At 69.2% G+C, this 55951-nt stretch carries 52 protein-coding genes (1 of these 52 cut by a window edge); 19 read left to right on the top strand and 33 right to left on the bottom strand.

All coding sequences use genetic code 11. The features are described from left to right. The first annotated feature begins 11 nt into the window (after positions 1 to 11). Positions 12 to 248 carry a hypothetical protein gene (locus ACSQ2F_RS00540; RefSeq protein WP_436018695.1) on the top strand — a complete coding sequence of 79 codons (237 nt, stop codon included), beginning with the start codon at positions 12 to 14 and terminating at the stop codon, positions 246 to 248. A gap of 251 nt (positions 249 to 499) precedes the next feature. Here ACSQ2F_RS00540 and ACSQ2F_RS00535 read toward each other — a convergent pair whose 3' ends face one another. Both ACSQ2F_RS00535 and ACSQ2F_RS00530 read right to left on the bottom strand, forming a co-directional pair. Beyond that, on the bottom strand, positions 500 to 1525 hold the full coding sequence (locus ACSQ2F_RS00535; protein WP_436018693.1) for a transglycosylase SLT domain-containing protein: 1026 nt from the start codon (positions 1523 to 1525) through the stop codon (positions 500 to 502). A gap of 113 nt (positions 1526 to 1638) precedes the next feature. Further along, the gene (locus ACSQ2F_RS00530) at positions 1639 to 2097 is read right to left on the bottom strand and encodes a response regulator (RefSeq protein WP_436018691.1); all 459 of its coding nucleotides are present in this window, start codon (positions 2095 to 2097) and stop codon (positions 1639 to 1641) included. Positions 2098 to 2255: 158 nt separating this feature from the next. On the opposite strand from ACSQ2F_RS00530, the gene ACSQ2F_RS00525 reads away from it, so the two are divergent. Further along, positions 2256 to 3782, top strand: coding sequence for a malonate--CoA ligase (locus ACSQ2F_RS00525; protein WP_436018689.1), 1527 nt, complete (start codon positions 2256 to 2258; stop codon positions 3780 to 3782). Positions 3783 to 3809: 27 nt separating this feature from the next. On the opposite strand, the gene ACSQ2F_RS00520 is transcribed toward ACSQ2F_RS00525, so the two are convergent. Then, positions 3810 to 4331, bottom strand: a complete 522-nt coding sequence (locus ACSQ2F_RS00520) for a porin family protein (RefSeq protein ID WP_436018687.1) — start codon at positions 4329 to 4331, stop codon at positions 3810 to 3812. Positions 4332 to 4739: 408 nt separating this feature from the next. On the opposite strand from ACSQ2F_RS00520, the gene ACSQ2F_RS00515 reads away from it, so the two are divergent. The 4 genes from ACSQ2F_RS00515 to ACSQ2F_RS00500 are packed head-to-tail and all read left to right on the top strand — an operon-like array spanning position 4740 to position 9063. Beyond that, entirely contained in the window at positions 4740 to 6491 is a 1752-nt protein-coding gene (locus tag ACSQ2F_RS00515; RefSeq protein ID WP_436018685.1) for a DUF1800 domain-containing protein, read from the top strand. Positions 6492 to 6500: 9 nt separating this feature from the next. Continuing rightward, the gene (locus ACSQ2F_RS00510; RefSeq protein WP_436018683.1) at positions 6501 to 7931 is read left to right on the top strand and encodes a DUF1501 domain-containing protein; all 1431 of its coding nucleotides are present in this window, start codon (positions 6501 to 6503) and stop codon (positions 7929 to 7931) included. A gap of 34 nt (positions 7932 to 7965) precedes the next feature. Next, positions 7966 to 8805, top strand: coding sequence for a hypothetical protein (locus ACSQ2F_RS00505; protein ID WP_436018681.1), 840 nt, complete (start codon positions 7966 to 7968; stop codon positions 8803 to 8805). An 18-nt stretch (positions 8806 to 8823) separates the two neighbouring features. Continuing rightward, complete coding sequence (locus ACSQ2F_RS00500; RefSeq protein ID WP_436018679.1) at positions 8824 to 9063, top strand: cysteine-rich CWC family protein; 240 nt, start codon at positions 8824 to 8826, stop codon at positions 9061 to 9063. Here ACSQ2F_RS00500 and ACSQ2F_RS00495 read toward each other — a convergent pair. After that, positions 9032 to 10030, bottom strand: coding sequence for a helix-turn-helix transcriptional regulator (locus ACSQ2F_RS00495; RefSeq protein ID WP_436018677.1), 999 nt, complete (start codon positions 10028 to 10030; stop codon positions 9032 to 9034). The two genes, ACSQ2F_RS00500 and ACSQ2F_RS00495, sit on opposite strands and share 32 nt — an antisense overlap. Positions 10031 to 10272: 242 nt before the next feature. On the opposite strand from ACSQ2F_RS00495, the gene ACSQ2F_RS00490 reads away from it, so the two are divergent. Continuing rightward, the gene (locus ACSQ2F_RS00490; RefSeq protein ID WP_436018675.1) at positions 10273 to 11196 is read left to right on the top strand and encodes a helix-turn-helix transcriptional regulator; all 924 of its coding nucleotides are present in this window, start codon (positions 10273 to 10275) and stop codon (positions 11194 to 11196) included. A 329-nt stretch (positions 11197 to 11525) separates the two neighbouring features. Here ACSQ2F_RS00490 and ACSQ2F_RS00485 read toward each other — a convergent pair whose 3' ends face one another. From ACSQ2F_RS00485 to ACSQ2F_RS00430, 12 genes are all read right to left on the bottom strand, one after another. Beyond that, the gene (locus ACSQ2F_RS00485) at positions 11526 to 11672 is read right to left on the bottom strand and encodes a hypothetical protein (protein ID WP_436018673.1); all 147 of its coding nucleotides are present in this window, start codon (positions 11670 to 11672) and stop codon (positions 11526 to 11528) included. A gap of 5 nt (positions 11673 to 11677) precedes the next feature. Beyond that, positions 11678 to 13327 (bottom strand): MFS transporter, encoded by a 1650-nt coding sequence (locus ACSQ2F_RS00480; protein WP_436018671.1) that lies wholly within the window; start codon positions 13325 to 13327, stop codon positions 11678 to 11680. Positions 13328 to 13606: 279 nt separating this feature from the next. After that, the gene (locus tag ACSQ2F_RS00475) at positions 13607 to 14002 is read right to left on the bottom strand and encodes a hypothetical protein (protein ID WP_436018669.1); all 396 of its coding nucleotides are present in this window, start codon (positions 14000 to 14002) and stop codon (positions 13607 to 13609) included. Then, a complete protein-coding gene (locus ACSQ2F_RS00470; RefSeq protein ID WP_436018667.1) occupies positions 13999 to 14634 on the bottom strand; it encodes a YbaK/EbsC family protein in 636 nt (211 codons plus the stop codon). The genes ACSQ2F_RS00475 and ACSQ2F_RS00470 overlap by 4 nt, the downstream gene beginning before the upstream one ends. After that, positions 14631 to 15551, bottom strand: a complete 921-nt coding sequence (locus ACSQ2F_RS00465; RefSeq protein ID WP_436018665.1) for a hydroxymethylglutaryl-CoA lyase — start codon at positions 15549 to 15551, stop codon at positions 14631 to 14633. The genes ACSQ2F_RS00470 and ACSQ2F_RS00465 overlap by 4 nt, the downstream gene beginning before the upstream one ends. A 100-nt stretch (positions 15552 to 15651) precedes the next feature. Further along, positions 15652 to 16173, bottom strand: coding sequence for a DinB family protein (locus tag ACSQ2F_RS00460; protein WP_436018663.1), 522 nt, complete (start codon positions 16171 to 16173; stop codon positions 15652 to 15654). A 26-nt stretch (positions 16174 to 16199) separates the two neighbouring features. Continuing rightward, a complete protein-coding gene (locus ACSQ2F_RS00455) occupies positions 16200 to 16874 on the bottom strand; it encodes an SDR family oxidoreductase (protein ID WP_436018661.1) in 675 nt (224 codons plus the stop codon). Continuing rightward, positions 16871 to 18061: an acetyl-CoA C-acyltransferase gene (locus tag ACSQ2F_RS00450; RefSeq protein WP_436018659.1), complete on the bottom strand. Its 1191-nt coding sequence runs from the start codon at positions 18059 to 18061 to the stop codon at positions 16871 to 16873. Before ACSQ2F_RS00450 ends, ACSQ2F_RS00455 begins: the two co-directional genes overlap by 4 nt. 27 nt (positions 18062 to 18088) lie before the next feature. Further along, positions 18089 to 18583 carry a hypothetical protein gene (locus ACSQ2F_RS00445; RefSeq protein WP_436018657.1) on the bottom strand — a complete coding sequence of 165 codons (495 nt, stop codon included), beginning with the start codon at positions 18581 to 18583 and terminating at the stop codon, positions 18089 to 18091. A gap of 10 nt (positions 18584 to 18593) precedes the next feature. Further along, positions 18594 to 20408: a bifunctional isocitrate dehydrogenase kinase/phosphatase gene (gene aceK / locus ACSQ2F_RS00440; protein WP_436018655.1), complete on the bottom strand. Its 1815-nt coding sequence runs from the start codon at positions 20406 to 20408 to the stop codon at positions 18594 to 18596. Between the two features lie 11 nt (positions 20409 to 20419). Beyond that, positions 20420 to 21088: a carbonate dehydratase gene (gene can / locus ACSQ2F_RS00435; protein WP_436018653.1), complete on the bottom strand. Its 669-nt coding sequence runs from the start codon at positions 21086 to 21088 to the stop codon at positions 20420 to 20422. Positions 21089 to 21118: 30 nt separating this feature from the next. Beyond that, the gene (locus ACSQ2F_RS00430) at positions 21119 to 22036 is read right to left on the bottom strand and encodes an AraC family transcriptional regulator (protein WP_436018651.1); all 918 of its coding nucleotides are present in this window, start codon (positions 22034 to 22036) and stop codon (positions 21119 to 21121) included. Positions 22037 to 22155: 119 nt separating this feature from the next. On the opposite strand from ACSQ2F_RS00430, the gene ACSQ2F_RS00425 reads away from it, so the two are divergent. The 4 genes from ACSQ2F_RS00425 to ACSQ2F_RS00410 all read left to right on the top strand — a co-directional run bounded on the left by ACSQ2F_RS00425 (position 22156) and on the right by ACSQ2F_RS00410 (position 26182). Further along, entirely contained in the window at positions 22156 to 22899 is a 744-nt protein-coding gene (locus tag ACSQ2F_RS00425) for an SDR family oxidoreductase (RefSeq protein WP_436018649.1), read from the top strand. Positions 22900 to 22985: 86 nt separating this feature from the next. Beyond that, entirely contained in the window at positions 22986 to 24056 is a 1071-nt protein-coding gene (locus tag ACSQ2F_RS00420; protein WP_436026687.1) for an MBL fold metallo-hydrolase, read from the top strand. A gap of 118 nt (positions 24057 to 24174) precedes the next feature. Then, positions 24175 to 25803, top strand: coding sequence for a response regulator (locus ACSQ2F_RS00415; RefSeq protein WP_436018647.1), 1629 nt, complete (start codon positions 24175 to 24177; stop codon positions 25801 to 25803). A gap of 124 nt (positions 25804 to 25927) precedes the next feature. Next, complete coding sequence (locus ACSQ2F_RS00410) at positions 25928 to 26182, top strand: acyl-CoA-binding protein (protein ID WP_436018645.1); 255 nt, start codon at positions 25928 to 25930, stop codon at positions 26180 to 26182. A gap of 25 nt (positions 26183 to 26207) precedes the next feature. Here ACSQ2F_RS00410 and ACSQ2F_RS00405 read toward each other — a convergent pair whose 3' ends face one another. Beyond that, complete coding sequence (locus ACSQ2F_RS00405; protein ID WP_436018643.1) at positions 26208 to 27263, bottom strand: 5'-methylthioadenosine/S-adenosylhomocysteine nucleosidase; 1056 nt, start codon at positions 27261 to 27263, stop codon at positions 26208 to 26210. Positions 27264 to 27362: 99 nt separating this feature from the next. Between ACSQ2F_RS00405 and ACSQ2F_RS00400 the strand changes: the two genes are divergently transcribed. From ACSQ2F_RS00400 to ACSQ2F_RS00390, 3 genes are all read left to right on the top strand, one after another. Further along, the gene (locus ACSQ2F_RS00400; protein WP_436018641.1) at positions 27363 to 27695 is read left to right on the top strand and encodes a hypothetical protein; all 333 of its coding nucleotides are present in this window, start codon (positions 27363 to 27365) and stop codon (positions 27693 to 27695) included. 115 nt (positions 27696 to 27810) lie between these two features. Beyond that, positions 27811 to 28656, top strand: a complete 846-nt coding sequence (locus ACSQ2F_RS00395) for a helix-turn-helix domain-containing protein (RefSeq protein ID WP_436018639.1) — start codon at positions 27811 to 27813, stop codon at positions 28654 to 28656. Positions 28657 to 28981: 325 nt separating this feature from the next. Then, on the top strand, positions 28982 to 29845 hold the full coding sequence (locus ACSQ2F_RS00390) for a poly(ethylene terephthalate) hydrolase (RefSeq protein ID WP_436018637.1): 864 nt from the start codon (positions 28982 to 28984) through the stop codon (positions 29843 to 29845). Positions 29846 to 29858: 13 nt separating this feature from the next. On the opposite strand, the gene ACSQ2F_RS00385 is transcribed toward ACSQ2F_RS00390, so the two are convergent. Continuing rightward, positions 29859 to 30848, bottom strand: coding sequence for a LysR substrate-binding domain-containing protein (locus tag ACSQ2F_RS00385; protein WP_436018635.1), 990 nt, complete (start codon positions 30846 to 30848; stop codon positions 29859 to 29861). Positions 30849 to 30959: 111 nt separating this feature from the next. Here ACSQ2F_RS00385 and ACSQ2F_RS00380 point away from each other — a divergent pair, with 111 nt between their 5' ends. Continuing rightward, positions 30960 to 31979 (top strand): zinc-dependent alcohol dehydrogenase family protein, encoded by a 1020-nt coding sequence (locus ACSQ2F_RS00380; protein ID WP_436018633.1) that lies wholly within the window; start codon positions 30960 to 30962, stop codon positions 31977 to 31979. 30 nt (positions 31980 to 32009) lie between these two features. Here the strand turns inward: ACSQ2F_RS00380 and ACSQ2F_RS00375 are convergent, their stop codons facing one another. Genes ACSQ2F_RS00375 through ACSQ2F_RS00365 form a run of 3 tightly spaced genes read right to left on the bottom strand, consistent with a single transcriptional unit; the run spans position 32010 to position 35451 of the window. After that, the gene (locus ACSQ2F_RS00375; protein WP_436018631.1) at positions 32010 to 32324 is read right to left on the bottom strand and encodes a polyhydroxyalkanoic acid system family protein; all 315 of its coding nucleotides are present in this window, start codon (positions 32322 to 32324) and stop codon (positions 32010 to 32012) included. A gap of 26 nt (positions 32325 to 32350) precedes the next feature. Next, positions 32351 to 33424 carry an aminopeptidase gene (locus ACSQ2F_RS00370; protein ID WP_436018629.1) on the bottom strand — a complete coding sequence of 358 codons (1074 nt, stop codon included), beginning with the start codon at positions 33422 to 33424 and terminating at the stop codon, positions 32351 to 32353. Further along, entirely contained in the window at positions 33421 to 35451 is a 2031-nt protein-coding gene (locus ACSQ2F_RS00365) for a molybdopterin-containing oxidoreductase family protein (RefSeq protein ID WP_436018627.1), read from the bottom strand. The genes ACSQ2F_RS00370 and ACSQ2F_RS00365 overlap by 4 nt, the downstream gene beginning before the upstream one ends. 106 nt (positions 35452 to 35557) lie before the next feature. Here ACSQ2F_RS00365 and ACSQ2F_RS00360 point away from each other — a divergent pair, with 106 nt between their 5' ends. Then, entirely contained in the window at positions 35558 to 36751 is a 1194-nt protein-coding gene (locus tag ACSQ2F_RS00360) for a M20 aminoacylase family protein (RefSeq protein ID WP_436018625.1), read from the top strand. A gap of 215 nt (positions 36752 to 36966) precedes the next feature. On the opposite strand, the gene mdoH is transcribed toward ACSQ2F_RS00360, so the two are convergent. The 12 genes from mdoH to ACSQ2F_RS00300 form a co-directional block, all read right to left on the bottom strand. Beyond that, entirely contained in the window at positions 36967 to 39108 is a 2142-nt protein-coding gene (gene mdoH, locus ACSQ2F_RS00355) for a glucans biosynthesis glucosyltransferase MdoH (protein ID WP_436018623.1), read from the bottom strand. A gap of 41 nt (positions 39109 to 39149) precedes the next feature. Next, the gene (locus ACSQ2F_RS00350; RefSeq protein ID WP_436026685.1) at positions 39150 to 40703 is read right to left on the bottom strand and encodes a glucan biosynthesis protein G; all 1554 of its coding nucleotides are present in this window, start codon (positions 40701 to 40703) and stop codon (positions 39150 to 39152) included. 268 nt (positions 40704 to 40971) lie between these two features. Continuing rightward, entirely contained in the window at positions 40972 to 42330 is a 1359-nt protein-coding gene (locus tag ACSQ2F_RS00345) for a sigma 54-interacting transcriptional regulator (protein ID WP_436018621.1), read from the bottom strand. Between the two features lies 1 nt (position 42331). Continuing rightward, complete coding sequence (locus tag ACSQ2F_RS00340) at positions 42332 to 43066, bottom strand: hypothetical protein (RefSeq protein ID WP_436018619.1); 735 nt, start codon at positions 43064 to 43066, stop codon at positions 42332 to 42334. Next, positions 43050 to 44474 carry an ATP-binding protein gene (locus ACSQ2F_RS00335; protein ID WP_436018617.1) on the bottom strand — a complete coding sequence of 475 codons (1425 nt, stop codon included), beginning with the start codon at positions 44472 to 44474 and terminating at the stop codon, positions 43050 to 43052. The genes ACSQ2F_RS00340 and ACSQ2F_RS00335 overlap by 17 nt, the downstream gene beginning before the upstream one ends. Positions 44475 to 44503: 29 nt before the next feature. Continuing rightward, on the bottom strand, positions 44504 to 45451 hold the full coding sequence (locus ACSQ2F_RS00330; RefSeq protein WP_436018615.1) for a M48 family metallopeptidase: 948 nt from the start codon (positions 45449 to 45451) through the stop codon (positions 44504 to 44506). Between the two features lie 31 nt (positions 45452 to 45482). Beyond that, positions 45483 to 46235 carry a lysophospholipid acyltransferase family protein gene (locus ACSQ2F_RS00325; protein ID WP_436018613.1) on the bottom strand — a complete coding sequence of 251 codons (753 nt, stop codon included), beginning with the start codon at positions 46233 to 46235 and terminating at the stop codon, positions 45483 to 45485. Positions 46236 to 46237: 2 nt separating this feature from the next. Beyond that, positions 46238 to 46837 carry a D-glycero-beta-D-manno-heptose 1,7-bisphosphate 7-phosphatase gene (gene gmhB, locus ACSQ2F_RS00320; protein WP_436018611.1) on the bottom strand — a complete coding sequence of 200 codons (600 nt, stop codon included), beginning with the start codon at positions 46835 to 46837 and terminating at the stop codon, positions 46238 to 46240. A 10-nt stretch (positions 46838 to 46847) separates the two neighbouring features. Next, the gene (gene glyS / locus ACSQ2F_RS00315) at positions 46848 to 48959 is read right to left on the bottom strand and encodes a glycine--tRNA ligase subunit beta (protein ID WP_436018609.1); all 2112 of its coding nucleotides are present in this window, start codon (positions 48957 to 48959) and stop codon (positions 46848 to 46850) included. A 4-nt stretch (positions 48960 to 48963) separates the two neighbouring features. Then, the gene (glyQ, locus tag ACSQ2F_RS00310) at positions 48964 to 49881 is read right to left on the bottom strand and encodes a glycine--tRNA ligase subunit alpha (RefSeq protein WP_436018607.1); all 918 of its coding nucleotides are present in this window, start codon (positions 49879 to 49881) and stop codon (positions 48964 to 48966) included. Positions 49882 to 49962: 81 nt separating this feature from the next. Next, positions 49963 to 51729 carry an apolipoprotein N-acyltransferase gene (gene lnt / locus ACSQ2F_RS00305; RefSeq protein WP_436018605.1) on the bottom strand — a complete coding sequence of 589 codons (1767 nt, stop codon included), beginning with the start codon at positions 51727 to 51729 and terminating at the stop codon, positions 49963 to 49965. After that, positions 51722 to 52612 (bottom strand): HlyC/CorC family transporter, encoded by an 891-nt coding sequence (locus tag ACSQ2F_RS00300; protein ID WP_436018603.1) that lies wholly within the window; start codon positions 52610 to 52612, stop codon positions 51722 to 51724. The genes lnt and ACSQ2F_RS00300 overlap by 8 nt, the downstream gene beginning before the upstream one ends. A gap of 158 nt (positions 52613 to 52770) precedes the next feature. Here ACSQ2F_RS00300 and ACSQ2F_RS00295 point away from each other — a divergent pair, with 158 nt between their 5' ends. The 3 genes from ACSQ2F_RS00295 to ACSQ2F_RS00285 form a co-directional block, all read left to right on the top strand. Further along, entirely contained in the window at positions 52771 to 53811 is a 1041-nt protein-coding gene (locus ACSQ2F_RS00295; protein ID WP_436018601.1) for a CobW family GTP-binding protein, read from the top strand. A gap of 595 nt (positions 53812 to 54406) precedes the next feature. Then, positions 54407 to 54901, top strand: a complete 495-nt coding sequence (dksA, locus tag ACSQ2F_RS00290) for an RNA polymerase-binding protein DksA (protein WP_436018599.1) — start codon at positions 54407 to 54409, stop codon at positions 54899 to 54901. 28 nt (positions 54902 to 54929) lie between these two features. Beyond that, positions 54930 to 55951, top strand: the 5' portion of a protein-coding gene (locus ACSQ2F_RS00285; protein ID WP_436018597.1) for a hypothetical protein. It continues 673 nt past the right edge of the window; 1022 of the gene's 1695 nt are visible here — the first part of the coding sequence; the start codon lies at positions 54930 to 54932; its stop codon lies off the right edge, out of view.

Raw genomic sequence — 55951 nt, 5'->3', positions numbered from 1 at the left:
GAGGAGCTGACATGAACAAGTCCATCCTGATGATTTCCGCCCTGACTGCAGGCTGCCTGGGCCTGGCCGGCTGCGATGTGAACAAGACGCAGGAGGGTGACGTCACGGCGCCCAAGTACGAGAAGACCCAGGAAGGCAACGTCACGATGCCGAAGTACGAAGTGACGCCGCCGGACGTGAAGGTCGAGACCAAGGAAAAGACCATCACGGTCCCGGACATCGACGTGACGCCGGCAAAGGACAAGTGATCGGCCGTCGAGGCCGGCCCGGCCTGGCGCCGGGCGACATGGAAACACGTATCGCCGCAACGGGGCTGACCCGTTGCGGCGATCGCGGCCGTGCGGATTGCTCTCGTCACGGCGCCCTTTCTCCCTGAGCTGCTGCCAGTGTCGATCGGCCAATCGCCCCGAACAAGCTGTAAGGTTTGTCAGGGTGACAGGCGAAAGACCCTGTGATTGCGCGCGGTGTCGACGCGCCTGACCGGCCCGGCGCCTGCCGTTCAGCGCCGCTGGCTGCGGATCAGGGCCATCTGCGGGGAAGCGCCGGTGACGGCGCCATCGAACGGCACCTCCGTCGCCCCGACGCGCCGCAGGATGCGCGCCACGTAGGCGAGCGTTTCCGCATATGGCGGAATGCCACGGTAGCGGTTCACCGCGCCCTCGCCCGCGTTGTAGGCAGCGGCGACCAGCGCCACGTCGCCTTCGAAATAGGCCAGCAACCACCGCAGGTAGGACACGCCGCCCCGGATGTTGTCGGCGGCGTTGTAGGGCCGCCGGACGTTGAAGCGTGCGGCCGTCTCGGGAATGAGCTGCATCAGCCCCTGGGCATTCTTGGGCGACAGCGCCGCCACATTGAAATTCGACTCCGCTTCGATGATGGCCAGCACCAGCTCGGGCTGGACCTGCATGCGGCTCGCGGTGTCACGGGCCAGCTGCACGATGTGGGCCGGCGCATGTGCTGGCGGTGTGAACGTCGACGGGGCCGGTGGAACGCCGGGCCGGCGGCGGGCCACCGGAGGCGTGGCGGCGGGGGTCGGCCGCATGCACTCGGGCAGGTCGGCGCTCGGGCCGCCCACCGTGGCCAACATGCGGATGGCCTGCGGCAATCCCTGCTCGGCCGCCGCGTGGAAGAAGAAGGCCGCCGTGGCATCGTTGCGCGGCACGCCGCGCCCGTGGCTGTACATCCAGCCGAGGTTGTACTGCGACTCCGCATCGCCCATGCGGGCCGCCTTGCAGTAGAGCGCCGCCGCGCGCGCACCGTCGCGTGGCACGCCTTCCCCGTTCTCGTAGGCCGCGGCCTCATCGCGGATCAGGGTGGCCAGGAAGTTCTCGGCCGGCGGGCGGACGATGGGCACCGGGGCCGCCGCATCGTCGACGTCGGCAGGCTCGCCCGTCTGGATACCGGGGCTCCCCTCGGGCGCCACCGACGCAGCCGTCGGCGTGGCCGCGACGGCAGACGACAAGGCCAGGGCAAGCAACGCGCACCCGAACCGGGACAGCGCTGGGGGCGAGAGGCGAGGCGGCATGGGAACAGCGATTGAACGGCTTGAATCCGGGACTTTAGGCGGCAACGGATGGACTGACCAGACAAAGCCCCCGGGACCAGGGGGCTCGAGGCGCAGCCGCGGCGCGACAGGGCTCAGGCAGGCCCGGATCCCCTGCGGCCCAGATCACGTGCCGAAGCGTCCCCCCGCGGCTCAGGTGCCGTCAGGGCGCGCCGCAGGCCGGCCAGCAGATGCGCGCGGTCGACGGGCTTGATCCAGTACTCATAGGCGCCGAGGCTCATGGCCTTGATGATGTCCATCGAAAGGGTGTCCGCCGTGAGCAGCGCGACCTTGAGGCCGTTGGAGATTTCGATCATGAGTTCGCGCACGACCTCCAGCCCGCCGAAATCGGGCAGGTGCATGTCGAGCAGCACGAGGTCGGGTTTCTCGGAGCGGACCAGCCGCACGCCCTCGGCGCCGGTGATGGCCTTGATGAGAACGATGCCAGGTTGGTCGGCCAACTGCGCCTCCATCAGCACCTGGTTGATCTCCTGATCCTCGATGTAGAGCACCTTGCCTCTCAGGTCGGGCAGACCATCCTGGTTGTCGTGCATGCTGACGGCTCCATGACCTTCGCGACGCCGGGCGCCGACGGTTGACCCCGAGCATAGGGCCCGTCCATGTGGAGCGTCATGCCACCAGAGTGAACAGCAGGGTCATCCCTCGCGCCGTTCGACAGGGCAGAGCGGCTGGCGTATGCAAAATGGCGGTCATGAGCCTGAATGCCAACCTCTTCGTCGCCCTGCGCGACGCCTTCCCCGCCCAGCGCGACAGCACCGCCATCGAGACCACCGGCGAGACACCGCTTCACTACCGCTGGAGCGACCTGGATGCGGCCACCGCCCGCATTGCCAACCTGCTGGACTCGCTCGACCTGCCGGCCGGGAGCCGGATCGCCGCCCACGTCGACAAATCGGTCGAGGCGCTGATGCTCTACCTGGCCGTGCTGCGCGCCGGTTTCGTCTACCTGCCCCTGAATCCGGCCTACCAGGCCGGCGAGATGCGGCACTTCCTGTCCGATGCGGAGCCGGCCGTGGTGGTGTGCAGCCCGGCGAACTTCGGTTGGCTGAGCAAGCTGGCCTTCACCGGTGGCTGCACCCATGTGTTCACCCTCGGTACCGATCGCCGCGGCAGCCTGCTCGAACGCGCCACCTTCCACCCCGACACGCACGAGCCCGCGCGGCGGGAGGCATCCGACCTGGCCGTCATCCTGTACACCAGCGGCACCACCGGGCGCAGCAAGGGCGCCATGCTCACCCACGGCAACATGCTGAGCAACGCCCGCACCCTCAAGGCCTACTGGAACTGGCAACCCGGCGACGTGCTGGTGCACGCCCTGCCGATCTTCCACATCCACGGCCTGTTCGTTGCCTGCCACGGCGCGCTGCTCAACGGCAGCCGCATGATCTGGTTCGACCGCTTCGAAGCGCCGGCCGTCATCGCCCGTCTGCCGGACGCCACCGTCTTCATGGGCGTGCCGACCATGTACGTGCGCATGCTCGGCGAGCCCGGTCTGTCGGCCGAGCTGTGCCGGAGCATGCGGCTCTTCGTCTCCGGGTCAGCCCCACTGCTCAGCGACACCTTCACCGCCTGGCAGCAGCGCACCGGCCATACCATCCTCGAGCGCTATGGCATGAGCGAGACCGTCATGATCACGTCGAACCCGTACGACGCGGCGGATGGCAAACGCAAGGCAGGCACGGTCGGCCGGCCCTTGCCCGGCGTGGAGGTGCGGGTCGCGAGCCCGGACGCCGACAGCGGCAACGGCGGCATCGAGGTGCGAGGGCCGAACGTGTTCGCCGGCTACTGGCGCCTGCCCGAGAAGACGCGGGAGGAATTCACCGCCGACGGCTGGTTCCGCACCGGTGACGTCGGCCACCTCGACGCAGAAGGGTACTTGCACATCGTGGGCCGCGCCAAGGATCTCGTCATCAGCGGCGGCTTCAACGTCTACCCCGCGGAGGTGGAGTCCGTCATCGATGCGATGCCGGGCGTTCAGGAGAGCGCCGTGATCGGCGTGCCGCATCCGGACTTCGGCGAGGCGGTCGTGGCCGTGGTGGTGCCGCGCGCCGGCGTTGCGCTCGACGCGGAGGTGCTGACGCTGGCCGTGAAAGGCCAGCTCGCGAACTTCAAGGTGCCCAAGCGGGTGCTCGTCGTTCCCGACCTGCCCCGCAACGCGATGGGGAAGGTGCAGAAGAACCTGCTGCGTGAGCAGCACCAGGGGCTCTTCCAGCCCTGATGGGCCGGCTCGCCCCTGGGTGTCACATCACAGGGGGAACTGCAGGCCGACGGAGATCATGTCGCCCTTGGAGCCACCGATGTTCTCGAAGTCGGCGCGCAGGGCGGCCGCCGGCGAGAACTGCCACTTCAGGCCGACACCGACGCCCAGCTCGACATCGCTTGCCTTCGACGAGCCGAAGGGGCCTTCGTTCGTGCCACGGACGTAGTGAACGCCGGCCTTGGCGAACACCGACAGGTTGGTGGCCACGGGGAACGACGCCAGGGCGTTCGCGCCCAGGGTCCAGGCGGAGCGGTCGTAGGTGAAGGCGCCTGCCTGGTAGCTCTCGGTGCCGTAGTGGGCGAACTGGCCTTCCCAGCCGAAGATGTTGGTCAGCGAGCCGCCGCCGAACACGCGCAGGCCGGTGCCGAAGTCGGTGTCGGCGACGGCAGCGCCGAGATAGTGGGCGGTCGAGTTGACCTGCGCCTGGGCGCCGGTCATCGCGGCGCACAGGACGGCAGCGGCGCAAGCGGCGCGGATGGCGGTGCGGGTGGCGAAAGTACGTTGCATGGCTTGTTCTCCAGTGGTATCGAAATGAGGGCGGCCGCCTGCGAGGGGGCCGACAGCCGCGCAGCTTACAAGTGAAGTGCCCGGTGGCCGAGCGCGGGGGTCCCGAACTGGTGACAAGCCTTTGCGACGCGTTGGTTGTCCACCACTCGTCGTAAGCAGACGCGTCTGACGAAACGCGTCGCAACCTGTCGAAGCCCGGCAAAGCGCACGAAACGCCCAGGCGCAGCCGGGAGCGAATCGATTCAACGACCGACCGTTTTGGTCCGCCGATGTGCGATCGCACGCGCACGCTCTACAGCAGGTAACAACCTGCCACAGATGACGCCGCCACAAGCGGATGAAATCCTCTCAGGCCTCATGGGGAAGGCTCGCGCCACGGCGCCCACGAACAAGAGAGAGACCCACCACATGGACCCCGATTCGTTGCAGAGCTCGGCGCCGATGGTCGAGACACCGTCGCCCGCCACGGGTCTGGCCGGCATGGCCGGCATCATCGCTGCCGCGGCCGCCCTGGCCGCCTGCGGCGGCGGCATGCCCGGACCCACCGGTCCGACGGGCGTGGGCACGCAGGGCAACCTTCCCGGATCGGGCGGCGCCGAACCCGCCGCGGCCGAGACGCCCCCGTCCCAGGTGGACGCGGCCCGGTTCGTGTCGCAAGCGAGCTTCGGCCCGCGATCGCCCGATGACATCGAGGCCGTTCGCGCCGAGGGTTACGACCGCTGGCTGTGGAAGCAGTTCAACGCCCCGGCCCTGCTGCATTTCACCTACCTCGACTGGCGTCGCCTGTCCCACCCCGAGCAGCGCGTCACCGACGAGATGGCCTACGAGGCCATCTGGTTGCACTGGCTGAGCGGCGAAGACCAATTGCGCGCCCGCGTGGCCTTCGCGCTGAGCCAGATCCTTGTCGTGTCCAACAGCTCGGGGGCACTGCGCGCCTTCGGCATCGCCTCGTACATGGACCTGCTGAACCGCTACGCGTTCGGCAACTTCCGCGACCTGCTGCGCGAAGTCACCCTGCATCCGACCATGGGGTACTTCCTCAACATGATCGGCAGCGAGAAGGAGAACACGCAGCGGGGCATCCGGCCCAACGAGAACTACGCGCGCGAGATCCTGCAGCTGTTTTCCATCGGGCTCGTGCGCCTGAACATCGACGGCTCCATCGTGCGCGATGCCAACGGCGCGCCCGTACCCACCTACGACGAGGACGTGGTCAAGGGATTCGCCCAGGCCTTCACCGGCTGGTCGTCCGGCATGGGCCGCAACTTCCATGACATCGACGTGAACGTGGAAGCCAACTGGTTCACCCCGATGAAGTCGTACCCGGCGTACCACTCGACCGGCGACAAGCTGCTGCTCGACAGCTTCGTGCTGCCGGCGGGCGGCACCCCGGAGTCGGACCTCGAAGCCGCCATCGACAACGTCTTCAACCACCCGAACGTCGGTCCCTTCATCTGCCGCCAGCTCATCCAGCGGCTGGTGACGAGCAACCCCAGCCCGGCCTACATCAGCGCCGTGGCCAGCACCTTCAACAACAACGGCGCGGGTGTGCGGGGCGACCTGCGCGCCGTGGTGCGCGCCATCCTGCTGCACCCCGAGGCGCGCGACCCGGCCCTGGGCGCCAACGGCCGCTTCGGCAAGCAGCGTGAACCGGTGCTGCGCTTCGCGAACTTTCTGCGCGGCCTGGGCGCGCGCAGCGCCAACGGGCTCAACAGCGTGCATGAGCTCGACGGTTCCGACAACTCGCTCGGCCAGAGCCCGATGCTCGCCCCGACGGTGTTCAACTTCTTCAAGCCCGACTACACCCAGGCCGGTCCTATCATGACGCAGGGGCTCGTCGCCCCCGAGTTCCAGATCACCACCGAGACCACGCTCGTCGGCGGGCTGAACTTCTTCGCCCGCCTCATCAACAGCGAGGGCTTCGGCAACGGCGACGCCCGGTTGCGCATCGACTATGCCCCGCTGCAGGCGATGGCCGCGACGCCGGCGACGCTGGTGCAGCACCTGAACGTGATGTTCTTCAATGGCCAGATGAGCGACACCACGCGCGCCCGCATGACGGCCATGCTGGACGCCATTCCGGCCAACGACACCAAGCGGCGGGTCAAGGCCGCGCTCATCCTGACGTCGGCCTCGCCCGATCACGTGATCCAGACCTGAGGCCCGACCATGACCAAGAAGCACATCCACTGCCGGGACGCCTACCCGCTGAGCACGTCCGACCTGATGCCGCAGCTGCCCGACCCGGCACGCCGCCAGCTGCTGAAGATGATGGGCGCCACAGGCGCCATGGGAGCGGCCTCGAGCTTCCTCGCGCCGCTCACCGCCCTGGCCCAGACCACCTCCGGCCCCGACTACAAGGCGCTCGTCTGCCTGTTCATGTACGGCGGCAATGATGCCAACAACCTGATCGTGCCGCGTGACACCGCCGAGTACGGCCTGTACCGAACCGGTCGCAGCAACCTCGCGCTCCAGCAGAATGCGCTGCTGCCGCTGACCACCACGCCGGCCCCCGCGGGCTCGGTCGACCCGGCACGCTACGGCCTGCATCCGGCCATGACGGGGCTGGCCAACCTCTACACCCAGCAGAAGATGGCGGTGGTGGCGAACGTCGGGCCGCTGATCGCCCCCGTCACCAAGGCGCAGTGGAATGCGCGCTCGGTGCCGTTGCCGGCCGGCCTCTTCTCGCACTCCGACCAGCAGGACGCCTGGCAGAGCGCCATCTATGACACCGCCGGCCGCACGGGCTGGGGTGGTCGCCTGATGGAACGCATGGTGGCCGAGGGCAGCCCGAACCGCGGCTACGCCTGCATCTCGATGTCCGGCGGCAACCTCTGGGAGACGGGCGACAGCAGCATGCTGGCTTACAAGATGTCGTCCTCGGGCAGCTTCGGTTTCGACTTCTACAAGGCCGACAGCGCCACCGATCCCCTCACCATCGCCATCAAGCAAACCCTGGCCGACCAGCGCAGCCACCTCTTCCATCAGGCGTGGCTGACCACCATGGGCCGTTCCATCGAGATGCAGCAGGTGCTGTCGAACGCCCTGAAGTCGTCGACCGTCGGCACGGCCTTCCCGAACAGCGACCTGGGCCGCCAGCTCAACACCGTGGCCAAGCTCATCTCCGCCCGTGCGAGCCTGGGGCTGAGCCGCCAGGTGTTCTTCGTCTCGATCGGTGGCTTCGACACCCATGGCGACGACCAGATGCAGCAGCAGCAGCGCCTGTTCGGCGAAATCAGCCAGGCCGTCTCGGCCTTCTACCAGTCGACCGTGGACATGGGCGTGGCCAACGGCGTCACCCTCTTCTCCGCCTCCGACTTCGGCCGCACCTTCGCCTCGAACGGCCAGGGTTCCGACCACGGCTGGGGCAGCCACCAGTTCGTCGTGGGCGGCGCGGTCAAGGGCGGCCAGCTCGTGGGCACCTTGCCGAACCACACGCTGAACGGCCCGGACGACACCGGCAGCGGCCGCTGGATCCCGACCCTCTCGACCGACCAGATGTCCAGCGCGCTCGCGCGCTGGTTCGGGGCCGACAGCAGCGTGATCAACACGGTGCTGCCGCGTGCCGCCGCCTTCAACGCCCTCGACCTCATGGCCTGAGCGGCCTCCCTTGACCCTCGACCCAGGACCTTCCATGCCGCAACTGCACCATTCGCCGCTGGCCCTTGCAGCCGCCCTGACGCTCACCCTCGTGGCCGCACCGGCCTGGTCCCAGGCCACGGCCGGAAATCCGGTCAACGGCAAGGCACTCTTCGAGGACACCGGCCTCGCCTCCGGCAACAACACCATCGGCAGCTGCACGAACTGCCACAGCAGCGTGCAGGAGCGCCGGGCGAAGATCAGCGGGAACACCGCACTGTCACCCGCGATGTCGTACGAGACGACGATCAGCCGCCTGGGCGCGGCCATCGGCAACGTCGGCGGCATGGCGCAGTTCAAGGTGCTGTCCGGCGAGGACATCGCCGATCTGGCCGCCTATATCGCCGACACCCCGAAGGCGAGCGCCACGAGCCTGACTTTCACCGCCACCGCCGTGAACACGATGTCGGCCGCCCAGTCGGTTCGCATCACGGCCCCGGTGGCCGCCAACGGGGCGCTGCGCATCACCAGCATCGCCATCGCCGGCACCGGCGCTGCCAAGTTCACACGCACCTACAGCTGCGACAACAAGACCTTCGCCGCCGCGGAGTTCTGCGACATCGCCGTCACCTTCTCGCCGAACGACACGGCGGCCGCCAACCCCGTGCTGACCGTCACCATGAACGAGGGCGCGTCCACCACGCCCATCACCCGTCGGGTGACCCTGAACGGCTCGGTCACGGCCACCACCCCGACCCCCACGCCAACGCCAACGCCCACCCCGACGCCCCCCGCAAGCGGTGACGACTCCGGCGGTGGTGCCATCGGCTGGGGCTGGCTGCTGGCCATGGCCGCCGCCACGGTCGCGCTCGGCGGGCGCCGTCGCCGCGCCTGACCCGACCTGGGCAGACCCATGGAAGCGACGAGCCGCTGCCCCCGCTGCGGCGGCAGCTTTCGCTGCGAAGCGGCCGCCGGGCAGCCCGGCCCCTGCGACTGCTTCGCGGTGCGGGTGCCAGAGGCGGCCCGGCGGCTGCTGCGCGAGCGCTACGCGGTCTGCGTGTGCGTGCACTGCCTGCGCGAGCTCGCCGCCTACGCCGAACCGGATTCCTCGCCCACCGACCTCACGCCGCCTGCGGCTCCCGACAGGCACTGACGCGCGCCCTTCCCGGCTCGCCCCGCACCCGGGCGACCGTATCGCTCGGCGATTCGCCGAATACCGCGCGGTAGTTCGAGGCAAATCGCCCCAGGTGGTTGAAGCCCCAATGCAGCGCGATGTCCGTGACCGAACGGGTGTTGCGGGGATTCACCAACTCGGCATACACCCGGTTGAAGCGAGCCATCGTGAGCCAGCGTTTCGGCGGCATGCCGACCCCCTGGCGCATCGCGTGTTCGACCAGCCGCTCGGACGCTGCACACAGGCGACTCAAGGCAGCGGCGTCGATCTCGGCGCTCTGCGCTCCCAGGCGGGCCACTGACTCGACCGTTTCCATGATGCGACGCCGGGTTCGCGCCCCGCGAGGCTCGGGGGTCGCACGGCCGTCCGCCAGGGCTTCGGCCAGCGCGTCGAGCAGCGCCTGGTCGCAGGCCTGCACTTCGATGGCGTCGGGACCTTCCGCCGCAGCCACCTCGTGACCGCGCTCGATCTCGGCAGCCACATGATCGGCCAGCAGGTCGCCGGCTTCCAGCTGGGTGCAGCCGCTGGAGGGCAGGGCCACCTCTCGTCCGACGCGGCGCAGGGCATGCGCCTGCAGCACCTCCCGCCGCACGGTGACCGTGCGCCAGGCCGCGCCGTCGGTCGTGACATAGTCGATCGCGGCTCCTTCGGCGTACACCTGCAGCGCATCCGTCGGCAGCACCCGGCCACCGGTGAACACCTTGCCGCGCCGCGTCGGGGCCAGCGCAATGGTGAGCGCCCGCGGGTGCACCGTGCCCTGGGCATACACCGCACACCCATAGTCGGCTGCATCCACGGCCAGCAAGGGGCCGATGCGGTTTCGAACGCGGATTTCCACCTCGCCGACACCGAGCAGCCGGTGCTCGATGTGCGATTCGTGGACGACACCGAGCAAGGCTTCGGGGTCGAAACTCCGAAACGCCCGGTCTTTGTACAGACCTCCCATGGACACATCTCCCTGCGGTCACTGACCGTTGATGTTGCCGGGCGGGTGCCTGCGCGATGAAGCGCAGCCCGGTGACACATGGGATGACGGGCCCACCCTGGCGCGTAAAGCTTAGTCGAGGACGGCAGCCTTGTGCAGCATTTCAGCCACGGTCCCTGGGGGGTCTTCCATGCGGAATCAGGATAGTCGATGCCGAGGTGCGCCTCCTAGACTGGCCCTTCCAGGACAACCACGAGCCCCACATGTCCACAGACCTGCTTGCCCTCGATCCGGCCGTCAGCGATGACAGCTTCGTCGACGCCGCCCACCGCATCCACCACGCCGCCTTCCAGACCGACCGCCTCGACCCGGTGCGCCTGGCGGCGGCCACGCGCCTGCCCGTGAAGTCGAGCCGCCTGCTCGCCCCGCAGCCGCGCCAGTTGACGGTCCGCAGCTGCGACGACGGCAATCAGCTGGTGCACGTGGTCGAGGTCGATGCTGCCCTCTACATCGAGCTGGACCTGCCCACGGGGAGCCGCTACCGCGTGACGGCCGAGCGGCCCGAGGGCCTGATGGTCAACCACGAGCCGGCCGTCATCGGTGCAGTCGTCGACCTGCCCATGGGCGGGCCGCTGCGCATCGCGAGCCGCGGGCGCTTCGAGCTGGCCATCGTCACCCGTCATCCCACCCAGCACGCCGACGACAAGGCGCCGGCCGGCATGGTGCCGCTGTCCACCGACGGTGACGGCCCGCAGCAGGTGCGCCGGCTGCTCGACCAGGCCCGTCTGCTGTGGACGACCACGCCCTCGCCCGCCCGTCGCCCGGCATCCAGTTCGCATGTGCTGGACGTGGTGGAGCAGGTGCTCGGGCAACAGCCGTATGGCGTGTTGCACCCCTCGGATTTCGCAACGCCGGCCGGCATCTCCGTGCGTTCGCTCGAGCGGGCGATGCAGAAGGCCTACGGCATGGGACCCAAGCGCTGGATCACGGCCACGCGCCTGAACACCGCCCACCAGCACCTCAGCCGACCTGGCGCCGACGACCGCACCGTCGCGCAGATCGCCCGCCGCTGCGGGTTCCAGCATGCCGGGCGCTTCTCGCAGGCGTACCGCGCCCTGTTCGGCGACTACCCGCACGACGTGCTCGTCCCGTCGGCGCCTGGTGCCGGGTCCGAACGCAGCGCCTGACCGCGACCTCGGTCTGACGACCCGGGTGCCCTGCGCCCGAACCGGCGGCGCCACCCGGCGCCGCCCTGCCCGCTGAGGCGAGCCGCTCGGTCCCAAGGCCCAGCCACGCCCCACGTCCCATGTGGGGCCGGCCGTTGGTCAGCGCGATGCGATGCATCGGGCCGCGCCGCCAGTCCCTTCCGCCTCCCGCACCGCGCCGCACCGGCCAGCGACCCGCGTCGCGCCGTGTCCGTCAGCGTGAGCCCCATGAAAAAAGCCGGCGCCACCCGAAGGTCGCACCGGCTTTCAGGGCCGGGCACCGAAATGCCCGGCCGAGGATCACCCCATCGTCACTTGGGAGAAGAGGCCACTTCCGAGGCGGCGGGGCCGACCTCGACGCCATGCTTCTCGCCGCTGATGTCGACGTCACCGCCCTTGCTCAGGAGGAACATCGCGAGGGCAGCGAAGACGAGGAATCCCAGTACCAGTTTCCACATGCTGATCAGTCCTTGGCGTAGATGTCGATGTCCTTCGTCTCCTTGACGAAGAGCATGCCGACCACGAAGGTGATCGACGCGAAGATGATCGGGTACCAGAGGCCGTTGTACATGTTGCCGGTCTGGGCCACGATCGCGAGACCGGTCGCCGGCAGCAGGCCGCCGAACCAGCCGTTGCCGATGTGGTACGGCAGGCTCATGGAGGTGTAGCGAATGCGCGTCGGGAACATCTCGACCAGCATCGCGGCGATCGGCCCGTACACCATGGTCACGTAGATCACGAGCAGGGTGAGGATGGCCACGATCAGCGGCTTGTTCATCTTCGCGGGGTCGGCCTTGGCCGGGTAGCCCTGGGCACGAAGCTCGTCGATGACCGCCTTCTTGAAGGCCGCGTCCTTGGCCTTGGCCTCGTCAGCCGGCAGCCCTTGCGCGCTGTACGACTCGATCTCCTTGTCGCCGATCTTGATCTTGGCGGTGCCGGTGCCCGGCAGGTTGTCGTAGCTCACCGAGTTGGCGGCCAGCAGCTGCTTGGCCACGTCACAGGAGCTGGTGAACTTCACGACGCCCGTCGGGTTGAACTGGAACGAGCACTCCTTCGGGTCGGCAACGACCGACACGCGGGACGCGGCCTGGGCCTTGGCGAGGTCCGGGTTGGCGGCTTCGGTCAGGGCGCGGAACAGCGGGAAGTAGGTGAGTGCCGCGATCAGGCAACCGGCCATGATGATGGGCTTGCGGCCGATCTTGTCCGACAGCACACCGAACACGATGAAGAACGGCGTGCCGATGAGCAGCGCGATGGCGATCAGGATGTTGGCGGTGGCGCCGTCGACCTTCAGCGGTCCGGTCAGGAAGAACAGGGCATAGAACTGGCCGGTGTACCAGACGACGGCCTGGCCCATGGTGAGGCCGACGAGGGCCAGGATCACGATCTTCAGGTTCTTCCATTGGCCGAAGGATTCGGTCAGCGGGGCCTTGGAGGTCTTGCCCTCTTCCTTCATCTTCTTGAAGGCGGGCGACTCGTTCATGGACAGGCGGATCCAGACGCTGATGGCCAGCAGCAGGATGGAAACCAGGAAGGGAATGCGCCAGCCCCAGTCGGCGAAGGCTTCCTCGCCGATCAGCGTACGCGTGCCCAGGATGACGATCAGCGACAGGAACAGGCCCAGCGTCGCCGTGGTCTGGATCCAGGACGTGAACGCGCCCCGCTTGCCGTGCGGCGCATGCTCGGCCACGTACGTGGCGGCGCCACCGTACTCACCGCCGAGGGCCAGACCCTGCAGCATGCGCAGGCCGATCAGGATGACCGGGGCGGCCACGCCGATGGAGGCATAGGTGGGGAGAATGCCGACGATGAAGGTCGACAGGCCCATGATCAGGATGGTGACCAGGAAGGTGTACTTCCGGCCGATCATGTCGCCGAGGCGCCCGAACACCAGTGCGCCGAAGGGACGTACGATGAAGCCGGCCGCGAAGGCGAGCAACGAGAAGATCACCTGCGACGCGGGGTCGAGGTTGGAGAAGAACTGTTTGCCGATGATGACGGCGAGGGTGCCGTACAGGTAGAAGTCGTACCACTCGAAAACCGTGCCGAGACTGGAGGCGAAGATGACCTTCTTCTCCTCCGGAGTCATCGGCGTGTTTGCCGCAGTTGCCATGATGTCAAGCTCCAAGTTCTTTGCTGTGGGCCACCACCCGTCAAGGGGGCTGGGGGCATCTTCAGCGGGGGTCCTGACGGCGTTCTGACGGCAACCTGACCGTTGGCTGACAAACCCCGGAGCAACCCTTGGCACCGGTTTCTCATCGCGAGAGTGGGCCCGAAACAGGGCTAGGGACTTTCGCTAGGTGCTGTCGAGACGTGGCTTTCGATGTCAGGGTTGGAGCACCCGAACGCCACGTTCGCGCGCGCGGGCCGGCGTGGCCGCCCGCCTTTCCCCTCAGCCGCGAAGCGCGGTGACCAGCGACGTCAGCGCACCTTCGCCGACAAACCGGCGCTCGCCAAGGACGAACGCCGGTCGGGCAGGCGCCGAGGCTGGCGGGACGTGCACGGCGAACGCGTCTCGCCCGGGCGCCAGGCTCGCGCTGACGGCCTCGAGCGTTTCGGCTTGCCATCGGGAGATCACCTGCTCGCACACCCAGCGGCCTGGCGTCGCGCCCTCGGGCGCGCAGGCCCACATCAACCGGACCCACGGCTCACTCGGGTGCCCCGGCTCAGGCGCCGCCGGCCACAGGTCGATTGCCACGCTGAACTCGCGCACGGCCTGGGGCAGCGCGGAGAACAGCGCCGGCGTCTCCGCACCGGCCAGGTCGAACTCGAAGCGGATGAGGTTCATGGCGTGCCGCTCCCCAGCCGCGCGGCAGCCGTGTCTCGCACGGCAAGCTTGCCGGCGTCGTCCAGGGTGGACCAGGCCGCGATCTCCTCGAGCGTGCGCCCGCAGCCGCGGCACCACCCCAGCGCCGGGTCGACCTGGCAGACGTCATTGCATGGCGATGGCACCGACTGCACCACGTCGGCGGGCGGTGCGCCGGTGAGCGCCACCAGCGCTGCAGGTGCCACGGCGAACACGCCGTTGGGATGGCCGGCCGCGGCCCAGACGGTGTCGAAGCGGAACAACTCGCGGTCCACGAGCGTCACCGGGCGCTCACGGTGGGCGACCGGCGACACGCCGCCGATCGAGAACCCGGTGCGCTCCTTGACGAAGCGGGCATCGGCCCGGCCCAGCGGCCCGGTGATGGCCGCCACCTTGCGCTCGTCCACCCGCCGGTCGCCCGAGGCCACCACCAGCACCGCGACGTCGTCCGCCAGACGTCTGAAGATGACGCTCTTGGCAATCTGGCCGAGCGCCACGCCCAGGCCGTCGGCCGCCTCGCGTGCCGTGCGCGCGGCGACGGGCAGCGCCATGGGCGCATGCGGGTGGTTCCGGGCGGCCAGCCAGGCCGTCACCCGTTCGAATCCGTCGTTCATGGTGCAGCACTCCGCTCACGACGCGCCAGCACGGCCCGGCCCACACGGGATGCCACCGGGCGACCCAGCGCCTGCGAGATGCCGGCCGCCGCGTCGACCAGTCGCTCGAGGTCGACGCCGGTCTCGATGCCCAGGCCGTCGAGCAGGTAGAGCACGTCCTCGGTGGCGACGTTGCCGGTCGCGCCCTTGGCGTACGGGCAGCCGCCCAGTCCCCCGACGCTGGCGTCGAAGGTGTGGACGCCCATCTCCAGGCTCGCGTAGACGTTCGCCAGGGCCTGGCCCCAGGTGTCGTGGAAGTGGCCGCTGACCTCGCCCAGGGAGTAGTGGCGCAGCGCCCGTTCCAGCGCCTGCTGCACCCGCCGCGGCGTGCCCGTGCCGATGGTGTCGGCCACGCCGCAGTGGTCGACACCCACTTCCTTCATCAGCCGGACGACACGCTCCACCTCGTCGCCCGACACCTCGCCCTGGTAAGGGCAGCCGAGCGCGCACGAGACGGCGCCCCGCACCTTGATGCCGTGGCGATGCGCTTCGGCCACGAGCGGCCGGAAGCGCTCGAAGCTCTCGTCGATGCTGCAGTTGATGTTGCGCTGGCTGAAGGCCTCGGTGGCCGCGGCGAAGACAACGACTTCGTCCGGACGGGAGGCCAGTGCGGCCTCGAGTCCTTTCATGTTGGGGGTGAGCACGGCGTAGCGAACGCCCGGCGCGCGCGCCATGCCCGCCATCACCTCGGCGTTGTCAGCCATCTGCGGCACCCAGCGCGGGCTGACGAAGCTCGTCACCTCGATGTGGCGCAGGCCGGCCGCCTGCAGCGCATGCACCAGCGCGATCTTGTCGGCGGCCGACACCGGACGGGCTTCGTTCTGCAAGCCGTCGCGCGGGCCGACCTCGACCAAGGTCACGCGTTCGGGAAACACCATGATTGCATCCTCATCCTGGGCGCCAGGGCCTCAATTCCCGGCACATCGAAGCACGATACCGGAAGGTCCGGCACGTGGGGAGTCGAGTGGCACCCAGGACTCAAGCGCGCGTGCTCTCCGCCTGGAGCATCCACACCAGGTCCAGCTCGGGTGCCGGGTGACCGAGCATGGTAAGCGCGGCGCTGATCTGGCCGCGGTGGTGGGTGCCGTGGTTGAAGACATGGGCCAGGGTCGGCGAGAACGGCAGGGACCGCGCCTGCCCGTCGGTGCCACGGTAGTCGATGCGCCCGTCGAGGCGCTCGTCCGGCACGCTGGCCAGCCAGGGGCGCCAACGGGCCGCCCCTTCGACGAGCCGCGCGGCCAGCACACCGCGGTCCGCTTCGAGCTCCTGGTCGAGGCGCAGCCGGGGTGAGGCCCCTTCGGCGAAGCGCACGAACCACAGCCCGTGCTCTGCCACCAGCAGGTGGTTGAGGGTGCCATGGATGCTGCGAAAGAAGAGCCCGACGTCGGCACGGTAGTCCGCCTCGGGAAGGCCGGACAGCTGATCGAGCAGCTTGCGGGTGGCCCACTCGCCGTACCGGGCCATGCAATCGAACTGGGAGCGCAGGGAATGGGTCGTCATCGAAACGTCCGGACAGTGGGAACGGGCTACCAGGGAATGGCGGTGCCGTCGTGATCGAGGAAACGGCCGGTGTCCTGCGGACCCAGCCGCCCGATGAGCGTCCGCAAGGACGATACGCTCTGCTCAACCGTCAGGTCCGCGCCGCCGCCGCCCATGTCAGTCTGCACCCAGCCGGGATGGACGGCCACGCAGGTGGCGCGGTCGCCAAAGGCGAGCGACGCGTCCTTGAGCACCGAGTTGAGTGCGGCTTTGGAGGCCCGATACAGCCAGCCGAAGGTCGCGGTTCGCGCACCGATGGAGCCCATGCGTGACGAGAGGACCACGAGGCGCGCGCCCGGCGCCAGCGCGTCGGCGATCTGCGGGATGACGCGCATCGGCCCCAGCACGTTGGTGTGCATGACGTCGTCGAACTGCGCCTCGGTGGGCGTCATGAGCGCCTCACCCTCCGGCCCGTAGACCCCGGCGCTGAGCACCGCGATGTCGAAGCGCTCGCCATCGAGCTGCCACGCGAGGCCCGCGGTGCTGTCGAGCCGGGTGGTGTCCAGGCGCAGGGCGCGCGCGCCCAGGGCCGACAAGGCGGCAAGGCCCTCGCTGCTGCGGGCGGTGGCCACCACGTGGGCACCCTGGGCCAGGTACTGTCGGCAGAACTCGAGGCCGATGCCGCGCGAGGCGCCGACCACCAGCACGCTCGGCCGGGTCACAGGCGTTCCACCGCCAGCGCCGTGGCTTCGCCACCCCCGATGCAGAGTGCGGCGACGCCGCGGCGCGCGCCACGACGCCGCATCGCCCCCAGCAGGGTGACGACGATGCGCGCGCCACTCGCGCCGATCGGGTGGCCGAGGGCACAGGCGCCGCCGTGCACGTTCACCCGATCATGCGGAAGGTCGAAGGCTTGCATCGCGGCCATCGTCACCACCGCAAAGGCCTCGTTGATTTCCCACAGGTCCACGTCCGCGGCGGCCCAGCCGGTCTTGTCCAGCAATTTCCTGACGGCGCCCGCCGGGGCCGTGGTGAACTGGTCCGGCGCCTGGGCATGCACGGCATGGCCGACGATGCGGGCAACGGGCGTGCAGCCCAGCGTGCGAGCCGTGCTCTCGCGCATCAGCACCAGCGCCGCGGCCCCGTCGGAGATGCTGGAGGCGTTGGCCGCCGTGATCGTGCCGCCATCCTTGAACGCGGGCTTGAGGGTCGGGATCTTGTCGAGCCGCGCCTTGAAGGGTTGCTCGTCGCGTGAGACGACCGTGTCACCGCCTCGACCCGGCACCGTCACCGGCGCCATTTCCCAGTCGAAGCCCCCGTCCTGGTTGGCCGCCTGGGCGCGCTCGGTGGACGCGACGGCAAAGCGGTCCTGGGCTTCGCGGCTGAAGCCGAAGGTCGACGCGCAGGCTTCGGCGTACACGCCCATCGCCCGCCCGCCGGTGGGGGTGCGGTCGTAGGCGTCTTCCAGGCCGTCGAGCGCCATGTGGTCGTAGACCGCGGCCGCGCCGTAGCGCACGCCCTTGCGGGCGAACATCAGGTGCGGCGCGTTGGTCATGCTCTCCATGCCGCCGGCCACCACCACCCGGGCGCTGTCGGCCACCAGCATGTCGTGGCCGAACATCAGGGCCCGCATGCCGGAGCCGCACATCTTCGACAGGGTCACGGCGCCCGCCGAGTGCGGCAGCCCGGCGCCCAGCGCGGCCTGTCGCGCGGGCGCCTGCCCCTGGCCCGCCATCAGGCAGTTGCCCATCAGCACCTCGTCGACGGCCTCGCCCGCCACGCCGGCACGGGCCAGGGCCTCGCGGATGGCAACGGCGCCAAGGGCATGGGCCGGCATCGCGGCGAAGTCACCGAGCAAGCCGCCCATGGGGGTGCGGGCGGCGGAGACGATGAGGATGGGATCGTTCATGGCATCACCTCGTTGGTGGGCCCGCCGTCAGGACGCCGACAGCAGCACGCTGCCGCCGCGTTCGTCCTGCGCCAGGGCCAGGATGTACTTCTGGAATTCCGGATCCTCGCCGCGCAGCAGCAGCGGCAGCGCATTGAAGAAGTCGTCGCGCCGCAGCCACTCGCGCATGTAGTCGTCCCAGGAGTTCCAGCGGCGTTGCTCGGTGGGACTCATCTCCGGCTTGTAGCTCACCAGGTAGGCGCGCTCGAAGAGCGAGATCAGCATGTCGAAGATGACGACGCGCCGCTCGTTCTGCTCCGGCGTGGGGTCGTGCAGCGCGGTGCTGCTGCGCAGCCGCAGGTCGGCGTTGGCGAGCACGATCTTGAGGAAGTCGTTGTAGGCGTCGGAGAGCAGCTGGTAGCCCTCCTCCTCTTCATTCTCGCGCTCGCGTCGCTGCTCGATGAGGAAGGCCCCGATCGCGAAGGGCAGGCCGACGACGGTCACGACGTAGCTGGCCAGTTCGAGGGCTTCGCCGATCGTCATGGCCGCTCCGTCAGGGCGCGGGGGTCGCCTGGGACTGCGCGGCCTGCAACGCTGCCGCCTCGCGCTGGCGCCGAAGGTGCTTGAAGCGGCGCCGCGTGTCGTACGGGAACACGTCGTGGACGTGGCCCGAGAGGATGCGCTCCTTGTGCCCCTGCCAGAAGCCCGCGTCGAGCAGGTCGGCATGGTGCTTCATGAAGACGTCGCGCACTCCCGGGTTGCCGAGCAGGAAGGGCTCGAAGGTCTCGGGGAAGACGTCCTTCGGCCCCACCGAATACCAGATCTCGCCCGACATCTCCTCCTCCTCGTTGCGCGGCTCCGGCACGCGGCGGAAGTTGCAGTCGGTGAGGTACTCGATCTCGTCGTAATCGTAGAAGACGACCTTGCCGTCGCGGGTGACGCCGAAGTTCTTCCACAGCATGTCGCCCGGGAAGATGTTGGCCGAGACCAGGTCCTTGATGGCGTTGCCGTACTCGATCACCGCATGCTCCATCTGCTTGGGCGTGGCTTCCTGCAGGTAGATGTTGAGCGGAATCATGCGGCGCTCGATGTAGACGTGCCGGATGACGAGGTCGCTGCCGTCTTCCTCCAGCAGGCTCGGGCAGAAGTGCTTCAACTCAGCCACGAGTTCGTCCTCGAAGCGGGCACGCGGGAAGGCCACGTTCGAGAACTCCAGCGTGTCGGCCATGCGGCCCACGCGGTCGTGCTGCTTCACCAGCAGGTACTTGCCCTTGATCTGCTCCCGCGTGGTGTCCTTCTGCGGCGGGTAGAAGTCCTTGATGATCTTGAACACGTAGGGGAACGACGGCAGGTCGAACACCAGCATGACCATGCCCTTGATGCCGGGCGCGATGCGGAACTGGTCGCCGCTGTGGCGAAGGTGGGCGAGAAAGTCGCGGTAGAAGAGGTTCTTGCCGTGCTTCTGCAGGCCGAGGGTGTTGTAGATCTCGGTGCGCGGCTTGCGCGGCATCATCGAGCGCAGGAACTGCACGTAGGCCGACGGGATCTCCATGTTCACCATGAAGTAGGCCCGCGCGAAGCTGAACAGCATCTGCAGGTCGGCCTCTCCGAAGAGCGCGGTGTCGATCGTCAGCAGCCCGCTCGGTGCGTGGAGGATCGGCAACGCGAAGGGCGTTTCCTTGAACCCGTTGATGATCTTGCCGACGACGTAGGCGCCCTTGTTGCGAAAGAACAGCGAACTCAGGACCTGGAACTGGAAGTTCGCCCGCGGACGGAAGTCGCCGAGCTCCGTGCCCACGGCTTCCTCCACGTGGCGGATGTCACGCGCCAGGTCCTCGAACTCGAGCTGCAGCTGGAAATTGCTGATCACCCGCGTCCAGGTCTCGTGCATGCCTTCCTTGGACGGGTAGTAGGCCCGGTAGGTGGGAAGCGCAGCGGGCTCGTCGTTCTCGATGTACTCGGTCGAGATCGTGGGCCGCACGAAGATGAAGTCGTTCTTGAAGTAGCTGCGGTGCAGGATCTTCGTCGTGACCGAATTGAAGAAGGTCTCGGCAAGCTCGGGCTGGTGATGGTTGGTGAGCAGGCCGATGTAGTGCAGCTTGACCTGCTGCCACACGTCCATGCTGAGTTCGCTCACCTTGAACTCGGTCTGCAGCCGCTCGGCGGCTTCCTCCACCCGCACGTCGTAGAACTCGATGCGCTCGCTCTGGCTGCGCTGCTGCCCGCGCCAGTCGGCTTCCTCGAAGCGGGCCTTGGCGGCAGCACTGGTCCCGCGGAACAGCCGGTAGTGACGGTCGAACCCGTCGAGCATCGCCTGCGCGATGTCGAATGCCCGCAGGTCGGTCAGTGCTTGGGGGAAGACCGCCATGCGCCGCATGGTCAGGCTTCTGCAGGCGTGTAGCGTCGTTGCACGGCAGCGAGGGCCCGGTCGTAGGCCTGCGTCAGCTCGTCGGGGTTCGCGACCGTGATGGCGAGGTCTTTCAGGCGACCGTCGCCGAGGCGATAGAACCACCCGTGCACCACCAGCGACTGTCCTCGGGCCCAGGCGTCCTGGACGGCGGTGGTGTGGCAGACGTTGAGCGACTGCTCGATGACGTTGAGCTCGCACAGCGCATCGACGCGCCGATCGACCGCCACCGTGTCGAGCCAGGCCTGGTGGCGGTGCCGCACATCCTTCACATGGCGCAGCCAGTTGTCGGCGAGGCCGACGGACACGTCGTTCAGCGAAGCCGCCACGCCGCCGCAACCGGAGTGGCCGACGACGATGATGTGCTGCACCTTGAGCATGTCGGTGGCGAACTGGATCACCGACAGGCAGTTGAGATCGGAGTGCACCACCACGTTGGCCACGTTGCGGTGCACGAAGAGCTCACCCGGCAGCAGGCCGACGAGTTCGTTCGCAGGCACGCGGCTGTCGGCACAACCGATCCAGAGGTATTGCGGGGCCTGTTGCGCCAGCAGGCTCGTGAAGAAGCCGGGCGTGCGCTGCTCCATGTCCCGGGACCATCGCAGGTTGTTGTCGAAGAGTTCTTGAAGTTCGGTGGACATGCCGGGCATTTTACAGAAGGTGGCTTTCGCTCACGGCCCCGTCGGCGGGGTGTCGCCGCCCCGGGCATAGCGGCTCGGCGACTGCCCGACATGGCGGGAGAAGGCGACGCTGAAGGCGCTGGTCGACCCATAGCCCACCCGCTCCACCACGTCGGCCACCGCCATGCGCTCGTGGCGCAGCAGGGCCTTCGCGAGCGTCATGCGCCAACCCAGCAGGTACTCCATCGGCGTGCTGCCGACGGTGCGGGTGAATCGATCGAAGAAGGCCGAGCGCGACAAGGCGGAACGCTCGGCGAGGTCGGCCACCGTCCAGGCGCGGGCCACGTTCGCATGCAGCTGATGCAGTGCAGGCGCGAGGCGCGCATCGCCAAGGCCGCGCAACAGGCCGGGCGGCGCCGAACCGGCCGTCGTCGAGCGCATTGCCTCCACGAGCAGCATGCCGACGAGGTGCGACAAGGCGAGGTCCCTGCCCGGCTGCGGGTCCTCGTACTCCTCGGCCACCATGCGCACCAGCTGCCCGAGGCGCCGGGAGCCCTTCACATGGACGACCGGTGGCAACAGCGTGACCAGCAGCTCGGGACCGGCCCCGTCGAAGGCGAAGGCCCCGCCGAGCGAGCGCATGTCCGGCGCTCCGACCGGCTCGCCGTGGCGAAGCTCGCCCTGCCCCCCGGGCACGACATGTGGATCGATGTGGATCGTGGGCGCCTGGCCGAAGCTGGAGAGGCTGAAAGGCGGCGTCGCGGGCAGCAGGACGAAGTCGCCGGCATTCAGCGTCACCTCCGGCTGCCTGTCGACGGCCAGACGGCAGCTGCCTTCGAGAATGATGCAGAAGCCCGGCTGGCCGTAGGCGGCATACCGCACGGCCCAGTCGCCCTTGCCGCTGATGAGGTTGGCCACGACGGCGCGCGGCTTGAGCAAGCGAATGACTTCGGTGAGCGGATCACTCATGGCGCCATTGTCCGGTGATTCGGACGATGGCTGAACATTGGCGGACTGCCGCAGGTGTCGAGTCCGGGGCAGCGTCGATATCGTGAGGCTCCTCACCACCGCATCGCAAGGACTTCACCATGAAAACCGTACTGATCACCGGCTGCTCCTCGGGCTACGGCCTCGCAACCGCCCGCCACTTCCTGGCCCAGGGGTGGAACGTCGTCGCCACCTTGCGCACGCCCCGCGCCGACCTGTTGCCGGCTTCGGACCGCCTGCGCCTGCTGACGCTCGATGTGACGCAGCCCGGCAGCATCGCGGCCACCACGGCCGCGGCCGGCCCGATCGATGTGCTGGTGAACAACGCGGGGATCGGGGTCGTCGGGGCGCTGGAGGCCACGCCCATGGCCACGGTGCGCGAGGTGTTCGAGACGAACACCTTCGGCACGCTCGCCATGATGCAGGCCGTGATCCCGCAGTTCCGCGAGCGCCGTGCAGGCGTCATCGTCAACGTCACCTCGAGCGCCACCCTGGCCCCCATGCCGCTCGCCAGCGTGTACACGGCCAGCAAGCTGGCAGTCACCGGCCTCACCGGCTCCGCGGCCTTCGAACTGGCGGCCTTCGGCGTGCGCGTCAAGCTCGTCGAGCCCGGCCATGCGCCCACCACACGCTTTGCGGAGAACGGTGCGGCCCGCATCCGGGGCCTCATCCCCGAGGCCTACATGCCGTTCGCGGCGCCGGTCTTCGAAGCCTTTGCGCGGCCGAGCGCAGTCACCACGGAACAAGAGGTGGCCGAGGCGGTCTGGCACGCGGCCCATGATCCGTCGGAGCAGCTGCACTTTCCTGCCGGGCGCGATGCCCTCGACCTGGCACGGGCCGCATGAACGCGGGCGACGACAGGCCGCTGCAAGCGCGGGGACGCGCTCCTCCCTAGAATGAAGTCCCCTGACCTTGCGCACGTGCCATGTCCATGAACGAACTCGAGCGGCAACTCCAGTACCCGGCCGGCGAAGCGCTCCCTGAGCCGGGCCGCACGATCGAACTGGCGCCCGGTCTGCGCTGGGTGCGGATGGGACTGCCCTTCGCGCTGGACCACATCAACCTGTGGTTGCTGCGTGACCGGCTGGACGGCCGCGAGGGCTGGACCATCGTCGATTGCGGCATCACGAACGAGGCCACCCAGGCGGCATGGCAACAGGTGTTCGACAACGAACTCGACGGCCTGCCGGTGCTGCGGGTGGTGGTGACCCACATGCATCCGGACCACATCGGCCTGGCCGACTGGCTGACCGAGCGCTGGTCCCTGCCCGGCCGCCCGTGCCGCCTGTGGATGAGCATGACCGACTACACCAGCGCGCGCCTGGCCAGCCAGTCGACCACCGGCTTCGGTGGTCACGCCGCGGCGGCCTTCATGGCGAGCCATGGCCTCACCGACCCGGAGTCGGTCGAGAAGATCCGCGCCCGCACGAACTACTACGCCTCCATGGTGCCCAAGGTGCCGACCAGCTACCGCCGGTTGATGGATGGCCAGCGTTTCGACATCGGCGGCCATGACTGGCACTGCATCGCGGGTCACGGCCATGCCCCGGAGCACCTCTCACTGCACAGCCCCAGTCAGGGCCTGCTCATCTCGGGTGACATGCTGCTGCCGCGCATCTCCACCAATGTCAGCGTGACCGACATGGAGCCGGAGGGCGACTCGCTCACGCTGTACCTGTCGTCGATCGAGCGTTACCGCGCGTTGCCGGCCGACACCCTGGTCCTGCCCTCACACGGGCGGCCGTTTCGCGGCATGCACACCCGGATGGACCAGCTGCACGCGCACCACGACGAACGCCTGGCCGAGGTGATGCACGCCTGTCGCGAGGCGCCGCAAACCGCCGCCGGCCTGCTCAAGGTGATGTTCAAGCGGCCGCTCGACCTGCACCAGACCACCTTCGCGATGGGCGAGGCCATCGCCCACCTGCATGCCCTCTGGCACGGCGGCCGGTTGACGCGCACGCTGGGCGAAGACGGCGTCTTCCGGTTCTCGGCCCCCTGAGCGGGCCCCTTCCTCCCCTTGCGCGTGACACGGATCGCATGGCGATCCGAGCGCAAGCACGCGCCATGCTCTAGCATGTGCCGTCGGCCTCTCGGGCCGCGCCACATCAGGAGACCGCATGGTTCCCCTCGACTCGGAAATCGGCAAGGCGCGCGCGCTGGTCATCGATGGCAATGCCGCCTCGCGCAGCGTGCTGACGTCCATGCTGCGGGAGTTCGGCGTGGCCGACATCACCCAGGCGCGCAAGGCCCAGGAAGCCCGTCGGTTGCTCGAGACCCAGCGCTTCGACATCGTCCTGTGCGAGTACCACTTCGACGACGAACCGGTCAGCGGCCAGGACATCATGGACGACCTGCGGCTGGCGCAGCTGCTGCCGCTGGCCACGGTGGTCGTGATGATCTCGAGCGAGGCCGGCTACGCGAAGGTGGCTGAAGCCGCCGAGGCGGCGCTCGACGCCTACCTGGTCAAGCCGCACACGCAGGAAGCACTGCGCCAGCGGCTGGTGCAGGCACGCCAGCGCAAGGTTCAGCTGGGCGACATCATCACGCTGGTCGAAAAGCAGGCCTACATCGAAGCCGCCGAGATCTGCGAGGTTCGCTTCAAGACCCGCGGCCCGGCCTGGGTGCAGGCGGCCCGCATCGGCGCGGAGCTCTGGCTGCGGCTCGGCAAGCCGCATGCGGCGCAGCAGATGTTCGACGCCATCCTTCAGGCCGGGGCCGTGCCGTGGGCGCGGCTCGGTGTCGCACGGGCGCAGTACGACGCGGGGGGCCACGTGCAGGCCCGTCGCACCCTGGAGAGCCTGTTGAACGAGCAGCCGGCCTATGCCGACGCCTACGACGTGATGGGCCGCGTGCTGCTGGACCAGGGCCTGCCCGAGCAAGCCCTCGACGCCATGCGACAGGCCACCGCGCTCACGCCGGGCAGCGTGTCGCGCATCGTCAAGCACGGGCTGCTCGCCTACTACTACGGTGAGCCCAAGGAGGCCGCCGACGCCCTGGCCAAGGCGGCCCGCCTCGGACTCAATTCCCGCATCTATGACCTGCAGGGCCTCGTCTTGCTGGCGGCGGTGCAGTTCGATCTCGCGGACCGGCGGGGTCTCGCGGGCTCGCACAGCAGCATGGTGGCGGCGCGCGCACCGGTGCCGCAGAGCGCCCGACTGCGGCGCTTCGAGGTGGTCATCGGCGCCCTGAAGGCCCTGATCGAGCGGCGGGTGCCTGAGGCCGTGCGGGATGCGCAGGCACTGATCGGGGAAATTGCCGAGCCGAACTTCGAATTCGAGGCGGCCTGCAACCTCCTCTCGCTGCTGGCCCGCTTGCAACGCAGCGAGCTGCAGTTGCAGGACCTGGACCACGACGTCGATGTGCTGGCGCGCCGCTTCGCGGTGTCGCGCACCACCTGCGAACTGCTCGTGCGGGCCGCCCGCGCGCAGCAGCCGTTCGAGGCGGTCATCCGCGCGGCCTACGCGAAGATCACGGCGGGCGCCGAGGATGCGGTGTCCCGCACGGTGAACGGGCAGCCGGGCGAAGCGGTGCGCCTGCTGCTGGCGCAGGCGGAGCAGACGCTCAACGCCAAGCTGATCGACCTGGCCCTGCACACGCTCGAGCGGCATGGTGCCGCCATCGAGCGTGCGCCCGACTTGCTGACACGCGTGCAAGCCCTTCACCAGCAGTACCGTGGCTATGGCACGCAGGTGCACCTGAGCCGCGCGAACGAACCCCGCGCCATGGCGGCAGCAGCCAAGTCCTGATGGCCGGTCCGTCGGGCCCGCCGCGCCCATGCCGCGGCGCAAGCCGCGCGGGCCGGGCAAGGCGGTTCTCCGCACTGCGGGCTGCGCGACAATCCGCTGGTTTCATTCATCCCAGGAGCCACCCATGTCCGATCTCGCAGACCGCTTCGAAGCCGCACGCGCCGATTCCAAGAACCTGCCCGAGAAGCCCGACAACATGACCTTGCTGAAGCTGTACGCGCTCTACAAGCAAGGCAGCACCGGCGACGTCGACACCGAGCGTCCCGGCATGACGCAGTTCGTCGAGCGAGCCAAGTGGGACGCCTGGAACGAACTCAAGGGCCAGTCGAAGGAAGAAGCGATGCAGGGCTACATCGACCTGATCGAATCCCTCAAGTGATGCCGCGGCGGGCCTGCACGCGCCTTCAGCGGCGCGGCCGGCGCCGCCAGGCTTCCAGGAAACTCAGGGTCACCGCCGCCTCGTTGGCTTCTGCCAACCCGCTCGTGAAGAGCGCGCCGGCCTCCGCATCGAACGACTCGCCGCCGGCCAGGTCGCTCAGGGACCTGAAGGCGATGTAGGGCACATCGTTGGCGAGCGCCACATGGGCCAGCGCGGCGGTCTCCATCTCGAAGCTGCGGGCCTGCAGCACGTGGTGCAGGTAGTCCCGGTAGCGGGCGTTGGCGAGGAACGCCGTGCCGGACACGCCTCGCCCGCCGACGCGCAGGCGAGGCACCTGACGCACGCACAGCGCCTCGTCGATCGATCCGTCGGCCCGTGTTGCGCGCGGGCCGCAGCGCTGCAAGGGCGGTTCGATTCCTTGCGCCACTGCCAGCATCTCGGCGTCCACCGGGTAGTCGAAGAAGAACGCTCCCTGCGGCGCAGTGCGGCGGCTGAGCACGTGGTTCTGTCGAAGATGCCAGCTGCCGGCGGGGACGTCCGTGCCGTCGGGAACAAAGGGGGGCAGGGGTCGACCGTCCTCGCCGACGGCGAGCCGAAGGCCCAGGCAGGCCAGGTCGCCGGCAACGCCGCACGGGGAAGGCAGGCCCGCGCCGGCATGCCAATAGACCTCCATCGGCATGGCCCACCGGTCGGGCACGGTGACGTCGCCCACGTGATCGGCGCGGTCGATCCCGCCTGCGATGCCGCTCATCACCAGACGCTCGACGCGGAAGTGATCGAGCAACTGCTGCGTCACCATGCTCGCGTTCACCATGCTCACGCCGCTCAACACGATGACGACACGGTTGCCCCGAAGCTGTCCGGTGGTGAAACGGCGCCCATGGATGCGATGCTCGCGTCGACCGGTTGTCTCGGCGAGCAGGATGTCGGCCTCGGCGCCGAAGGCGGAAACAATGCCGACGCGAGGCGTGCAGTCGGTGAGGCAACGAGGGCCCGCCGCCTCGGCGGAAGACAAGGGCAGCAAGGCCGAGGCCAGGCCGAGGGCCAGCGAGAAGGACACGGACAGGATGAATCGGTTCACGGCATCTCCCGGGGAACAGATGAGCGTCAAGCGCAGGCCGAGATCATGCGCGAGGCGGCCCGACCCGGGTCCGAATCCCTTTTGCGGCATGATGCCCGCATGGCACGCTCACGCTTCTTCCTGATCCTGACCATCGCCCTGGCCGCGGCCGCCGTCGCACGCGCCGAGGAGCCCGCCACCCCGAGCGGCCCGCCCGCCGTGGTGGAGCGCACGGCCGCCGCCATCGACCGCACGGCGCAGCGCACGGGCAAGGCCATCGGGCGCGGCGCCAAGCGCACCGGCTCGGCCGTGCAGCGCGGCGCCGAACGCACCGGCGCGGCCATCGAGCGCGGTGCGCGCGCCACCGGTCGCGCGGTGGGCAAGGGATTGCAGCGCACGGGGCAGGCCCTTCAACGCGGCGCCGATACCGACGGCTCGGGCTCGCCACCTTGACGCGAACGAGGTCCGCGCAAGGGAACGCGCGGTCCTGAAAACAGCCCCGGGCCGCACCCGATTGCAAGTCCGGGCTGGCGCCCGCGACGATGGCAGCGTTGTCTCCCGCTGCCCCATGGACGTCTTCACCCTTCCCCGCCTGTCCTCCCCCGACGCCGCCGTCCTGCCTGAAGCGCGCGACAGCAGCTATGTCCTGGGCGACCAGGGCTTCGTGTACACGGGCCTGCAACTCGAGAGCGGACTGACGGTCCGCCACCCGGCCGTGCTGCTGCTGAGTGCCGACGGCCGACCGTTCAATGTGGGCGTGCCCGGCGAAGCCGCCGGGCTGCATGGCGCGGCCCTGCTGGTGCCGCCCCGGGTCGTGCGCAGCCTGGATGCCCGCGGCGTTCCGCTGCTGAGCTTCAACATCATGCCGTCGCATCCGGCCTTCCACGTCTTTCGCGCCATGCAGCACCCGGGTGTGCGCCGGCTCGATGCCGACGGCTTCAACCACTTGCGGCCGTCGCTGGTCGAGCTCGTCTACCGCGAGGCCACCGCGGAGCGCGCAGGCGCCGTGTTCGATCAGGCCGTCAGCGAGGCGGTCCGGCAGCTGCCACCGGCACGCCCGCCGGACATGAGTGCGCTCGAGATCGTCCGCCAGATCGACGCCGATCCGACGCAATCGCTGGAAGCGCTGGCGAGTGCCAACGGACAGACGCCGCAAGCCCTCGCGCGCCGCTTCGCGGCCGCGGTAGGCATGCCGTTTCGCGAATACCAGAACTGGATCAAGCAGCGGCGGGTGTACGAGGTCCTCTACTCCCGCCGCTCACTGACGCAGGTCGCGCTGGCCGCCGGCTTCGCCGACTCACCGCAGTTCGCCCGCATGTTCCGCCGGTGGTACGGCCAGAGCCCGTCGTACAGCCGCGACCCCAAGCGCGTCCGCATCGTCATCCACCCGAACTGGCGGCTCGCCAGACCTTGAGCCCCAAGCCGGGGTCAAGTCTCCCAATTCGCAGACCTCCGCTGCTGGGGTCAAGTCTCCCACCGTGCACAACGATCGAGAGCAGCCCGCCGTTCCGCTGCGGGACGGCGCTCATGCAAATTGAGAGATCTGACCCCACTGAGGGGACCGCACCCAGCTCCGGGCGTTGGGGGCGGGGCGTTCGGGATGCGTTAGCACAAATCGGGGCGATTGGCTTGATCGAATCTGCGCAGGCAAGTGCCGATGATCTGGCGGCGTGCGGGGCGAACAATCGGCGCACCCGCCTCGCTCGAGGTGGGACATCCCGATCAAAGAGGAGACAACAATGATCCACCACTTCAGCGTCCGCGCCCTGCTGGCTGCCGGCGCCCTGCTGGCCTCGGCTGCCGTGTCCGCACAGACCAACCCGTACGAGCGCGGCCCCGCCCCCACCACGTCGTCGCTCGAGGCCTCGCGCGGCCCGTTCAGCTACCAGTCCTTCACCGTCAGCCGCCCGAGCGGCTACGGCGCCGGCACCGTGTACTACCCGACGAACGCAGGCGGCCCGGTGGGTGCCATCGCCATCGTCCCGGGCTTCACGGCTCGGCAGTCGAGCATCAACTGGTGGGGGCCCCGCCTGGCCTCGCACGGTTTCGTGGTCATCACCATCGACACCAACTCGACGCTGGACCAGCCCGACAGCCGCTCGCGCCAGCAGATGGCCGCACTGAACCAGGTCGCTACGCTGTCACGCACCAGCAGCAGCCCCATCTACAACAAGGTCGACACGTCCCGCCTGGGCGTGATGGGCTGGTCGATGGGCGGCGGTGGCTCGCTGATCTCGGCACGCGACAACCCGTCCCTGAAGGCGGCGGCGCCCCAGGCTCCGTGGAGCAGCTCGAAGAACTTCAGCTCGGTGACCGTGCCGACCCTGATCATCGCCTGCGAGAACGACTCCATCGCACCGGTGAACCAGCACGCCGACCCGTTCTACGACAGCATGTCGCGCAACCCGCGCGAGTTCCTGGAGATCAACGGCGGCTCGCACTCCTGCGCCAACAGCGGCAACAGCAACCAGCCGCTGCTCGGCAAGAAGGGCGTGGCCTGGATGAAGCGCTTCATCGACAACGACACCCGCTACACGTCGTTCGCCTGCAGCAACCCGAACAGCACGCGCGTCTCCGACTTCCGCGTGGCCGCCTGCAACTGAGCTGTCGCTCAGCTCAGACGGTAGCCACTGCGCCGGGGGCCCTCGAGGCCCTTGGCGCAGCGGGTGCACGGGGGAGACAAGGCATGACCCCCGTGCCTTCGGCGCCCATCGCGCGTGGCACGCCGGCCACCAGCGCATCGATGGCCGCCCGCGTCTTCGACGGCAGGTGACGGCTGCGCGGCCACACCGCATGGATGTCCGCGCCCTGCACCTGACGGGAATCCATGACCAGTGCCAGCTCGCCGCTGCGAATGTACGGCGCCATCAACCAGCATGGCAGCAACGCCAGGCCCGCACCGGCCCGCGCCGCATCGGCAATGGCCTGAAGATCGTCCATGCGCAGGCGGCCGCCCAGGCGCAGCTCGCGCAGGCTGCCGTCTTCCGCGGCGACCGTCCACGGCAGTTCCTGCCCGTTGCGCGCATACGTGATCGCGGCATGGCCGAGGTAGTCCTCGGCCGCACGGGGCGTTCCGTGCGCCGCCAGGTAGGCCGGTGACGCGCAGATGCCGACCCCTTGCCGACTGAGGGGGCGGGCCACGAAGCTTGCGCTGTCGTCCAGCGGGCCCAGGCGAATCGCGAGGTCGAAGCCCTCGTCGATCATGTCCACCAATCGATCCGAGAACGACAGGTCGACCTGCAGCTGGGGATGGGCCTCGGCCAACTCGCGCAGCAAGGGGGCCACGCAGTAGCGCCCGAAGAGCACGGGCATGCTGACGCGCAGGCGCCCGCGCGGCTCGCTCCTGCCGCCGTCTAGCGCCGCTTCGGCGGCCTCCAGCTCGCCGAGTGCGCGCACGCAGCGTTCGTAGAAGGCCTGTCCGTCCTCGGTGAGGCTCTGCCGACGGGTGGTGCGCTGGAACAGGCGCACGCCCAGGCGCTGCTCCAGCCGCGCGATCACCTTGCCCACCGCCGACCGGGAGAGCTTCAACCGCTCGGCGGCCACGACGAAGCTGCCCGCCTGCGCCGCCTGCACGAACACCTCGATGCCGTCGAACCGATCTGCCACGCCACGCCTCCATTGGTTCCAATCCGTCCCGTGAGTATCTCCGCAGACCCTCTATTTCCGCCGGCTCGTCGTCAATACCATCGGCTTCACTTCAACTTCCCGGTGTGCACCATGCAGGCCTATCAGCTTCAACCCGGCGCTTCGTTCCAGACCCTGGTCCGCCAGGACCTTCCCCACCGCGCCCTGCAGCCGCACGAGGTGCGTGTCCGCATCGGGGCCGCCGGCCTGAATTTCCGGGACCTCATGGTGGCCAACGGCAGCTACCCGACCGGCTCATCCGACCCGATGGTGCCGCTGGGCGACGCGGCGGGCACCGTCATCGAGACCGGCGCCGCGGTGCAGCGCTTCAAGGTGGGCGACCGCGTCGTCAACACCTACTTCCCCGGCTGGGTGGACGGACGGCCGACGCCCGCCAACACCGCGGGGTCCTATGGCGTGACGCTGCCCGGGGTGCTGGCCGATGAAGCGGTGTTCGACGAGCAGGCCCTGGCCGCCACGCCGAGCCACCTGGACGACGTCGAGGCGGCAACGATCGCCTGCGCCGGCATCACGGCGTGGAACGCGCTGTTCGTGGAAGGCGGACTTCAGCCCGGCGGGTCGGCATTGATGCTCGGCACGGGCGGCGTTTCCATCTGGGCCCTGCAGCTGGCGAAAGCGGCGGGCGCACGCACCTTCATCACCTCCTCCGACGATGGCAAGCTGGCGCGGGCGCGGGAGCTGGGCGCGCAGGAGACGATCAACTACCGCACGCATCCCGAATGGCAGCAGGAAGTGCTGGCACGCACTCAGGGCGACGGGGTTGATCTGGTCGTGGAGGTCGGCGGGAACGGCACGCTCGCCCGCTCGTTGGCGGCCTCCCGCATGGGCGGGCGCATCGCGCTGGTCGGCGGTGTGAGCGGGTTCTCGAGCGAGCTGAACCTCTTGTCCGTCATTGGCGGCGCTCGGCGGTTGGCGGGCATCTACGTGGGCAGCCGCCGGATGTTCGAAGACCTGCTGCGCTTCGTCAGCCTGCACCAGCTGCGGCCGGTGGTGGACCGCGTCTACGGCTTCGGGGACGCGGCGGATGCCTATGCCCGCATCGAGGGCGGCGGCCACTTCGGCAAGGTGGTGGTCGACGTGACCCGCCGCTGACGGGAGCGACCACGCGCGGCAGGGCCCGGGTCAGGCGGCCGGGCCGTCTGCCGCCTCGCGGGCCAGCAGGGTGTCGAGGTTCTTGCCGACCTCGGCCTCGATGGCCTTGTGAAAGGCCTGCAGGAGGAAGCCCAGCTTCGCATGCAGCTCGAAGTGATCGGCCGCCACGACCAGACGGCCGCTCACGCCGCTGCGCTTGAACGCCACGGTGTCACAGGCCTCGCCCGGCTCGACGGTGCAGACCATGTCGAATCGGCTGCCCGCCTCGGCGACCCACCGCTCGGCGACCTCGCGCGCACGGTTCAGGCCCAACTGGTGGGTGCGGTGGATGTGGACGTCGGACATGGTGGCGAAGTGAAAAGGGTTGGCGCTCAGCGGCGCGTCCCGAGTGTGGCCCGGCGCTCGGCGGCGGACAAGGCAGCCAGGCGCTGCACCTCGGCATAGAAGCGGTGGAAATCCTCGCCCTGGGCCCGAAAGATGGCCTCGAACTGCGGCACCTGTTCGAAGTAGGCGCCGAGCACGCCGAGCGCCGCATTGTTCGCGCGCTCGAACCAGGGGTCGTAGCCGGCGAACCCTTGCCACGGTCCCGCCTTCAGGGCGGCGTGCTCCGCACGCATGGCGGCCATGGCCTCGGCCTTGGCCGCTCGCTTCTCGGCGGGTGACCGATCGCTGCGGAAGATGGCCTCGAGCGTGCGCCGGGTCCTGAGGGTCAAGGCCCGGAAATCTTCGCGGCGGGCCTCGACGCGCGCGTATTCCGCACGCACCGCGTCACTGCCGTTGGCGCGCAGCCAGCGCTCGACCCCGATCCGCTCCACGGCCGTCGCGAACGACTCGTTGAACACCGTGTCGCCGGGCGCATAGGCCACCTGGTGGGCGAGCTCATGGAACACCAGGCGTGCCAGGTCGCCTTCGGGGTAGCGGATGAAGGTGTTGAGCAGCGGGTCGGCAAAGTAGGCGCCGGGCAGGCGGCCAAGCGTGGAGTACGCCGGCACGGGGTACACCGCGGCCTCCAGGCCTTCGGCCCGAAGGGCCGCGGCCTCGGCTTCGGCTGCATCGCGGTCGAAGTACCCGCGGTAACCGACGCAGCCCACCACCGGGAAACACCAGGTTTTCAGCGTCAGGTCGAGCTCGGGCGTGGCCACGACGTTCCACACGGCGGCGGGGCGCTTGAGGTCGGCATAGCGCCGGTAGCTCGGGTTGTCGGGCAGCTTGAGTTCGGTGACGGCGAACTCGCGAATGGCGTCGGCCAGCGCCAGCCGTTCCCGCAGCGGAGGCGGCGTCTGGGGATCGGCCAGCCAGTCGGGCACGGGCCGCGCGCTGTTGAGCAGGGCGAAGTGCCCGCCGATGGACTGGCTGTAGTAGCCGAGCGTGCTGCACCCCGAAGCGGCCAGCGCGAACACCGCCACCGCGCTGGCCATGCCCAGAACGGCCAACCCACGCTTCATGCGGGACGCACCTCCACCAGGCAATCGTAGAAGGTCGGCGCGCGGCCGATGTCGGTCAGCCGCTGATGGGTGAGCTCGTTGACGTTGGTCCCGTCCAGGCCCAGCTTGCGCCACCAGATGCCGAGCCCGTTCACCACGCCGGAGCGGGCCCGCCCGCTCACGCGAGCCCTGCACCGGTAGATGCCCCGGTCGTTGAAGACGCACACGGTGCCGCCATCGGCGATGCCCCGTGGCAGCGCATCGTCGGGGTGGATCTCCAGCAGCGGCTCGCCTTCGATGTCGCGCAGGCTTTGCACGTTGACGAAGGTGGAGTTGAGGAAGTTGCGCGCGGGCGGCGAGATCATGGCAAGCGGATAGCGGGCCGCCAACGCCGGGTCGGTCTCGCGCGATTCATGGTTGGGCAGGTGGTCCGGCACGCCGAGCCCCGGGGCGTCGATGAGGCAGCGGCCGCTCGGGGTGGGAAACCGGCCTTCGGCAAAAGGTGCCTCAGGCAATGGCAACTTCACCCAACCGTGCTCGCGCATCGCAGCGAAGTCCACGCCGGAACCGAAGGCGCTGCGGGCCATCGATTCGTCGCTTTCCTGCAGGGCCGCATCGTCGAAGCCCATGCGCGCCGCCAGCCGGCGGAAGATCTCGGTGTTGGGCAGCGCCTGCCCCACCGGCGCCACCGCGGGCTCGTTGATGAGGGCGTAGGTGTGCCCGTAGCTCATGTGCACATCCAGATGCTCGAGCTGGGTCGTCGCCGGCAGCACGTAGTCGGCGTAGTCGGCGGTGTCGGTGAGGAAATGCTCCAGCACCACGGTGAACAGGTCCTCCCGCGCGAAGCCGGCCACCACCTTCGGCGACTCGGGCGCCACCGCCACCGGATTGCTGTTGTAGACCACGAGCGCCTCGATGCGAGGACCGAACCCGATGCCGGACGGGCGCAGCAGGTCGTCGCCGATGGTGCTCATGTTGATCGTGCGGGGCTCGCGACCGGCGAGCAGTTCGGGTCGCTGCAGGGCCGCAGCGTTCTTCGGGAACGAACCCGAGCTCGACAGCAGCATGCCGCCGGCTCGATGCCGCCATGCGCCCACGAGGCACGGCAGGATGGCGATCAACCGCACCGCGTTGCCGCCACCGCGCACGCGCTGCATGCCGTAGTTGAGGCGAATGGCGGCCGGCCGCGCCGTGCCGTAGTCCCGGGCCAGGCCGCGCACTTCGTCGGCGGTGATGCCGCAGGTTTCGGCCACCCGCTCCGGCGGCCAGGCCAGCGCACGCTCGCGCAGCGCCGGCCAACCTTCCGTGTGACGGTCGATGTAGTCGTGGTCCAGCCAGTCATTGACGATCAGCTCGTGCATGATGCCGAGCGCGAGCGCACCGTCGGTGCCGGGCCGCAAGGCGATGTGCTGGTGGCATTTGTCCGCGGTCTCGGTGCGGCGCGGGTCGATGCAGACCAGCTTGGCGCCGGCCCGCTTGGCGGCCTGCGCGAAGGTCCAGAAGTGCAGGTTGGAGGCAATGGAGTTGCTGCCCCATATCAGCACCAGCCGGCTCTCCGCGAAATGCTCCATGTGCATGCCCATGCGCACGCCGTATGTCGCGGCCAACGCCTCGCTGCCGGCGCTGGCGCAGATGGTGCGGTCCAGGCGCGAGGCCCCCAGCCGGTGGAAGAAGCGGCGGTCCATGCTCTCGCCCTGCAGCAGCCCCATGGTGCCGGCGTAGCTGTACGGCACGATCGCCTCCGGGTCGCGCGAGGCGATCTCGCCGAGGCGTCGGGCGATGTCGCCCAATGCCTCATCCCAGCTGACGGGCTCGAAGTTGCCGCTGCCCTTGGGTCCGACGCGGCGCAGCGGTTGCAGCACGCGATCGGGGTGGTAGGTGCGTTCGGTATAGCGGGAGACCTTGGTGCACAGGGCGCCCTGCGTGGTGGGATGGTCCGGGTCGCCCTGCACGCGAATCGCCCGGCCGCCCTCGACGGTGACCCGCATGGCGCAGGTGTCGGGGCAGTCGTGCGGGCAAGCAGCGTGGACGGTGGTAACGGAGCTCATCCCATGACTATTGCACAGCTCCGGGGCGGCGGCACGGGCTGCCGGGTAAACTGGTTCATCGATCCCGGCGCCGCATGCCCGGCGCACCGGGAGCACGGAGCCCCCCATGCAACTGATCGAATCCATCCTCGCCGACGCGGCCGCCGTCACTGCCATCCGGCGCGACCTGCACGCTCATCCCGAACTCTGCTTCCAGGAGCAGCGCACCGCCGACGTCGTGGCCCGTGCGCTGACCGACTGGGGCATCCCGATTCACCGCGGCCTGGCCACCACCGGGGTCATCGGCATCGTCAAGGGGACTCGCGGGGAAAGCCCCCGCGCCGTCGGCCTGCGGGCCGACATCGACGCCCTGCCCATCACCGAGCAGAACACCTTCGCCCATGCCAGCCGGCACGCCGGCCGCATGCACGCCTGCGGCCATGACGGCCACACCGCCATGCTGCTCGCCGCCGCGAAGCACTTCTCGAAGCACCGGGACTTCGCCGGCACGGTGTACCTGATCTTCCAGCCTGCCGAGGAAGGCGGCGGGGGCGCTCGCGAAATGATCAAGGAAGGCCTGTTCGAGCAGTTCCCCATGGAGGCCATCTTCGGCGCGCACAACTGGCCCGGCCTCAAGGTGGGCCAGGTGGCGGTTCGCCACGGGCCGTGCTTTGCCTCGAGCAACGAGTTCCGCATCGTCATCCGCGGCAAGGGCTCGCATGCCGCCATGCCGCACCTGGGCGTGGACCCCGTCCCGGCAGCCTGCCAGATGGTGCAGGCCTTCCAGACCATCATTTCCCGCAACCGGCCGCCCATCGATGCGGGCGTGATCTCGGTGACCATGATCCACACCGGAGAGGCGACGAACGTCGTGCCCGACAGCTGCGAGATCCGGGGCACGGTGCGCACCTTCACGGTCGAGCTGCTCGACATGATCGAGCGGCGCATGCGCGAGGTGGCCGAGCACACCTGCGCCGCCTTCGAGGCGAGGTGCGAGTTCGAGTTCAAGCGCAACTATCCGCCCACCATCAACCACCCGGCCGAGACCGACTTCGCCCGCCAGGTGATGGCCCAGGTGGTGGGCCCGGAGAACGTCCAGGAGTTCGAGCCCACCATGGGCGCGGAGGACTTCAGCTTCTTCCTCCAGCACAAGCCCGGTTGCTACTTCGTGATCGGCAACGGCGAGGGCGAGCACCGGCAAGGCGGCCATGGCCTCGGGCCCTGCATGCTGCACAACCCGAGCTACGACTTCAACGACGATCTCATTCCGCTCGGCGCCACCCTGTGGGTGCGCATGGCGGAAGCGTGGCTGGCGCGCTGAAGCGGTCATCCCGCGCGGGAGCTTCAACGCGTCGGCACGTCGCGTGACGCGCCGACGTCGCGCCTGACCCTGCGGTCCGGGACCGCGTTCCCGCCGGCCGCCGCCCGCCGCCCGCCGCCCGTTGCCCGTTGCCCGCTGCCCGCTGCCCGCTGCCGGCACGCACGCCCAAAAAAAACGCAGCCCGAAGGCTGCGTTTGTTGTCGGGCGTTCCGAACTCAGGCGGCCCGCTCACCCCAGTGGCTGTTGGCGGCCAGCTGGTCGCGCAGGCGCACGATGCTTTGCGGCTCGCTCAGCAGGTGCATGCGGTCGGCGTTGCTCAGGCGTTCGGTGTCCTGCGCGGCCATCAACCCGCGCACCAGCCGACGACGTGCCTTGCCGCGCACACCCCAGGTGGTGTTGCGCGGGCCCATGGCCGAGCGCACCACGTCGAAGAGCCAGGGGTCGGTCACGGCATCGTGCCAGCTGGGCAGCGGCGGTGCATCGCTGGCGTAGGCCCAGGCCTGGCGCAGCACGGTGGGGGACCAGGACTCCTCGGGCGTCACCAGCAGGTGGCGGGCCTTGACGCGGTCGCCGATGTCGGAGCGGCTCGTGACCACGGTGAGCGGCACGGCGAACAGCAGCGGCAAGGCGACCGGCGCAAGCCACAAGGCAGCACCCGGCTCGACGGCCAGCGCGATGCCGACCAGCGTGGCCACCACGGCCATGATGGGCGCGAAGCGCTGGATGGCGTGGCGCCAGCCGATGTCCTGGGCTTCGCGCGGGGGCGACTTCCAGTTCAGCTTGAGGCCGGTCAGGGCGACCACCACGAACATCGTGTGGGCCACCATGCGCACCGGCGCCTGCAGCACGGACAGCAGACCTTCCAGCAACGCGCTGCGCGTCAGGGCGCCGGTCCCGCCGTACAGGTGCTGCTCTTTCTTCATGACGATGGTGACCACGCCCAGGATGCGCGGCATGGCCAGCATGCAGAAGGTCGACAGCCACAGGCCGAGCATCTCGAGCGGCACGGCCTTGCCTTCGTTGAAGATGGCATAGCCGCCGAACAGCCACAGCGCGCCGCCAAGCAGCACGAAGCCGAGCCACAGCGGGGCGGACAGGTAGGCGAGCGCGCCGGTCAGCAGCATGGCGCGGTGCACGCCGTGCAGGCCGGGTTCGGTGATCAGGCGGGCGTTCTGCAGGTTGCCCTGGCACCAGCGGCGGTCGCGGCCCAGTTCCTCGAGCAGGTTGGGCGGCTGCTGTTCATAGCTGCCCGGCAGGTCGTGTACCAGCCACACGTGGTACCCGGCGCGCCGCATCAGCGCGGCCTCGACGAAGTCGTGCGAGAGGATGTCGCCGCTCAAGCCGCCGCGGCCCGACAGCGGTGCGAGCGCGCAGTGCTTCATGAAGGGCTCGACGCGGATGATGGCGTTGTGGCCCCAGTAGTGCGACTCGCCCAGCTGCCAGTACTGCATGCCGGCGGTGAACAGGCGCCCGGCCACGCGGCCGGCGAACTGCTGGGCACGTGCATGGATGGTCGACAGGCCGCAGGCCTGCGGAGCGGTCTGGATGATGCCGGCGTCCGGATGGGCTTCCATCAGCTTGACGAGCGTCACCAGGGCGTCGCCGGTCATGACGCTGTCGGCGTCGAGCACGACCATGTAGCGGTAGTCGCGGCCCCAGCGGCGGCAGAAGTCGGCCACGTTGCCGGACTTGCGCTTGGTGCGGTGCTGACGCCAGCGGTAGTACACCCGGCCGCAGCCGCCGAGCGTGGTGCGCAGTTCGGCCCAGGCCGCGAGTTCCGCAGCGCGGAGGGTCGGGTCGCTGGTGTCGGACAGCACGTAGAGGTCGAACAGGCGCGAGCCGCCGGCGGCCGCCAGCGACTCGCAGGTGGCACGCAGGCCCGCGAAGACGGTCGCCACCTGCTCGTTGCAGATCGGCATGATGATCGCGGTGCGCGCGTCGGCCGACAGCGGGTGGTGCAGGACGTCCTGGTACTTGAGGCCGTGCGGATCACCGCGCAGTTGCACCCAGAACCCCATCAAGGCGGTGAAGAAGCCCGCCGCCACCCAGGCGAAGAGCAGCGAGAAGAGCGCGATCTGCCCGACGCGCAGCGCATTCAGTTCGTAGACCGGCAGCACATGCGACAGCAGCAGGGTCGCGCCCACGGCGGACAGGGCAACCAACGCGAGCAGCGTGCGGCGGCGGCGCACGGCCGAGACCTGCCAAGGCTGTCGCGGCGCCGCATCCGTCGGGCGGGAGAACAGGCCCGCCATGCCGTCGAACAGGCCGCGCCAGAAGCCGCGCCAGGGCGTGGCCACCATGGAGGCCCGACGGATCGGCGGGGCGCTCGGGCCGACGCCAGGCACGCGGGAGGTCATCGTGGGAAGGGACGACACGTTTGAGCCGACACGGTCCGGGCTCAGTCGGGCTGAATGATGGAGGTCCATGTTTCGGTCAGTGCATGTGTGGAGGATTGGAGGAACGCGCGCAGCTCGACCGGCTGCTTCGGATCGACACGCTTGACGCGCAGGCTCATGCGCCAGGCGCCGTTGGCCGGGATGCGGTAGGCATTGGTCTCGACGACCTTGCCGTTGCTGCCGGCGCTCACCACCGGTTTGACGGCGGCCCCTTCGGGCAAGGCGTCGAGCGCGGGCCCGGTGAAGTCGACGTGGTACTGGACCTCGTCGGCCGGCACATCGGCGAACCCGCGGCCGACGCGCGACTGCACGGTCCAGCCGGTGGGAGGCCGTTGCTGGCGCTCGCCCTGGAAGTGCATCTGGTAGGCGAACTCGATCGGCTGGCCCGGCTTGGGCACGGTGTCCGGCACCCAGTAGGCAACGACGTTGTCGTTGGTCTCGTCGGGCGTGGGCATCTGGTACAGCTCGACCCGGCCCGGGCCCCAGGTGCCCTTGGGCACGATCCAGGTGCTCGGGCGGCGCTCGTAGCTCGCCTCGACGTCCTCGTAGCTCGCAAAGCTGCGATCCCGCTGCATCAGGCCGAAACCCTTGACGTCGCGCATGGCGAACGAGGTGACGAGCGGGTGCTTCGGGTTGATCAGGGGGCGCCACAGCCACTCGCCTTCGCCGGTGGCGACCATCAGGCCATCGGAGTCGTGCACCTCAGGACGAAACTCACCCGGGCGGGGCTGGTTCTCGCCGTGCTGGAACATGCTGGTGAGCGGCGCGATGCCCAGCGTCGCGACACCGGCCCGCAGGAAGAGCTTGCTGCGCACATCGGCCACCGTGCTGTCACCGGGGCGCAGGGTGAACTGGTAGGCGCCGGTGGCGCGCGGGGAGTCGAGCAGTGCATGGATCACGAGCTCCGTGGCGTCCTTCGCCGGACGCTCGATCCAGAACTCGGTGAAGCGAGGGAACTCCTCGCCCTTGCCGCCCACGGTGTCGATGGCCAGACCGCGGGCCGACAGGCCGTAGTGCTGCTGCTTGCCGAGGGCGCGGAAATAGCTGGCGCCGAGGAACACCACCAGCTCGTCCTTGTAGGCGGCGTTGTTCAGGGCGTAGTGAACGCGGAAGCCGGCGAAGCCCAGGTCGCCCCACTTCTGCGGCGACAGCTTGTTCTTGCCGTAGTCGAAGGACTTGGGGTCGAAGGTGATGTGGCGCACGCCGGCCGATGTCACCTCGTTGATGCGCACCGGAGCCGTCTGGAACTTGCCGAGATGGAAGAAGGCCAGTTCGAAGGGCAGCGACTCCGCACGCCACATCGACTGGGCGGGCTTGAAGCGGATGTCACGGTACTGGTCGTAGCTCAGGTCCTTGAGTTCGGACGGCAGCTTGAAGCTGCTGGCGACGTGAGGCTTGGCCGCCAGCGCTTCCGCCTGCCGCGCAACATCGTCGAACCCGAAGGCCCGGGCCTCGCCGGTGGCCGCGGCCCACAGGCCCGCGCACAGCGCGGCACCGGTGAACGCCGCACGGGCCAGGGAGGTGCGGGAAGGGTTCCGGAAGCACAGGGCAGTCAGCAAATCGGGGTTCCTTTGAAAGCAGTCGGCGCTCGCTGGATTCAGCGGCGCGGGCTTCCAAACGCAACGACCGTGCCAAACCGGCTCACCCCAATGAAATCAACGACTTGCACGCGCCAAGGGGCGAATGTTGGCGAATCGCGGGCTTCAAGCGTCGCTGCTCAGCGACAGGCATTCAGGGGAGACGGCGGTTTACCCGGGGAAAAGGCCGAAACCGCTGCCGTCGCGGATCAGCGACAACGGTCCGCTCGGGCCGACACCGACCCGGTCAGTCGGCCGCCGGCGTCTCGGCCCGGAAGCTGCCCGGGGTCAGGCCGTGCTTCTGGAGGAGCCGATAGAACTCGGTGCGGTTGCGATCGGCCAGGCGGGCGCTGTCGGCCACATTGCCATCGGTCATCTTGAGCAAACCGACCAGGTAATCGCGTTCAAAGCGCTCCCGCGCCTGGGCGAAGCTCAGCACCTCCACGCTCGGCACGCGCAGGGCCCGCTGCACCTGGGCGAGGGGAATGAGCGGCGTGGTGGCGAGCGCGCAGACCTGCTCCACCACGTTGTGGAGCTGCCGCACATTGCCCGGCCACACAGCGGTGGCCAGTGCCTTCAATGCATCCGGGGCGAAACCGTTGAGCGGCTTGTTGTACTTCTCCGCCAGACGGGACAGGAAGTGGTTGGCGAGCAGCGGAATGTCCTCGCGCCGGTCGCTGAGCGGCGGCAGGGTGAGCGCCACCACGTTCAATCGGTAAAAGAGGTCTTCGCGGAACTGGCCTTCGGCCATCGCGGCGTCCAGGTCGCGGTGCGTGGCCGAGAGGATGCGGACGTTGACCGGGATGCTTTCGCTTGCGCCGACCGGCCGCACCGAACGCTCCTGCAGGACGCGCAGCAGCTTGACCTGCAAGGCCGGCGGCATGTCGCCGATTTCATCGAGGAAGAGCGTGCCGCCTTCGGCCGCCTGGAAAAGGCCCTGGTGATTGGCCACCGCCCCGGTGAACGAGCCCTTCACATGGCCGAAGAGCTCGGACTCGAGCAGGGCCTCGGGAATGGCACTGCAGTTGACCGCCACGAAGGGCTTGCCCGCGCGCGGGCTGGCCTTGTGGATGGCCTGGGCGAGCAGCTCCTTGCCGCTGCCGCTTTCGCCGCAGATCAGCACACTCGCGTCCGAGGCTGCCACCATCTTGGCTTCGGCCAGCAGTTCGGCCATGCGGCTCGACCGGCTCACGATGGCCGCGCGCCAGGCCTCGTCGCCCTGGGCGGGTTCCGCGGCCGGGGCCCCGAGCGCCAGGGCCTGGGCGATCTTTTCCAGCAGCGCCTTGCCGTCGAAGGGCTTGGTGAGGTAAGTGAAAACGCCGCGGGCCGTGGCCTCCACCGCATCCGGAATGGTGCCGTGCGCGGTGAGCAGGATGACCGGCAGGGCCGGATGCCGCGCCCGGATCTCGTCGAAGAGCGCGAGGCCGTCCCGACCGGGCAGCTGCACGTCGCTGACCACGAGCTGCGGCCGGGCGATCTCCACCTGGGCGAGCGCATCCTCGGCCGAGCCCACCGCGGTCACGTGGTAGCCCGCGGCCGTGAGCCGCATCGACAGCAGCTTGAGCAGGTCGGGGTCGTCGTCGACGAGGAGCAGCTTGGCCGACATCTCAGGGCGCCTTCGGTGCGGGTGCCGGAGCGGGGACGGCCGGGGGAGCGGCCGGCGCGGCGGGTGCGGGCGCCGGGGTGGGCAGGGGCGCGGCCGCAGGAGCGGCGGCCCGTGGCCGGCTCGACGGTGCCGCAGGCGGACGCGCGGTCAGGCTGCGCTCGATCGCCTTCAGCGCCTCGAGCTTGTCGTTGGTCATCTGCAGGTTGCGTTGCGCTTCGCGCAGCAGGGCGCCCTGGCGGTCGAGCTGCTCTTCGAGGCGCCGTTGCTCCCCCAGACGCACCGACAGCAAGCGCGCGATGGACTGCCACGGCGCCAGCTCGGGCCGGGTGCTCTTGACGATGGGATCGAGCAGGGAATGCGCGCGCGCCAGGTCGGCGCTGTTGCGCGACTGCGCCAGCGCGAGCGAAAGTTCGAGCACCGTGGCGGGCGAGGCCGACTGCGCATTGGCGGTCACCTGGCCGTTGAGGCGCGCGATTTCCTGGCCGAGGTCGGCCGGTGACAGCCCGCGCAGATGGTCGTGGTAGTTGAGCAGCTTGCGCACGGCGGCGTCTGCCGGATCAGGCTGCGGCGCGGGTGCCGGGGCAGGTGGCGGCGGCGGCGGCGGGGGCGCCGGCATGGGAGGCGGCGGTGGCGGCGGCACGGGGGCCGGGGCCGGCTGCGTGGCCGCGCACCCGGCCAGCACCAGGCCGCAGGTGGCAAGGGCCCAGGCGCGCAGGAGGTCAGACCGAAGTCGCATGCGGAAGCTCGATGTGAAAGTGCGCCCCCGGCTCGTCGGGCAGCAGTTCGATCTGCCCGCCGTGCGCGGTGACATATTCGTGGACGATGGACAAGCCGATGCCGCTGCCTCGGGCCGCGTCGGCCGGTTGGCGCTCGCCCCGGTAGAAGGGTTCGAACACACGGGCCCGGTCGGCGGAGGCCACGCCCGGACCGCTGTCGACGATGTCGATGCAGGCCCGGCCGGCTTCGCGGGAGACGGAAAACGTGATGGTACCGCCCGTCGGACTGAAGCGTATGGCATTGGACAAGAGGTTCCCCAGCGCCATGCCCATCTTTTCAGGGTCGATCTCGGCCCAGAGCGGCTCGCCCTTCACGTCCACCCGAAGGCCCTTGGCCTGCCACTGCAGCCGCTGCTGGGCGACCAGGTCGCCGATGAAGGCCACCAGTTCATTCTTGCGGCGTGCCAGGCGCCGGGCCTCGAAGGCGGCGGCGTTGAACCGCAGCAGGTCCTCGATCTGGCGCTGCAGCAGGACGGTGTTCTGCTGAAGGATCTGCACCACCTGCTTCTGGCTGTCGTTGAGGGCGCCGGTGACGCCGTCCTCGAGGAGGGAGACCCCTTCCCGCAGGGCGGCCAGCGGCGTCTTGAGCTCGTGCGACACGTGGCGCAGGAAGCGGGCCTTGTCGGCGTCGAGTTCGGCCAGCCGCAGGCGCAGCCATTCCAGGCGCTGGCCGATCAGGCGCACGTCGGCGGGGCCCCGGATGTCGATGGACTTCTCCAGGCGGTTCTCGCCGAGGCCGACGATCGCGTTCTCGATCCGCTTGAGCGGACGCGCCAACCACAGGCCGAACACCAGCGCCAGCACCCCGGCCACCGCGATGGCGCCCAGGATCTGCTGGGCCAGCTCCACCCGCCGGGCCTCGAGTTCGTTCAGCAGCACCTGGTTGCGCTGCTCCGCGGCCTGGCGCACGCGCTCGGCGATCGCGGTGTTGATCTGGTCGAGTTCGGTGAAGGCGGCCGTGAGCGCCTGCTCGCGCGCGGGTTGCGTGGGTGGGGTGCCGGTCAGTTGCGCTTCCACGGCGTGCAGGGTGGCACGCCAGGCGTCCGCCGTGGCGGCCGGCACCGGCCCGCTGGCCAGCTGGCCGAGCGCCACCCCGGCTTCGCGGGCGGCGTCGTCGAAGCGCTGGCGCAGCCCCGGGTCGCCCAAGACGAGGAACTGGCGCGCCGCGCGCTCCATGTCGACGCTGCGCTCGGCCATCACCTGCGCGGCGGCGCTGAGCGACACGGCCTGGCGCGCGCCCTGGCTGCTCTGGCGCAGCAGGCCTTCCAGCGTGAAGAGGCCGCGCAGCGACGCCACGCTGAGCAAGGTGGCGATCAGGAGGAAGGCGACCAGCAGCAGCTGACGGAAGGAATAGCGGTGAAGGCTCATCGCGGGCCGGCCTGGTCGTGCGGGCGCGCTCAGTCGAACACCGGCAGCACGTCGTCCTTCAGGCTGCCGCGCGCCCGCTCGAAGTCGGGCATGACCGAGCGAACGACGTCCCAGAACCGCGGGCTGTGGTTCATCTCGCGCAGGTGGGCGAGTTCGTGGGCGACGACGTAGTCGATGGTCGGCATGGCGAAATGCACCAGGCGCCAGTTGAGCCGGATGGAGCCATCGGCGCTCGCACTGCCCCAGCGGGTCTGGGCGGAGGACAGGCTGAGCCGCTTGTACTGCACCCCGAGCTGCGCGGCGAAGTGCCGGCAGCGGGTCTCGAAGAGCTGGCGTGCCTGCCGCTGCAGCCAGCTTTGCACGGCATCACGGATCTGCTCGGGCGTCGCGGTGTGCGGCAGGCCGATGTGCAACGTGAGCCGGGGGACGCCCGGCAGCGCCGTGGCATCGGTGTTGAGCACGGCACCCCCTTGCGTCACGCCGGCCCTCGGATCGAGCACGACGATGAGGGTGTCGCCGAGATAGGGCAAGGTGGTGCCGTCGCGCCAGTCGACCTTGGCGGCCAGCAAGCGCTGTTGGCGCTCCTGCTGCTCGCGGAGTTTGCGCAGGATCCAGTCGGACTTTTCGGCGAGCGCGGCATCGATCTCGGCCAGGCCGACCCAGCGCGGCGCCGAGACGCTCAGGCCTTCGATGCCCACCACGAAGCCGATGCTGCGGCGCCGGGCCCGCTTGAGGGCGTAACCGACCACGTGCCCCTGCAGGCGCGCCTCGCGCTGGGCCTGCGGATGGCGAAACACCGCGGGCGCCAGACGCGGCGCTGCGGTGGTCGGGGTCGGGGGGGAATCGACGCGAGGCGCGGGCACGCTCACCATCGGCCCGGCATCGGGTGGGAGGGACATCAGGCTTCGGGGCGCGGGGGCACTGTCATCGAACAGCGAAAGCTGCATCGAACGGAGGGCCGGCGAGGGTCGCGTCATGGGCGACCATTCTATGCGCGGCCCGTGATGCTCAGCGGCTCGGACCCGCGTAGGCCTCGGGATCGAGGCGGCGCATCTCCGCCTCGATCCAGGCCTCGACCTCGCGCATCAGTTCGTCGGGCGCGCGGCCGGCGGACGGAATGGGCTTGCCGATGGACACGTCGACGACGCCGGGCCGCACGAGAAACGTCCGCCGGGGCCAGCAGCGCGCCGCCGTCACGGCGATCGGCACCACCGGAGCCCCCGTCTCGACGGCGAGCCGCGCGCCGCCCGACTTGTAGGCGCCCTGCCCGCCGCGCGGCGATCGGGTGCCCTCGGGAAACATGATCACCCAGTTGCCGTGTGCCATGTGCCGGCGCCCTTGCTCGGCCACGCGGGCCCAGGCTTCGGCCCGGCGGCTGCGGTCGATGTGGATCATGTCGATGCGCGCCATGGCCCAGCCGAAGAACGGGATGTAGAGCAGCTCCCGCTTGAAGACGTAGCACAGCGGCCGCGGCATGAGCGTCGGGTAGGTGAAGGTCTCCCAGGTGCTCTGGTGCTTGGACAGCAGGATGGCCGGACCGTCGGGCAGGTTCTCCATGCCGTGCACGCGGCGCTGCACGCCACAGATGGTGCGGCAGCCCCACATGGCCACGCGCAACCATCCGGCGCACAGCCAGTAGATCGGCGCGCCGCGCACGAAGATCGAATACAGCAGCACCGCGATCGCCCACGGCACGACCGTGGTGGCCATCCAGAGCGTGAACAGCAAGGACCGCAGCGCGGCCAGTACACCACTCGCCATGGTCAGTCGAGTCGGCCCAGGGCCGCGTCACCCTGGCCGGCATTGCCGCGCATGATGCGCTCCTGCTGGATGAGGTGCTCCGCGAAGGCAGCCAGGTCATCATGGACGACCGTGCCGGGGACCTGGAGCAGCACGTTGCCCGCCTCGGTGGCCGCGCCCTTGCCGGTGCGCACGAGGTGGGGCTTGCACCCCAGCGCGGCACCCGCCTGCAGGTCGCGCAAGGTGTCGCCCACCACCGGGACGGTGGCGAGGTCGATGCCGTAGCGCTCCCCGATCTGGCGGAACAGCCCCGGCTGCGGCTTGCGGCAATCGCAGGCTTCGTCGGGCGTGTGAGGGCAGAAGAACACTGCGTCGATGCGGCCGCCCACCTTGGCGAGCAGCGTGTTCATCTTGGCATGCATGGCGTTGAGCGCCGCCATGTCGAACAGGCCGCGGCCCAGGCCCGACTGGTTGGTGGCGATCACGGTGTGCCAGCCGGCATGGTTCAAGCGGGCGATCGCCTCGAGCGAGCCCGGAATGGGCACCCAGTCGTCGGCCGACTTGACGTAGTCGTCCCGGTCTTCGTTGATCGTGCCGTCGCGGTCGAGGATGATGAGGTTCATCGCCGGACGCTCAGGCAGCGAGCTTGGACAGGTCGGCCACGCGGTTCATCGCGGCGTGCAGGCTGGCCAGCAGCGCGAGGCGGTTGGCCTTGAGGGCGGGGTCGTCGGCATTGACCATCACCCCGTCGAAGAAGGCGTCGACCGGTGCCTTCAGCACGGCCAGGGCCTGCAGCGAGGCCGTGTAGTCCCCGCGCTCGAACGCCGCGGCCGAGGGCGCGCTCGCCGCCTGCAGGGCGTCGAACAGCGCCCGCTCCTGGGGCTCGACGAAGCGCGCCGGGTCCGCCGCGGCCGCAGGCGGCGCGTCCGACTTGTTCAGGATGTTGCCAACGCGCTTGTTGGCGGCGGCCAGGCTGGCCGCCTCGGGCAGCGCGGCGAAGGCACGCACCGCGGCCAGCGCGCGTGGCACCTCGTGCACCCGGCTGCTGCGGCGGCTGAGCACGGCGTCGATTTCCTGCGCGCCATAGCCCTGGTCACGCAGGCTCACCGCCAGGCGGTCGAACATGAAGTCCACCACCAGGCCGACGGTGCGGGCCGGGTCGGCCACGAGCGGGCCGAAGGTCTTCACCGCGGTGTCGATCAAGGCGTCGATGTCGAGGGCCAGCTGGCGCTCGACCAGCATGCGCACCACGCCAAGCGCGTGACGACGCAGCGCGAACGGGTCCTTGTCGCCGGTCGGGAGCTGGCCGATGCCGAACAGGCCCACCAGGGTCTCGAGCTTGTCGGCCAGCGCGACGGCAATGCCGACGTCGTTGCGGGGCAGCTGGTCGCCGGCGAAGCGGGGCTTGTAGTGGTCCTCGATCGCATCGGCGACCGTTTCGCCCAGGCCATCGGCACGCGCGTAGTAGCCCCCCATGATGCCTTGCAGCTCGGGGAACTCGCCCACCATGTCGGTCAGCAGGTCCGCCTTGGCGAGCCGGGCCGCGGTGTCGGCGTCGGCGGCCAATGCCGTGCCACCCAGGCGTTCGCCGATGGCGCGCGCGATGGCGCGAACCCGCTCCACCCGCTCGCCCTGCGTGCCGAGCTTGCCGTGGTAGACGACCTTGGCCAGGCCCTCGACGCGGGAGGCAAGCGTCTTCTTGCGGTCCTGGTCGAAGAAGAACTTGGCGTCGGCCAGGCGAGGACGAACCACGCGCTCGTTGCCCTCGATCACCCGGCTCGGGTCGGCAGGCGAGATGTTGCTGACCACGAGGAAGCGGTTGGTCAGCTTGCCGGCGGCGTCCAGCAGGGGGAAGTACTTCTGGTTGGCCTTCATCGTGAGGATGAGGCACTCCTGCGGGACGGCCAGGAACTCTTCCTCGAAGCGGCACAGCAGCACGTTGGGCCGCTCGACCAGGGCCGTCACTTCGTCGAGGAGTGCGGCGTCGTCGATGGGCGTGAGGCCCTCGCGCGCGGCCGCCGCGCGCAGCTGGCGCGAGATCTCGGCATGGCGGTCGGCGAAGCTCGCGATCACCGCACCTTGCTCCAGGAGCTGGCGGGCATAGTGATCGGCATCGAGCAGCATGACCGGGTCGATGGCCGCTTCGAACCGGTGACCACGGGTCTCACGGCCGGACGTGAGGCCGAGCGCCTGCACCGGTACCAGGTCGGCGCCATGCAGGGCGACCAGGCCGTGCGCCGGGCGCACGAAGTTGACGCTCGTCCAGCCGTCGGCCAGCTGGTACTGCATGACCTTCGGGATGGGCAGGCGGGCCAGGGCCTCGTCGAGGGCCTTCTGCAGCCCGTCGGCCAGGGTGGCGCCCTTGACCACGACGTCGAGGAACAGGGCCTCCGTCTTGCCGTCGGGCTGGCGCTTGAGTTGCGGCACGGCGCCGGCATCGAAACCGAGGGCGCCGAGCTTCTTGAGCAGCGCCGGCGTGGGCTGGCCGGCGGCGTCGAGGGCGACGCCGACCGGCATCAGCTTCTGCGACACCGGCTTGTCGTCGGCCTGGGAACGCACTGCACTGATGTGGGCGCCGAGCCGCCGGGGCGAGGCGAACGCCGTGACGGCCGAGTGGGCGGTGGCCAGGCCGCTGGCCTTGAGGCTGTCGGCCAGGGTGGTCGAGAACGCCTCCCCGAGCGCCTTCAGCGCCTTCGGGGGCAGTTCCTCGACGAACAGTTCGACCAGGAGGTTCTTCGTCGTCATGGTGTCAGGCCGCCTTCTTGTTCAGGGAGGCGATCACGTCGTCGGCCCAGGCCTTGGGCGCCATCGGGAAACCGAGGCGCGCGCGGCTGTCGAGGTAGCTCTTGGCGACGCTGCGCGCGAGGTTGCGGATGCGGCCGATGTAGGCCGCGCGTTCGGTGACGCTGATCGCGCCACGCGCGTCCAGCAGGTTGAAGCTGTGCGCCGCCTTGAGCACCTGCTCGTAGGCCGGCAGCGCGAGCTGCGCCTCCATCAGCACGCCGGCCTGCTTCTCGTGCGCCGCGAAGGCGGTGAGCAGGAAGTCCACGTCGCTGTGCTCGAAGTTGTAGGTGCTCTGCTCCACCTCGTTCTGGTGGTACACGTCGCCGTAGCTGAGGGTCTCGGTCCACTTGAGGTCGTAGACGCTGTCGACGCCCTGCAGGTACATGGCCAGCCGCTCCAGGCCGTAGGTGATCTCGCCGGTGATCGGCTTGCACTCGATGCCGCCCACCTGCTGGAAGTAGGTGAACTGGGTGACTTCCATGCCGTTGAGCCACACCTCCCAGCCGAGTCCCCAGGCGCCGAGCGTCGGGTTCTCCCAGTCGTCTTCCACGAAGCGGATGTCGTTGGCCTTGAGGTCGAACCCCAGCGCCTCCAGCGAACCCAGGTACAGCTCGAGGATGTTGGCCGGCGCCGGCTTGAGCACCACCTGGTACTGGTAGTAGTGCTGCAGCCGGTTGGGGTTCTGTCCGTAGCGGCCGTCCTTCGGGCGGCGGCTGGGCTGCACGTACGCGGCCTTCCACGGCTCCGGACCCAGGGCGCGCAGGAAGGTGGCGGTGTGGCTGGTACCGGCCCCGACTTCCATGTCATAGGGCTGCAGCAGCGCGCAGCCCTGGCGGTCCCAGTAGTCTTGCAGGCGCAGGATGATTTGCTGGAAGGTCAGCATGGTGGTCGGGTCACGGGGGGATGGGGCAGGAGGCGGGATTTTACGGGGCGCGGCGACAAGGCGCCGCACCCCGCCCGGCGGTCAGTCGTCGCGGCGGCGAAGGACGAAGGCGAACAGCATGGGCACGAGGGCGGCCAGCGCCAGCGGCCACAGGCCGAACCGCGAGGCCCAGCCGGCGAACGGCGTGAGGCCGGTGCGACCGGTCACGGGGGCCTCGAGCACGCCCTGGGTGAAGGGCGGCAACGAATGGGTGACGTGCCCGGCATGGTCGATCACGGCCGTGGTGCCGGTATTGGTGGAGCGCACCATCGGACGCTGGAACTCGAGCGTGCGCATGCGCGAGATGTGCAGGTGCTGGGCCACGGCGATGGTGTCGCCGAACCAGCCGATGTTGGTGAGGTTGGCAAACACCGTAGGCGCCACCGGCTCATCGGCGAAGCGGGCGGCGAGCTCCTCGCCGAACAAGTCTTCGTAGCAGATGTTCGGGGCGATCCGCTCCCCTTGCACCGGGAAGGAGGCGGCCACGCGAGGCCCGCGCTTGAAGTCGCCCAGCGGGATGTTCATCATGTTGGTGAACCAGCGGAAGCCGGCCGGGATGAACTCGCCAAAGGGCACCAGGTGCTGCTTGTCGTAGCGGTAGTAGCCGTCCGGCACCTTGACCGTGTCGCGCGAAATGCCCACGGCGGAGTTGGTGTAGTCGGCCTCGAGGCTGCCCAGCGGGCGCCCGAAGAGCGCCGCCTGAGGCCCGCGGTGGAACTTCTTCAGCAGGGGCTGCCAGTAGTCGTCGGGCAGCTGCTCGGGCAGCAGCGGAATCACCGTTTCGGGACCGATCACGAGGTCGCCGCGCGCGGCGAGGAGCTTCTCGGCGGCCCAGGCGAGGTTCTGCGGCAGCACTTCGACGGCGAACTTCTCGTTCTGCGGCACGTTGGGCTGCAGCAGGGAGAGCTGCAAGGTGCCACTGTCCCGGGTGAAGGCAGGCAGCTTCACATTGCCGAGGCCGAACAACACGACCGCGGCGGCACTCGCGCCGATGGCCAGCCCGGCGGCCGGCTGACCGGGCACGCGGGCGCCGAAGCTGACGATCGCTGCCAGCACGGCGGCTGCCGCTCCGATGCCGTAGACGCCGACGAACGGGGCCAGGGTGGCCAGCGGGGAGTCGACATGGGCGTAGCCCGCTGCCGCCCAGGGGAAGCCGGTGAAGATGACGCCACGGGCCAGCTCGGCCAGCAACCAGCATGCGGCGAAGATCAGGGCATCGAGCCACATCAGGTTGCGGCGCAGCCACGCGAAGAGCGCCATGGCGATCGCCAGGTACAGCGACAGGAAGGCCGACAGGCCGAACACCGCAGCCGCCGACAGCGGCGCGGACAGCCCGCCATAGCGGTGCATGCTGACGTACAGCCACCAGGTGCCGGCGCACAACCAGGCCGTGCCGAACGTGAGGCCGAGCAACGCGGCCCGGCCGGCCGACGCGCGGCTCACGCGGTAGGCAAGCCCTGCCACGCACAGGATCTGCAACCACCACAGCTGCGGCTGGGCGGTGGGCAGCGCGTGCAGCGCGCCGATCAGGATGACGAACAGCAGGTCGTAGCCGATGAAGAAGCGGTCGGTGACCGAGCCGCCCTTGCGGCGGGCGGCGCCGCGCGAGCCGTCACGGCCACGGCTGCTTCGCTCCCGGTCCGCATGGCGTTCGCTCGTTCGGTCGCTCGTTCGCTCGCTCGTGCGTTCACGGCCCCGATCGCCTTCACGCCCCGACCCCTGGCTGCGCGACGAGGTGCCGCGCTCCCGGTTCGAGCCGCTGGAAGACGAAGAGGATCGGCTTGTCGTTGTTCTCTTGTGGTCAGGCACCATCGCTCCCCAAGGCCAGTTCCGGGCTGCGGGTGACCTTGAACCAGCGCACCGCCCCCCCTCGCGTCAGCATCACCGTGAACACCAGGCCGGCGATCGTCACCGATTCACCGCGGCGCGGCACGCGGCCGAGCTCCTGGGCCACGAGGCCACCGATCGTGTCGAACGCATCCACCGGCAGGTCGACCACGAAGGCCTCGTTGACCGCCGTGATGTCGGTATCGCCGGCCACCCGGTGACTGCCGTCGGCCAGCGTGTAGATGCCGGATTCGCCGTCCTTGTCGTCGAACTCGTCCTCGATCTCGCCGACGATTTCCTCGAGCACGTCCTCGATGGTGATCAGGCCGGCGGTGTTGCCGAACTCATCGATCACGACGGCCAGGTGGTTGCGGTTGGCGCGGAAGTCGCGCAACAGCTCGTTCAGCCCCTTGGACTCGGGCACGAAGACGGCCGGGCGCAGCAGGATGCGCAGGTTGAGCTCCGGCGCACGCTGGAGCTTCAACAGGTCCTTGGCCATCAAGGTGCCGATGATGTTCTCCCGCTTGCCCTCGTAGACCGGGAACCGGGAGTGCCCGGTGTCGATGACCGCCCACAGCAACTCCTCGTAGGGCGAGTCGATGTCGAGCACGTCCATCCGGGGCGCGGGCACCATGGCGTCGCCGGCAGTGAGGTCAGCCATGCGGATGACACCCTCCAGCATCATCCGCGACTCGGGCGGGATGAGTTCGCGGTGCTCGGCGTCGGCCAGCGTCTCGATCAGTTCGTCGCGAGAGTCCACGCCCGGCGAAACGAACTCGACCAGCCGTTCGAACAGGCTGCGTTTGTCAGCATGCGGGGAGTGCCTGTCACCCTTGGAAGGGCGACCGGGATGAGGGTCGGACATCGCGCCAGGGCGGAGAGTTCAGGAAGCAAAAGCTTAACAGCAGTAGGCATATGCCCCGGCGGCAGGCCTTGACACATCTGATACCTTCGGGAAATCCTTGGTCCCCTTCGCCTGCCCGCGCCTGCCGCGGCCGCGCGCTTCTTCCCTACAGGTTACCCATGAGTCTCATCCCCGCCACCATCCTGACCGGCTTCCTGGGCTCGGGCAAGACGACGCTGCTCAAGCGCGTGCTGACCGAGGCCCACGGCCAGAAGATCGCCGTCATCGAGAACGAGTTCGGCGACGAGAACATCGACAACGAGATCCTGGTCCAGGACAGCCGCGAGCAGATCATCCAGCTGAACAACGGCTGCGTCTGCTGCACCATCCGGGAAGACCTGCGCAGCACGCTCACCGACCTCGCCGAGAAGCGCCGCAAGGGCGAACTGCAGTTCGACCGGGTGGTGATCGAGACCACTGGCCTCGCCGATCCGGGCCCCGTCGCCCAGACCTTCTTCATGGACGACGAGGTGGCCGAGAGCTACCTGCTCGACTCCATCCTGACGCTCGTCGATGCCAAGCACGGCGACCAGCAGCTCGACACCCGCCAGGAAGCCCGCATGCAGGTGGGCTTCGCCGACCAGATCTTCATCAGCAAGGCCGACCTGGTCGACGCCGCGAGCGTCGAGGCCCTGAGCCACCGCATCAAGCACATGAACCCGCGTGCCCCGCAGAAGCGGGTCAACTTCGGCGAGGTGCCCATCTCGGAGGTGTTCGACCTCAAGGGCTTCAACCTCAACGCCAAGCTCGAGATCGACCCGGACTTCCTCAAGGCGGACGACCACGGGCACCACCACCATCATCACGATCACGACCACGAGCACGGCGAGCACTGCGACCATCCGCACCACCACGCCCATGACGACGACGTGAAGTCGTTCGTCTTCCGCTCGGACCGGCCGTTCAACCCGGCCAAGCTGGAAGACTTCCTCGCCGCCATCGTCCAGGTCTACGGCCCGAAGATGCTGCGCTACAAGGGCGTGCTCAACATGAAGGGCAGTGACCGCAAGGTCATCTTCCAGGGCGTGCATCAGCTGATGGGCAGCGACCTCGGACCGGCCTGGGCCAAGGGCGAGAAGAAGACCAGCAAGATGGTCTTCATCGGCCTCGACCTGCCGTCGGACGTGTTCCGCCAGGGCCTGGAGCAGTGCCTCGCCTGATCCGGCTCAGGTCCTCGCCAGAACTTTGCCCAACCTTCGGCGCCTCGGGCGCCAAGGTGGCTACAATCCGCGGCGCCCGATCTCTGCCACCGGGGTGCACACGGACCCCATAGCGGGTATAACTGCCGTTGCGAGGAGATTTCCAGTGAGCAAGACCCCGGTCCAGCGAACCAGCGCCAGCACACCAGCGGCAAGCAAGCCGGCCCCGAAGCCGGCGGCCCGAGCCGCCGCGAAGGCGCCGGCGAAAGCCTCCACGGCCACCAAGCCCGCGACCAAGGCAGCAGCCAAGGTTGCCACGAAGACCGCGGCCAAAACCGCGACCAAGGGGGAATCAAGCTCCCCCGCTCAACCGAAGTCCCCCCCCGTGCCGACCAAGACCGCTCCCAAATCCGATCCGACCCCGGCCAAGGCCGCCGCCAAGGCTGCGCCCGCACCCGTGGCCGAGACCGTCACCGCGGACCCGTCAGTGATCAAGGCATCCTCACCCCGCGTCGCGGCAGCCCGCGCAGCGGCAGCGCCCCCGGCGGCGCCGCTGCCACCGGCGACCTCCCGCTTCGCCGATCGTTTCGCGCCCCCGCGGCCGCCAACCCGTCAAATGAATTCTTCCGTGATCGACATCACCAAAACGCCTCACAAGGCCGACCCGAAGCTCGCCAACGCCTGGAAGTCGAAAGCAGGCCGTGACCTGACCGAAGCCGAACTGCTCGCCATGCCCGACAGCGAGTACATGAACGAGAAGCAGATCGAGTTCTTCCGCGCCCGGCTGCAAAGCCTCAAGGACGACCTGCTCAGCAACGCCGGCGAGACCACCGAGCACCTGCGCGAAGACACCTCCATCGTTCCCGATCCGGCCGACCGCGCCACCATCGAGGAAGAACATGCCCTCGAGCTGCGCACCCGCGACCGCGAGCGCAAGCTTCTGAAGAAGATCGCACAGTCCCTCGCCCGGCTCGACTCCGGGGAATACGGTTTCTGCGACGAAACTGGCGAACCCATCGGCCTTGGCCGCCTGATCGCCCGCCCGACCGCTACACTGTCCCTCGAAGCCCAGCAGCGGCGAGAGCTCAAGCAGAAGATGTTCGGCGACTGACCCCAGAGCGCCGCGCGCCCCCTCCGACATGGCGGACAACAAAGACAGCAGCAGTTTCTTTCGCAAGGTCGTCAAGTTCGTGGCCAACCCGGCCACCGACTGGGCGCAACTCGGTGCGCCCATGGACGACGCCCGGGAGAGCGAGTACGCCAAGTCGGAGTTGAAGGCGATGATCGAGCGCAAGCGGCGCAACGACTTCGTCCGCAAGCGCGAGTTCGACATGCTGCGCAAGGTGCGCCGCGAGGGTTTGACCAGCGAACAGCTGGCCGCGCTCGGCGGCTCCTCCCGCATGGACGACTCCGAAGTCCGCATGCCCGAGAGCGGCGCCAAGCCCTACAGCGGCGTGAAGGCCAAGATCGACGAGATCGAGCAGCAGATGGTCGGTGACGGCCTGGCGTCGCCCTCCCGCCGCACGCCCGCCTTCTACGACGCCCCGACGCAGCCGGCCCCCATGGGCTATGCGGCGACCCAACCCGACACCCGCAACGGCCAGTTCGCTCCGGCACCTGCGCCCGCCGCACGCCCGGCCCACGGGCAGGCGGCACCAGCCGCGGCCGTGATGAGCCCCGGCCTGTCGCCGCTCAGCGGCGGCATCGATTCCGGCGAACTGGGCCGACCGTTCGCCGTCGAGGTGAGCGAGGTCGAGCACGACCCCGAACTCGATGAAGCCGTCATCGCCTTCGCCAATGCCGACTTCGAGCTGTGCGAGGACGCCCTTGCCCAGCTGACCGCCAGCACCGGTCCGCGGGCCCAGCACGCCGAGACGTGGCTGGCCCTCTTCGATTTGTACCGGGCCATCGGCCAGCAGCAGAAGTTCGAAAGCCTGGCGCTCGACTACGCCCAGCAGTTCGGCTGGTCGGCGCCGCAGTGGTTCTCCATGCCGCGCCTCGTGGCCGAGGCGGCGAGCGAGGAGCGTCGCCCGAGCAACGCCCGGATCGACGGCAACGTCGGCTGGGTCTGCCCGAGCATCGTCGACGCCGACACCGTGGCGCAGCTGCGCTCCCAGACCCTGCAGATGCCGCTGCCCTGGGTATTCGACTGGAGCGCCCT

It is taken from the genome of Rhizobacter sp. LjRoot28, assembly GCF_964253025.1.
GTDB lineage: Bacteria > Pseudomonadota > Gammaproteobacteria > Burkholderiales > Burkholderiaceae_C > Rhizobacter.
Note: the sequence above shows the minus strand (reverse complement) of the source record. Positions and strands in the feature narration are given on the sequence as shown.

Coding starts and splice junctions, on each gene's coding strand:
- ACSQ2F_RS00540 (WP_436018695.1), top strand. CDS start 12: ATGAACAAGTCCATCCTGATGATTTCCGCCCTGACTGCAGGCTGCCTG.
- ACSQ2F_RS00535 (WP_436018693.1), bottom strand. CDS start 1,525: ATGCCGCCTCGCCTCTCGCCCCCAGCGCTGTCCCGGTTCGGGTGCGCG.
- ACSQ2F_RS00530 (WP_436018691.1), bottom strand. CDS start 2,097: ATGCACGACAACCAGGATGGTCTGCCCGACCTGAGAGGCAAGGTGCTC.
- ACSQ2F_RS00525 (WP_436018689.1), top strand. CDS start 2,256: ATGAGCCTGAATGCCAACCTCTTCGTCGCCCTGCGCGACGCCTTCCCC.
- ACSQ2F_RS00520 (WP_436018687.1), bottom strand. CDS start 4,331: ATGCAACGTACTTTCGCCACCCGCACCGCCATCCGCGCCGCTTGCGCC.
- ACSQ2F_RS00515 (WP_436018685.1), top strand. CDS start 4,740: ATGGACCCCGATTCGTTGCAGAGCTCGGCGCCGATGGTCGAGACACCG.
- ACSQ2F_RS00510 (WP_436018683.1), top strand. CDS start 6,501: ATGACCAAGAAGCACATCCACTGCCGGGACGCCTACCCGCTGAGCACG.
- ACSQ2F_RS00505 (WP_436018681.1), top strand. CDS start 7,966: ATGCCGCAACTGCACCATTCGCCGCTGGCCCTTGCAGCCGCCCTGACG.
- ACSQ2F_RS00500 (WP_436018679.1), top strand. CDS start 8,824: ATGGAAGCGACGAGCCGCTGCCCCCGCTGCGGCGGCAGCTTTCGCTGC.
- ACSQ2F_RS00495 (WP_436018677.1), bottom strand. CDS start 10,030: ATGGGAGGTCTGTACAAAGACCGGGCGTTTCGGAGTTTCGACCCCGAA.
- ACSQ2F_RS00490 (WP_436018675.1), top strand. CDS start 10,273: ATGTCCACAGACCTGCTTGCCCTCGATCCGGCCGTCAGCGATGACAGC.
- ACSQ2F_RS00485 (WP_436018673.1), bottom strand. CDS start 11,672: ATGTGGAAACTGGTACTGGGATTCCTCGTCTTCGCTGCCCTCGCGATG.
- ACSQ2F_RS00480 (WP_436018671.1), bottom strand. CDS start 13,327: ATGGCAACTGCGGCAAACACGCCGATGACTCCGGAGGAGAAGAAGGTC.
- ACSQ2F_RS00475 (WP_436018669.1), bottom strand. CDS start 14,002: ATGAACCTCATCCGCTTCGAGTTCGACCTGGCCGGTGCGGAGACGCCG.
- ACSQ2F_RS00470 (WP_436018667.1), bottom strand. CDS start 14,634: ATGAACGACGGATTCGAACGGGTGACGGCCTGGCTGGCCGCCCGGAAC.
- ACSQ2F_RS00465 (WP_436018665.1), bottom strand. CDS start 15,551: ATGGTGTTTCCCGAACGCGTGACCTTGGTCGAGGTCGGCCCGCGCGAC.
- ACSQ2F_RS00460 (WP_436018663.1), bottom strand. CDS start 16,173: ATGACGACCCATTCCCTGCGCTCCCAGTTCGATTGCATGGCCCGGTAC.
- ACSQ2F_RS00450 (WP_436018659.1), bottom strand. CDS start 18,061: ATGAACGATCCCATCCTCATCGTCTCCGCCGCCCGCACCCCCATGGGC.
- ACSQ2F_RS00445 (WP_436018657.1), bottom strand. CDS start 18,583: ATGACGATCGGCGAAGCCCTCGAACTGGCCAGCTACGTCGTGACCGTC.
- aceK (WP_436018655.1), bottom strand. CDS start 20,408: ATGGCGGTCTTCCCCCAAGCACTGACCGACCTGCGGGCATTCGACATC.
- can (WP_436018653.1), bottom strand. CDS start 21,088: ATGTCCACCGAACTTCAAGAACTCTTCGACAACAACCTGCGATGGTCC.
- ACSQ2F_RS00430 (WP_436018651.1), bottom strand. CDS start 22,036: ATGAGTGATCCGCTCACCGAAGTCATTCGCTTGCTCAAGCCGCGCGCC.
- ACSQ2F_RS00425 (WP_436018649.1), top strand. CDS start 22,156: ATGAAAACCGTACTGATCACCGGCTGCTCCTCGGGCTACGGCCTCGCA.
- ACSQ2F_RS00420 (WP_436026687.1), top strand. CDS start 22,986: ATGAACGAACTCGAGCGGCAACTCCAGTACCCGGCCGGCGAAGCGCTC.
- ACSQ2F_RS00415 (WP_436018647.1), top strand. CDS start 24,175: ATGGTTCCCCTCGACTCGGAAATCGGCAAGGCGCGCGCGCTGGTCATC.
- ACSQ2F_RS00410 (WP_436018645.1), top strand. CDS start 25,928: ATGTCCGATCTCGCAGACCGCTTCGAAGCCGCACGCGCCGATTCCAAG.
- ACSQ2F_RS00400 (WP_436018641.1), top strand. CDS start 27,363: ATGGCACGCTCACGCTTCTTCCTGATCCTGACCATCGCCCTGGCCGCG.
- ACSQ2F_RS00395 (WP_436018639.1), top strand. CDS start 27,811: ATGGACGTCTTCACCCTTCCCCGCCTGTCCTCCCCCGACGCCGCCGTC.
- ACSQ2F_RS00390 (WP_436018637.1), top strand. CDS start 28,982: ATGATCCACCACTTCAGCGTCCGCGCCCTGCTGGCTGCCGGCGCCCTG.
- ACSQ2F_RS00380 (WP_436018633.1), top strand. CDS start 30,960: ATGCAGGCCTATCAGCTTCAACCCGGCGCTTCGTTCCAGACCCTGGTC.
- ACSQ2F_RS00375 (WP_436018631.1), bottom strand. CDS start 32,324: ATGTCCGACGTCCACATCCACCGCACCCACCAGTTGGGCCTGAACCGT.
- ACSQ2F_RS00370 (WP_436018629.1), bottom strand. CDS start 33,424: ATGAAGCGTGGGTTGGCCGTTCTGGGCATGGCCAGCGCGGTGGCGGTG.
- ACSQ2F_RS00365 (WP_436018627.1), bottom strand. CDS start 35,451: ATGAGCTCCGTTACCACCGTCCACGCTGCTTGCCCGCACGACTGCCCC.
- ACSQ2F_RS00360 (WP_436018625.1), top strand. CDS start 35,558: ATGCAACTGATCGAATCCATCCTCGCCGACGCGGCCGCCGTCACTGCC.
- mdoH (WP_436018623.1), bottom strand. CDS start 39,108: ATGACCTCCCGCGTGCCTGGCGTCGGCCCGAGCGCCCCGCCGATCCGT.
- ACSQ2F_RS00345 (WP_436018621.1), bottom strand. CDS start 42,330: ATGTCGGCCAAGCTGCTCCTCGTCGACGACGACCCCGACCTGCTCAAG.
- ACSQ2F_RS00340 (WP_436018619.1), bottom strand. CDS start 43,066: ATGCGACTTCGGTCTGACCTCCTGCGCGCCTGGGCCCTTGCCACCTGC.
- ACSQ2F_RS00335 (WP_436018617.1), bottom strand. CDS start 44,474: ATGAGCCTTCACCGCTATTCCTTCCGTCAGCTGCTGCTGGTCGCCTTC.
- ACSQ2F_RS00330 (WP_436018615.1), bottom strand. CDS start 45,451: ATGACGCGACCCTCGCCGGCCCTCCGTTCGATGCAGCTTTCGCTGTTC.
- ACSQ2F_RS00325 (WP_436018613.1), bottom strand. CDS start 46,235: ATGGCGAGTGGTGTACTGGCCGCGCTGCGGTCCTTGCTGTTCACGCTC.
- gmhB (WP_436018611.1), bottom strand. CDS start 46,837: ATGAACCTCATCATCCTCGACCGCGACGGCACGATCAACGAAGACCGG.
- glyS (WP_436018609.1), bottom strand. CDS start 48,959: ATGACGACGAAGAACCTCCTGGTCGAACTGTTCGTCGAGGAACTGCCC.
- glyQ (WP_436018607.1), bottom strand. CDS start 49,881: ATGCTGACCTTCCAGCAAATCATCCTGCGCCTGCAAGACTACTGGGAC.
- ACSQ2F_RS00300 (WP_436018603.1), bottom strand. CDS start 52,612: ATGTCCGACCCTCATCCCGGTCGCCCTTCCAAGGGTGACAGGCACTCC.
- ACSQ2F_RS00295 (WP_436018601.1), top strand. CDS start 52,771: ATGAGTCTCATCCCCGCCACCATCCTGACCGGCTTCCTGGGCTCGGGC.
- dksA (WP_436018599.1), top strand. CDS start 54,407: ATGAATTCTTCCGTGATCGACATCACCAAAACGCCTCACAAGGCCGAC.